At 68.8% G+C, this 56,305-nt stretch carries 52 protein-coding genes (1 of these 52 cut by a window edge); 17 read left to right on the top strand and 35 right to left on the bottom strand.

The genetic code is table 11. The annotated features are described in order from the left end of the window. The 4 genes from ROA7023_RS25635 to ROA7023_RS03880 all read right to left on the bottom strand — a co-directional run. The coding region (locus tag ROA7023_RS25635; RefSeq protein WP_370739198.1) for a calcium-binding protein at positions 1-235 on the bottom strand (235 nt) is incomplete at its 3' end. Positions 236-427: 192 nt separating this feature from the next. Next, positions 428-1,417 carry an ABC transporter permease gene (locus tag ROA7023_RS03870; protein WP_085877702.1) on the bottom strand — a complete coding sequence of 330 codons (990 nt, stop codon included), beginning with the start codon at positions 1,415-1,417 and terminating at the stop codon, positions 428-430. Continuing rightward, positions 1,414-3,057: a sugar ABC transporter ATP-binding protein gene (locus tag ROA7023_RS03875; RefSeq protein ID WP_085877703.1), complete on the bottom strand. Its 1,644-nt coding sequence runs from the start codon at positions 3,055-3,057 to the stop codon at positions 1,414-1,416. Before ROA7023_RS03875 ends, ROA7023_RS03870 begins: the two co-directional genes overlap by 4 nt. 4 nt (positions 3,058-3,061) lie before the next feature. Then, a complete protein-coding gene (locus ROA7023_RS03880) occupies positions 3,062-4,180 on the bottom strand; it encodes a sugar ABC transporter substrate-binding protein (protein ID WP_085877704.1) in 1,119 nt (372 codons plus the stop codon). A gap of 157 nt (positions 4,181-4,337) precedes the next feature. Between ROA7023_RS03880 and ROA7023_RS03885 the strand changes: the two genes are divergently transcribed. Continuing rightward, positions 4,338-5,381 (top strand): LacI family DNA-binding transcriptional regulator, encoded by a 1,044-nt coding sequence (locus ROA7023_RS03885; RefSeq protein WP_234992017.1) that lies wholly within the window; start codon positions 4,338-4,340, stop codon positions 5,379-5,381. 18 nt (positions 5,382-5,399) lie between these two features. Here ROA7023_RS03885 and ROA7023_RS03890 read toward each other — a convergent pair whose 3' ends face one another. Together ROA7023_RS03890 and ROA7023_RS03895 are read right to left on the bottom strand one after the other, a co-directional pair. Then, positions 5,400-7,175, bottom strand: a complete 1,776-nt coding sequence (locus ROA7023_RS03890; protein WP_085877706.1) for a hydantoinase B/oxoprolinase family protein — start codon at positions 7,173-7,175, stop codon at positions 5,400-5,402. A gap of 3 nt (positions 7,176-7,178) precedes the next feature. Further along, positions 7,179-9,236, bottom strand: a complete 2,058-nt coding sequence (locus ROA7023_RS03895) for a hydantoinase/oxoprolinase family protein (protein WP_085877707.1) — start codon at positions 9,234-9,236, stop codon at positions 7,179-7,181. A gap of 203 nt (positions 9,237-9,439) precedes the next feature. Between ROA7023_RS03895 and leuC the strand changes: the two genes are divergently transcribed. The 7 genes from leuC to ROA7023_RS03930 are packed head-to-tail and all read left to right on the top strand — an operon-like array spanning position 9,440 to position 15,595. Next, entirely contained in the window at positions 9,440-10,843 is a 1,404-nt protein-coding gene (gene leuC / locus ROA7023_RS03900) for a 3-isopropylmalate dehydratase large subunit (protein WP_085877708.1), read from the top strand. Next, positions 10,843-11,490: a 3-isopropylmalate dehydratase small subunit gene (gene leuD / locus ROA7023_RS03905; protein ID WP_085877709.1), complete on the top strand. Its 648-nt coding sequence runs from the start codon at positions 10,843-10,845 to the stop codon at positions 11,488-11,490. The genes leuC and leuD overlap by 1 nt, the downstream gene beginning before the upstream one ends. Further along, positions 11,480-12,121 carry an isochorismatase family protein gene (locus ROA7023_RS03910; protein WP_085877710.1) on the top strand — a complete coding sequence of 214 codons (642 nt, stop codon included), beginning with the start codon at positions 11,480-11,482 and terminating at the stop codon, positions 12,119-12,121. Before leuD ends, ROA7023_RS03910 begins: the two co-directional genes overlap by 11 nt. Then, positions 12,118-12,999 carry an isocitrate lyase/PEP mutase family protein gene (locus ROA7023_RS03915; protein WP_085877711.1) on the top strand — a complete coding sequence of 294 codons (882 nt, stop codon included), beginning with the start codon at positions 12,118-12,120 and terminating at the stop codon, positions 12,997-12,999. Before ROA7023_RS03910 ends, ROA7023_RS03915 begins: the two co-directional genes overlap by 4 nt. Beyond that, positions 12,996-13,934 carry a 3-hydroxyacyl-CoA dehydrogenase NAD-binding domain-containing protein gene (locus tag ROA7023_RS03920; protein ID WP_085877712.1) on the top strand — a complete coding sequence of 313 codons (939 nt, stop codon included), beginning with the start codon at positions 12,996-12,998 and terminating at the stop codon, positions 13,932-13,934. The genes ROA7023_RS03915 and ROA7023_RS03920 overlap by 4 nt, the downstream gene beginning before the upstream one ends. 41 nt (positions 13,935-13,975) lie before the next feature. Beyond that, positions 13,976-15,136 (top strand): iron-containing alcohol dehydrogenase, encoded by a 1,161-nt coding sequence (locus ROA7023_RS03925; protein WP_085877713.1) that lies wholly within the window; start codon positions 13,976-13,978, stop codon positions 15,134-15,136. Positions 15,137-15,148: 12 nt separating this feature from the next. Beyond that, complete coding sequence (locus ROA7023_RS03930) at positions 15,149-15,595, top strand: acyl-CoA thioesterase (RefSeq protein WP_085877714.1); 447 nt, start codon at positions 15,149-15,151, stop codon at positions 15,593-15,595. Between the two features lie 6 nt (positions 15,596-15,601). On the opposite strand, the gene ROA7023_RS03935 is transcribed toward ROA7023_RS03930, so the two are convergent. Further along, the gene (locus tag ROA7023_RS03935) at positions 15,602-16,486 is read right to left on the bottom strand and encodes a LysR family transcriptional regulator (protein WP_085877715.1); all 885 of its coding nucleotides are present in this window, start codon (positions 16,484-16,486) and stop codon (positions 15,602-15,604) included. A 102-nt stretch (positions 16,487-16,588) separates the two neighbouring features. Between ROA7023_RS03935 and ROA7023_RS03940 the strand changes: the two genes are divergently transcribed. Together ROA7023_RS03940 and ROA7023_RS03945 are read left to right on the top strand one after the other, a co-directional pair. Continuing rightward, complete coding sequence (locus ROA7023_RS03940) at positions 16,589-18,151, top strand: proton-conducting transporter transmembrane domain-containing protein (protein WP_085877716.1); 1,563 nt, start codon at positions 16,589-16,591, stop codon at positions 18,149-18,151. A 37-nt stretch (positions 18,152-18,188) separates the two neighbouring features. Further along, complete coding sequence (locus ROA7023_RS03945; protein ID WP_234992033.1) at positions 18,189-20,540, top strand: YbcC family protein; 2,352 nt, start codon at positions 18,189-18,191, stop codon at positions 20,538-20,540. A 67-nt stretch (positions 20,541-20,607) separates the two neighbouring features. Here the strand turns inward: ROA7023_RS03945 and ROA7023_RS03950 are convergent, their stop codons facing one another. From ROA7023_RS03950 to ROA7023_RS04035, 18 genes are all read right to left on the bottom strand, one after another. After that, positions 20,608-21,459, bottom strand: a complete 852-nt coding sequence (locus ROA7023_RS03950) for a F0F1 ATP synthase subunit gamma (RefSeq protein ID WP_085877718.1) — start codon at positions 21,457-21,459, stop codon at positions 20,608-20,610. Continuing rightward, a complete protein-coding gene (locus ROA7023_RS03955) occupies positions 21,456-22,976 on the bottom strand; it encodes a F0F1 ATP synthase subunit alpha (protein WP_085877719.1) in 1,521 nt (506 codons plus the stop codon). The genes ROA7023_RS03950 and ROA7023_RS03955 overlap by 4 nt, the downstream gene beginning before the upstream one ends. Continuing rightward, complete coding sequence (locus ROA7023_RS03960) at positions 22,966-23,697, bottom strand: F0F1 ATP synthase subunit B family protein (protein WP_085877720.1); 732 nt, start codon at positions 23,695-23,697, stop codon at positions 22,966-22,968. The genes ROA7023_RS03955 and ROA7023_RS03960 overlap by 11 nt, the downstream gene beginning before the upstream one ends. A gap of 4 nt (positions 23,698-23,701) precedes the next feature. Beyond that, positions 23,702-23,947 carry a F0F1 ATP synthase subunit C gene (locus tag ROA7023_RS03965; protein ID WP_085877721.1) on the bottom strand — a complete coding sequence of 82 codons (246 nt, stop codon included), beginning with the start codon at positions 23,945-23,947 and terminating at the stop codon, positions 23,702-23,704. Then, positions 23,947-24,639, bottom strand: coding sequence for a F0F1 ATP synthase subunit A (locus ROA7023_RS03970; RefSeq protein ID WP_085877722.1), 693 nt, complete (start codon positions 24,637-24,639; stop codon positions 23,947-23,949). Before ROA7023_RS03970 ends, ROA7023_RS03965 begins: the two co-directional genes overlap by 1 nt. Continuing rightward, complete coding sequence (locus ROA7023_RS03975; protein WP_085877723.1) at positions 24,636-24,926, bottom strand: N-ATPase subunit AtpR; 291 nt, start codon at positions 24,924-24,926, stop codon at positions 24,636-24,638. Before ROA7023_RS03975 ends, ROA7023_RS03970 begins: the two co-directional genes overlap by 4 nt. After that, on the bottom strand, positions 24,923-25,225 hold the full coding sequence (locus tag ROA7023_RS03980) for an AtpZ/AtpI family protein (RefSeq protein WP_085877724.1): 303 nt from the start codon (positions 25,223-25,225) through the stop codon (positions 24,923-24,925). The genes ROA7023_RS03975 and ROA7023_RS03980 overlap by 4 nt, the downstream gene beginning before the upstream one ends. Next, positions 25,222-25,629 carry a F0F1 ATP synthase subunit epsilon gene (locus tag ROA7023_RS03985; RefSeq protein ID WP_085877725.1) on the bottom strand — a complete coding sequence of 136 codons (408 nt, stop codon included), beginning with the start codon at positions 25,627-25,629 and terminating at the stop codon, positions 25,222-25,224. The genes ROA7023_RS03980 and ROA7023_RS03985 overlap by 4 nt, the downstream gene beginning before the upstream one ends. Next, positions 25,626-27,062 carry a F0F1 ATP synthase subunit beta gene (gene atpD, locus ROA7023_RS03990; RefSeq protein WP_085877726.1) on the bottom strand — a complete coding sequence of 479 codons (1,437 nt, stop codon included), beginning with the start codon at positions 27,060-27,062 and terminating at the stop codon, positions 25,626-25,628. Before atpD ends, ROA7023_RS03985 begins: the two co-directional genes overlap by 4 nt. Before the next feature lie 153 nt (positions 27,063-27,215). Beyond that, on the bottom strand, positions 27,216-27,611 hold the full coding sequence (locus ROA7023_RS03995) for a CBS domain-containing protein (RefSeq protein ID WP_085877727.1): 396 nt from the start codon (positions 27,609-27,611) through the stop codon (positions 27,216-27,218). Continuing rightward, positions 27,608-27,787: a hypothetical protein gene (locus ROA7023_RS04000; protein ID WP_085877728.1), complete on the bottom strand. Its 180-nt coding sequence runs from the start codon at positions 27,785-27,787 to the stop codon at positions 27,608-27,610. The genes ROA7023_RS03995 and ROA7023_RS04000 overlap by 4 nt, the downstream gene beginning before the upstream one ends. Before the next feature lie 54 nt (positions 27,788-27,841). Continuing rightward, positions 27,842-28,831, bottom strand: coding sequence for an FAD:protein FMN transferase (locus ROA7023_RS04005; protein ID WP_085877729.1), 990 nt, complete (start codon positions 28,829-28,831; stop codon positions 27,842-27,844). A gap of 2 nt (positions 28,832-28,833) precedes the next feature. Next, complete coding sequence (nqrF, locus tag ROA7023_RS04010) at positions 28,834-30,057, bottom strand: NADH:ubiquinone reductase (Na(+)-transporting) subunit F (protein WP_085877730.1); 1,224 nt, start codon at positions 30,055-30,057, stop codon at positions 28,834-28,836. Beyond that, positions 30,054-30,665 (bottom strand): NADH:ubiquinone reductase (Na(+)-transporting) subunit E, encoded by a 612-nt coding sequence (gene nqrE, locus ROA7023_RS04015; protein WP_085877731.1) that lies wholly within the window; start codon positions 30,663-30,665, stop codon positions 30,054-30,056. The genes nqrF and nqrE overlap by 4 nt, the downstream gene beginning before the upstream one ends. Further along, the gene (locus ROA7023_RS04020; RefSeq protein WP_085877732.1) at positions 30,662-31,327 is read right to left on the bottom strand and encodes an NADH:ubiquinone reductase (Na(+)-transporting) subunit D; all 666 of its coding nucleotides are present in this window, start codon (positions 31,325-31,327) and stop codon (positions 30,662-30,664) included. The genes nqrE and ROA7023_RS04020 overlap by 4 nt, the downstream gene beginning before the upstream one ends. A 2-nt stretch (positions 31,328-31,329) precedes the next feature. Next, a complete protein-coding gene (locus ROA7023_RS04025; protein ID WP_085877733.1) occupies positions 31,330-32,127 on the bottom strand; it encodes an FMN-binding protein in 798 nt (265 codons plus the stop codon). Beyond that, the gene (locus tag ROA7023_RS04030) at positions 32,114-32,896 is read right to left on the bottom strand and encodes an RnfABCDGE type electron transport complex subunit D (protein ID WP_085877734.1); all 783 of its coding nucleotides are present in this window, start codon (positions 32,894-32,896) and stop codon (positions 32,114-32,116) included. Before ROA7023_RS04030 ends, ROA7023_RS04025 begins: the two co-directional genes overlap by 14 nt. Further along, positions 32,893-34,167 (bottom strand): Na(+)-translocating NADH-quinone reductase subunit A, encoded by a 1,275-nt coding sequence (locus ROA7023_RS04035; protein WP_085877735.1) that lies wholly within the window; start codon positions 34,165-34,167, stop codon positions 32,893-32,895. Before ROA7023_RS04035 ends, ROA7023_RS04030 begins: the two co-directional genes overlap by 4 nt. Before the next feature lie 107 nt (positions 34,168-34,274). On the opposite strand from ROA7023_RS04035, the gene ROA7023_RS04040 reads away from it, so the two are divergent. Further along, entirely contained in the window at positions 34,275-35,474 is a 1,200-nt protein-coding gene (locus tag ROA7023_RS04040) for a cytochrome C (protein WP_200812456.1), read from the top strand. 116 nt (positions 35,475-35,590) lie between these two features. Then, positions 35,591-37,975, top strand: a complete 2,385-nt coding sequence (gene ppsA / locus ROA7023_RS04045) for a phosphoenolpyruvate synthase (RefSeq protein ID WP_085877736.1) — start codon at positions 35,591-35,593, stop codon at positions 37,973-37,975. Positions 37,976-37,993: 18 nt separating this feature from the next. Here ppsA and ROA7023_RS04050 read toward each other — a convergent pair whose 3' ends face one another. From ROA7023_RS04050 to ROA7023_RS04065, 4 genes are all read right to left on the bottom strand, one after another. After that, positions 37,994-38,965 carry an ABC transporter ATP-binding protein gene (locus ROA7023_RS04050; RefSeq protein WP_085877737.1) on the bottom strand — a complete coding sequence of 324 codons (972 nt, stop codon included), beginning with the start codon at positions 38,963-38,965 and terminating at the stop codon, positions 37,994-37,996. After that, the gene (locus ROA7023_RS04055) at positions 38,962-40,845 is read right to left on the bottom strand and encodes a dipeptide/oligopeptide/nickel ABC transporter permease/ATP-binding protein (RefSeq protein ID WP_370739192.1); all 1,884 of its coding nucleotides are present in this window, start codon (positions 40,843-40,845) and stop codon (positions 38,962-38,964) included. Before ROA7023_RS04055 ends, ROA7023_RS04050 begins: the two co-directional genes overlap by 4 nt. Further along, positions 40,842-41,789, bottom strand: coding sequence for an ABC transporter permease (locus ROA7023_RS04060; RefSeq protein WP_085877738.1), 948 nt, complete (start codon positions 41,787-41,789; stop codon positions 40,842-40,844). Before ROA7023_RS04060 ends, ROA7023_RS04055 begins: the two co-directional genes overlap by 4 nt. Before the next feature lie 66 nt (positions 41,790-41,855). Then, positions 41,856-43,430, bottom strand: a complete 1,575-nt coding sequence (locus ROA7023_RS04065; protein ID WP_085877739.1) for an ABC transporter substrate-binding protein — start codon at positions 43,428-43,430, stop codon at positions 41,856-41,858. A 95-nt stretch (positions 43,431-43,525) separates the two neighbouring features. On the opposite strand from ROA7023_RS04065, the gene ROA7023_RS04070 reads away from it, so the two are divergent. Further along, a complete protein-coding gene (locus ROA7023_RS04070) occupies positions 43,526-44,218 on the top strand; it encodes a DUF1028 domain-containing protein (RefSeq protein WP_085877740.1) in 693 nt (230 codons plus the stop codon). Positions 44,219-44,245: 27 nt separating this feature from the next. Here ROA7023_RS04070 and ROA7023_RS04075 read toward each other — a convergent pair whose 3' ends face one another. Then, the gene (locus ROA7023_RS04075; protein WP_085877741.1) at positions 44,246-45,034 is read right to left on the bottom strand and encodes a FadR/GntR family transcriptional regulator; all 789 of its coding nucleotides are present in this window, start codon (positions 45,032-45,034) and stop codon (positions 44,246-44,248) included. 69 nt (positions 45,035-45,103) lie between these two features. On the opposite strand from ROA7023_RS04075, the gene ROA7023_RS04080 reads away from it, so the two are divergent. Then, positions 45,104-46,321: a M20 family metallo-hydrolase gene (locus ROA7023_RS04080; RefSeq protein ID WP_085877742.1), complete on the top strand. Its 1,218-nt coding sequence runs from the start codon at positions 45,104-45,106 to the stop codon at positions 46,319-46,321. Here ROA7023_RS04080 and ROA7023_RS04085 read toward each other — a convergent pair. The 4 genes from ROA7023_RS04085 to ROA7023_RS04100 are packed head-to-tail and all read right to left on the bottom strand — an operon-like array spanning position 46,318 to position 53,094. Continuing rightward, positions 46,318-48,750 carry a glycoside hydrolase family 38 N-terminal domain-containing protein gene (locus tag ROA7023_RS04085; RefSeq protein WP_085877743.1) on the bottom strand — a complete coding sequence of 811 codons (2,433 nt, stop codon included), beginning with the start codon at positions 48,748-48,750 and terminating at the stop codon, positions 46,318-46,320. The two genes, ROA7023_RS04080 and ROA7023_RS04085, sit on opposite strands and share 4 nt — an antisense overlap. Continuing rightward, positions 48,747-51,446 (bottom strand): family 78 glycoside hydrolase catalytic domain, encoded by a 2,700-nt coding sequence (locus tag ROA7023_RS04090; protein ID WP_159458436.1) that lies wholly within the window; start codon positions 51,444-51,446, stop codon positions 48,747-48,749. The genes ROA7023_RS04085 and ROA7023_RS04090 overlap by 4 nt, the downstream gene beginning before the upstream one ends. A 13-nt stretch (positions 51,447-51,459) precedes the next feature. After that, on the bottom strand, positions 51,460-52,149 hold the full coding sequence (locus ROA7023_RS04095) for a GntR family transcriptional regulator (protein ID WP_085877745.1): 690 nt from the start codon (positions 52,147-52,149) through the stop codon (positions 51,460-51,462). A gap of 27 nt (positions 52,150-52,176) precedes the next feature. After that, positions 52,177-53,094: a dihydrodipicolinate synthase family protein gene (locus ROA7023_RS04100; protein ID WP_085877746.1), complete on the bottom strand. Its 918-nt coding sequence runs from the start codon at positions 53,092-53,094 to the stop codon at positions 52,177-52,179. A gap of 177 nt (positions 53,095-53,271) precedes the next feature. Between ROA7023_RS04100 and ROA7023_RS04105 the strand changes: the two genes are divergently transcribed. The 3 genes from ROA7023_RS04105 to ROA7023_RS04115 are packed head-to-tail and all read left to right on the top strand — an operon-like array spanning position 53,272 to position 56,096. After that, positions 53,272-54,273 (top strand): sialic acid TRAP transporter substrate-binding protein SiaP, encoded by a 1,002-nt coding sequence (locus ROA7023_RS04105; RefSeq protein WP_085877747.1) that lies wholly within the window; start codon positions 53,272-53,274, stop codon positions 54,271-54,273. 6 nt (positions 54,274-54,279) lie between these two features. Beyond that, the gene (locus ROA7023_RS04110; RefSeq protein ID WP_085877748.1) at positions 54,280-54,801 is read left to right on the top strand and encodes a TRAP transporter small permease; all 522 of its coding nucleotides are present in this window, start codon (positions 54,280-54,282) and stop codon (positions 54,799-54,801) included. After that, entirely contained in the window at positions 54,798-56,096 is a 1,299-nt protein-coding gene (locus tag ROA7023_RS04115; RefSeq protein WP_085877749.1) for a TRAP transporter large permease, read from the top strand. The genes ROA7023_RS04110 and ROA7023_RS04115 overlap by 4 nt, the downstream gene beginning before the upstream one ends. Before the next feature lie 28 nt (positions 56,097-56,124). Here ROA7023_RS04115 and ROA7023_RS04120 read toward each other — a convergent pair whose 3' ends face one another. Further along, positions 56,125-56,305, bottom strand: partial view of a FadR/GntR family transcriptional regulator gene (locus ROA7023_RS04120; RefSeq protein ID WP_159458437.1) — the end only. Its footprint extends 566 nt past the window's final position; the window shows 181 of its 747 coding nt (coding positions 567-747); its start codon lies beyond the right edge, outside the window; its stop codon occupies positions 56,125-56,127.

Raw genomic sequence — 56,305 nt, forward strand, 5'->3', positions numbered from 1 at the left:
TGCCATCGTCGCCGCGCAGGGTGTTGTTGCCGCTGATGGCGTAGATCTCGTCATCGCCCTTCCAGCCGCGGAAGGTGTCGTTGCCCGTGCCGGTGACGATGATGTCGTCGCCGGACCCGCCGGAGCCGCGGTCATCCCCGCTGCGCCCCTCCAGCCGGTCGTTGCTGGAGCCGCCGTAGAGCGCGTCATCGTCGGCGCCGCCGACCAGCGTATCGTTGCCGGCAAGGCCCAGTATCTCATCGTCGACAGGCGTGCCGTTGAATAGTTCGGAAAGACTGCTGCCTCAAATTACCATTTGCCCAAAGACATTTTATCGGATCGAAACTTCGGGACGTCCATATCTCTACCCAAGAAAAGGCGAACAGAGTAGACGTCAGCCCTCCTCTCTGTCCATATCCTCCTCCGCACTTCGGGGCTCGACCGTTGGCTAGCCGATATCCGGCGCCTCCCGGCCGCGCGTGAGCTGCGAGATCGTCACCGCGAGGATCAGCGCCCCGCCATTGAAGACATTCGTGACCCAGAGCGGGATGCCGAACATCGTAAGCCCGGTGATCCCCGTCCCCAGGAAGTAGACCGCCACCATGGCCCCGAGCGGATTGAACCGCCCAGGAGAGATCGTCGTGGAGCCGAGGAACGCCGCGGCGAAGGCCGGCAGAAGGTAATTCAGCCCGGAATAGGGATCGGCCGAGCCCAGCACCCCGGCATAGAGGACGCCCGCGCCGGCCGCGATCACACCCGAGGCGACGAGCGCCCCGATCCGCATACGCTCCACCGCGATGCCGTTCAGCCGGGCGACCTCCCGCCCGCGGCCCACGAACAGCATCCGGCGCCCGAGCGGAGTGAAGTCGAACACGTACCAAAGCACCAGGACCGCGACGAGCGCGTAGTAGAAGGCATAGGGAACGCCCAGAAACCGGCCGCCCACGACCGCGTTGATCAGCGCGTTGTCGATGCCGCCGATGGTGGAGGACTTGGTCATCCACTGCACGATCCCGGTGATCAGCGAGGTGCTGCCCAGAGTCACGACAAGCGACGGAATCCGGAAATAGACGATGAACAGCGCATGAAACAGGCCCACCGCCACGCCAGCGGCCAGCGCGATGCCCACGCTCATCAGGATCGGCACGTCGTACCAGACGTTCAGCACGCCGATCAGGCAGGACGACAGCGTCAGCGTCGCCCCCACGGCGAGGTCGTAGTCGCCGGTCGTCAACGGCACGATGATGGCGAGCGCGAGCAGGGCGGCCGGGGCATAACTTGCGAACAGGATCGAGAAGTTGCCCCAGCGAAAGAACGACTGGGGCATCGCCAGGCTGAACGCCGCGATCAGCAGCAGCCACACCAGTATGAGGGCATAGCGCTCGAAGATCCGCATGTGGTTGATCGCGGGCCGGCTGGGCTTGTCGGTCGTGCTCACGTTGGCACCCCTGTCCTGTTCTGGTTGTTTTGGCTGCGGGTCGACGGCACCGCCTCGAGCGAGGCGAAGCAGGCCGAGGCGATCCGGTCCTTGTTCACGTCGGCGCCGACCAGTTCCTCGACCAGCCGGCCGCGCGCGAAGACAAGCACGCGGTGACAGATCTCGGCAAGCTGTTCGGCGTCGGAGCTGGCGCAGAGGATCGACATGCCGTCGTCCGAGGCCGCCTTGAGCGCCGCGAAGATGTTCGCCCGCGTGCCGACGTCCACGCCCTGGGTCGGCTCGTCGAGCATCAGCAGCTTGGGCGCCAGGTTCATCCAGCGCGCGATCAGCACCTTCTGGGCATTGCCGCCCGACAGCGCCGCGAGGTTCTTTTGCGGGTCGTTCGGGCGGACCTCGAAATCGCGGCCCAGATCGTAGGCCTTGCGCCGCATCGCCCCGCCCCGCAGCACGAAGCCGCGAAAGAAGGCGTCTATATCGGGCAGCAGCATGTTCTCGTAGATCGGGATCGAGCCGACGCCGCTGCGCCCCATGCGGTCGCCAGGCAGCAGGGCGAACCCGCTCTCGATGGATTTGGCCGGGGTGCGGGTGGACAGGGCGACGGGGGGCGCGTCCTCTATCTGCAGGGTCCCGGTGGTGCCGTTGTCGGCCCCGAACAGCAGGTAGGGGATCTGGTCGAAGCCCGAGCCGATCAGCCCGGTCAGCCCCAGGATCTCGCCCTTGCCGATCGTCAGATCCAGCGGCGGGATCGACGGAGAGCCGAGGCCCTTGACGGCGGCAAAGGGTTTGCGCACCGCCATCCGGTCGGCGGGCACCGAGGCGCCGGACACCAGCGTGCGGCCGATGATCAGCTCGACCATGCGGTCGCGAGTGGCGTCTGCGGTGTCGATCTCGCCCGAGACCTTGCCGTCGCGCAGGACGGTGACACGGTCGGTGATCTCCATCACCTCGTCGATGTCGTGCGAGATGAAGATGACGCTGGAGCCGGTGGCCACGATCTGGCGCACCAGGTCGAAGAGCCTTGCCACCCCCTCGCCCGGCAGGAACGGCGTGGGCTCGTCCAGCAGCACGAGGCCCGGCTTGCCGGTCCGCTCGCATTCCTCGCGGATGTCCTCGAAGGCGCGGATGATGGCGACCAGCGCCCGGTTCACGGCGCTCAGCTCGTCGATCCGGCGCCAATGCGGAATGTCGAGGCCGTAGCGCTCGAGCGTGGCCGTGGCCGCCGCCTTTTCGCGCGGCCAGTTGATAAAGCCGCCGCGGGCCAGCGCGATATGCGAGAGGCGCAGGTTTTCCAGCACGGTCAGGCTGGGCACGAGGCCGAGGTTCTGGTGGACGAAGCTCATCCCCAGCCGGCGGAAATCGCTTGGCTGCAGCGGCATCCGCACATCTTCGCCGTTGAATTTCATCGAGCCGCCGGCGTCGGGGGCATGAAACCCGGCCAGCACCTTGATCAGGGTCGACTTGCCCGATCCGTTGGTGCCCAGCAGGCCGTGCACCTCGCCGGGGTGGACCTCTATAGAGACGTCGTCCAGCGCCAGAGTGGCTCCGAACGTCTTGGAAACATGGCGCAAATGAACGGTCGGCGGTGCGTTTTCACGCACCGCCGAGGATTTGGCCGACCGGTCGGTGTCGACACTGGACATGGGGTTACTCGAGACCCCAGAGGGTCCGGAAGCCGCTGATGTAGGCATCGCCGTAGCCGGTGTCGAACTGCGCGGGCACGCCCGCCGTCTCGACGTTGGAGCTGTCGAAGATGTAGAATGGCACGTTCAGCTTTTCAGGCACCTCCAGCCCGCAGATGTCGCGCATGTGGCCGTCGATCGTCGCGTAGGCGATCCAGTCGAGGCTTTCGCCGATGTCCATGCTGATCGCGCCCTGCTGGATGAAGTCGAGCACGAAGGGCGTGCCGTTGAAGGTCGCGACCTTCACGTCGCCCAGGGTTCCGGTCAGGCGCAGGGCCGGCACCACGAATTGCGACATCGAGTCGTAGATCGGGATCACCACGTCGATCTCTGGGTTGGCCTGCAGCACCGATTGCAGAGACGCCTGGATCTTGGTGCCCCACTCGGCCACGCCCACGTTGATCTCGCTGACGATCTCGCAGTTTGGGCAGTTCTCGGCCAGCTCGGTCTCGATTCCGTCAACCAGCGGAATGGTCGGCGGCACCTCGCGCGAGACGATCAGCGCGATCTTGGCGTTGCCGTCGGTGTTCACCGTGGCCCAGTTCGCCAGGATCTTGCCGATCTCGTTGAAGCCCACGGGCAGCGAGCTCGACAGCAGCGGGTGCGGCTCGAACGAGGGGTCGTAGAAATGCGAGGTCATGACCCGCACGCCGGCGTCGGTCGCGGCCTGGACCTGCGGCTCCACCGTATCGGGCGAGATGCCGGAGATCAGGTTGATGATGTCGAAACCGTCGCGGATGGCGAAGTCGAACCCCTGGACCCACTGGCTCGGCTGGCCCTGGTTTTCCCATTCGACGACCTCAAGGCCGATCTCCTCGCCCACGGCCTTCATCCGGTCGATGATACCCTTGAGGAACGGGTTGGCGCTGCTGTTGGGCATCGACAGCATCCGCACGCCCTCGGCGCACTGGCGGATGTCGAACGGGTCGCCCGGCGCGGTGAACTCGGGGACGGCGGTGTAGACGGCAAGCTGCTCGCGGGCGCGTTCCAACCCCGCTTCGGCGTCCTGCGCGCTGGCCGGGAGGGCGGAGAGGCCCAACGCCATGACAGAGGCGAGCCCGGTGAACAAAGTGGCACGTGACATTCTGATCTCCCATGTTGATCGGCGCGGTTGACCCGCAGGCCCCGTCTTGGCGCGGGCTTTGAATACGTATTCATACAATGACCCGTCTCAAGCGATCCTGTCAATTGCCCAGTTGCGGAAAACGGGGCATACGATCTGCAAACCGATCGGAGAGCCCGTGGCGAAGAAACGACCGACGAGAGCGACCTCACACGACGTGGCCCGGCTGGCCGGCGTGTCGCAAGCCGCCGTCTCACGGGCTTTTTCCGCGGGCTCCAGCATCTCGAAGGACAAGCGCGAGCGGGTGCTGAAAGCGGCGCACGAGCTGCACTACGTGCCCAACAAGCTGGCAAGCAGCCTGTCGACCGCGCGCAGCAACATGGTCGCGGTGATCGTCGGAAACCTGAACAACCCGTTCTATTCGGAATCGCTTCAGGCCTTCGTCACCGGCTTTCAGGAGAGCGGCCGCCAAGTGCTCGCCTTTTCGGTGACCGATGCCGCGGACGGTGACGAGGTGGTGCAGCAGGCCGTCTACTATCCGGTGGACGCCATCGTGGTGACGGCCGCGCCGCTGTCGTCGAAACTGCTCAAGATCAGCGCGGGGCTCGGGATTCCGATCGTCATGTTCAACAGGCATCTCGACAGCAATCGAATCGCCGGGGTGCATTGCGACAACCGCGGGGCCGGCGCCCGGATCGCCGAGGCGATGCACTCCGCCGGGGCGGAGAGGTTCCTGATCGTGCGCGGCGACCCCGAGGGCTCGACCAGCCGCGACCGGGTCGAGGGGTTCCGCACCTATCTTCTGGCGCGGGGCGTGCCCCCCACCGGGATCGAGGAGATCGACGGCGCCTCCAGCTATGGCGCGTCGCGCGACAGCCTGCGGGCCCGGTTCCGCGCCGGGGACCGTCCGCGGCCCGACGCGATCTATGCGGTCAGCGACATCATGGCGCTTGGCTGCCTCGACGCGCTGCGCACGGACCTGGGGCTGCGGGTGCCGGGGGACGTGATGCTCGCCGGGTCGGACGGCATCCGCCAGGGCCGGCTGTCCGCCTATGACCTGACGACGATCCGCCAGCCGATAGAGCAGATGGTGGCGACCACGCTGCAGATGCTGGAAAGCGCCGAGGATCTGAAGAACCCCGACATGATCCAGGTGCTGGAACTGCCCGGAGAATTCATTCCGGGCAGCACCGTGCCAAGGCCCCCGCGGGACAAGCCCTGAGCCTGCCCCGCCGCGGGCTCATTCTGCGGCGTGAACCCCGGGGATAAAGCCGAAGTCGAAGGGCGCGGGCTCCCCACGCTCTTTCTTGCGGGCCTCCCGCAGGGTCACGGAGGCCGGCTCGTCCAGGGTCTTGCCGGGGCCGAAGACGACGCCGTAATCCTGCTCCGCCCGCTCGACCGACACCAGATCGTCGGCCACGTCACGCTCGACGGCGGCGACCGGCCGGTCGAGCGGGTCACCCCAGCCGCCGGAGCCGGCGGTGATGAAGATGATCTTGTCGCCCGGCTCCACATGCAGGTTGTCGAGCTTGGAGGCGATCCGCTCGCGGGTCTCCGACCCGGCGCGTTGCAGCCACTTGCTGGAGGTGCCGCCATGCAGGCCGCCGTTGATCCCCCAGGGCGGCACGGTTTCACGGTCGTCATGGATCGAGATCGAGCCCGCCTCGAGCACCCGGTAGATCTTCTCGATCCCCGCGCCGCCCCGGTGCAGCCCCGCCCCGCCGGCATCGCGCACCGGCCGGTAGCTTTCGACCATCACCGGGTAGTAGTTCTCGATGTACTCGATCGGCGTCGCGCTGAAGAGCGGCCACCAGGCATGCCCGTCGAACCCGTCGCCCAGCGGGCGGCCGGGGACGCCGCCGAACAGAAGCTCCATCAGCTGGAAGTATTTGCCGTTGGAATCCTTGCCGGTGAAGATGAAGTGCGGGCTGGTGCCGTAGCCTGCCGCCATCGACAGGTGCGGTGCGCGCTGGCCCAGCGCCCCGGCCTGGCAATCGAAGAACCGGGTGTGCGTATTCAGCCGGTTCGACAGGGCCGCCGGAAAGCGCGGGTTCAGCAGGCTGCCTTCGGGCAGGACGATCTCGAACAGGTCGTAGAAGCCCTCGTTGAACATGATCTTGGGGTCGAACGCCATGATCATGTAGACCCCGAAGAACAGCTTGCAGAGGCCTTCGTGGATATGGAAGTTGATCGGCCCCTCGGCCTGGTCGTCGGTGCCGGTCCAGTCAAACACGGCGATATCGCCGCGCCGGTAGATCGACAGGTGCATCTTGAAGGGGCCGTTGCCCAGCCCGTCGTCATCCACGTAGTCGGTAAAGCTGACGGCCTCTTCGGGGATGTAGTTCCGGATCAGCACCCGCATCGCCTCGCGCGTGCGGTCCAGCAGCTTGTCGCAGGCGGCCAGGTAGGTGTCGCGGCCGAAGCGGTCGCAGACCTCGTTCACGCGCTTGGCGGCCGTGCGGCAGCCGGCGATCAGCGCCATCAGGTCGGCGCGGTTCATGTCGGGCGTGCGGCTGTTGTTCAGCATGATCGCGAGGACGCCCTCGTTCATCTGGCCCTTCTCGAAGATCTTCACCGGCGGGACGCGCAGCCCCTCCTCCCAGATCGTGCGGGAATCCGACGGCATCGAGCCCGGCACCTTGCCGCCCACGTCTACCATGTGACCAAACATCGAGCTGAAGCCGACGTGCACGCCCTCATGGTAGATCGGCAGCATCACGCACCAATCGTTGTTGTGCGAGATCGAGCCCTTGCAGGCGTAGGGGTCGTTCCAGACGAAGATGTCGCCCTCGTGGATGTTGTCGCCATACTGCTCGACGATGGCCGGGATGTAGGACCCGAACTGGCCGACGATCATCTGCCCAGCCGGGTTGCAGACCATCGGGAATGCGTCGTGCTGTTCGCGGATGACGGGCGACAGGGCCACGCGGACAACGACGCTGTCCATTTCGGACCGGGCGTTGACGAGCGCGTTCTCGATCAGGTCGAGCGTAATGGGATCTACGGTGGTGCTCATGGCTCAGGCTCCCTTTTTCACGGGCCAGATCATCAGGTTGCCGTGGTCGTCGACCTCGGCATAATGGTCGGGCAAGAGGACGGTTGTGGTGTCATACTGGCGGATGATCGCGGGGCCCTCGACCCGTGCGCCCACCGCCAGCCGGTCGCGGTCGTAATGCGTGGTCTCCTGCCAGGCGCCGGCGAAATAGGCGCGACTTACCTCGATCACGGCATCCTTCGGGTCGACCGAGCCCGCCGCCGGCGGCGTATCCTCGACCGCGGGCGTCGCCCCGGTCGCGATCACCCGCAGCGCCACCAGTTCGATCGGCAGATCGAAACGCACGCCGTAGAGCCGCTCGTGGGTTTCGTGGAAATTGCCAAGCACGGATGCCAGGTCGCTCGCGGTCTCGACGCTTTCGGCCGGGACCGGAATCGACACCTCGAAGCCCTGCTGCTCGTAGCGCAGGTCGAGCGTGTAGCTCAGGCCGCGATCCGCGCTCTCGATTTCCTGCTCGTCGAGCCAGGCGACCGCCTTCGCCCGCAGGGTTGCGAAATGGTCCCAAATGACCGAATCCTCGCCCTCGGAGGTGGCGCGGATCAGGGTCTGGACGAATTCGTTCTTGAACTCGGCCTCGAGGAAGCCCAGCGCCGACAGGACGCCCGGATTGGCCGGAATCACGACCGGGTAACAGCCCAGCAGCGCGGCCATGGCATTTCCGTGCAGCGGCCCCGCGCCGCCGAACGCGACGATGCCGAAGTCGCGCGGGTCAAGCCCGCGCTGCACGGTGATGACCCGCAGGGCGCCCAGCATCACCTCGTTGGCGATGTCGAGAATGCCGAGGGCCGCGTCCTCGGGCGAGAGGCCGATCTGTTCGCCGATCCCGGCGACCGCCGTGCGCGCCCCCTCGACATCAAGGTCCATGTCCCCGCCCAAAAGCTTCTGCGGCAGATAGCCCAGTACCACGTTGGCATCGCTGACGGTCGGCTCGGTGCCCCCGCGCCGATAGGCGACCGGGCCCGGCACGGCGCCGGCGCTGCGCGGACCGACGCGCAGAGACGAGGTCAGCTCCGCAACCTCGGCGATGGAGCCGCCGCCCGCGCCCACGCTGCGCACGTCGAGCGTGGGGACCTTGGCCGGGAAATAGCCCACCTCGGTCGAGCGGGTGATCATCGGCTCGCCGTCCAGGATGACGGACACGTCGGTCGAGGTGCCGCCCATGTCGAAGGCCAGCAGCTTGTTCAACCCGGTGCGGCGGGCGACCATGCCGGTCGCCGTCACGCCACCCGCGGGCCCCGACAGCACCGTATAGACCGGCCGGTCCGAGGCCGCCGCGGCGCTCATCAACCCGCCGTCAGAGCGGACGATGTGCAGCTTGCTTGCGACGCCGGCGTCGCGCAGGCGGTTCTCGATCCGCGAGAGATAGCGGGTCATGATCGGGCGGACGTAATCGTTCATCACGGTGGTGATGGCGCGGTCGTATTCGCGGAATTCCGGCAGGATCTCAGAGGACAGCGACACCTGAAGATCGGGGAACCGCTCGGCCACGATCTCGCGCAGGCGCTGCTCGTGCGCGGGGTTGGCGTAGGAATGCATCAGCGAGATCGTCAGCGCCTCGATGCCCGATCCGCAAAGGTCGTCGATCAGCGCGACCGCCCGCGCCTCGTCCAGCTCGGTCATGATCTCGCCGCGGGCGGTCATCCGCTCGGGGATGCCGCGGGTGTCGCGCAGGGCGGCCAGCGGATCGGGCTTTTCCATCACGATCCAGCCGAAGAGCGGCCCCGGCGTCCAGGATTTCGCAAGGTGCAGGGTATGTTCGAACCCCTTGGTCACCAGCAGGCCGACCCGGGCGCCCTTGCCCTCGAGCACGGCGTTCGTGGCCACGGTCGTGCCGTGCAGCACCACCGAGATATCCGACGGCGACACCCCTGCCCGCTCGCAGATCAGGCGGATGCCGGTCTCGACCCCGATCGACTGATCTTCGGGGGTCGAGGGCGTCTTGGCCCGATAGGTCCGCTTCGAGATGTCGTCCTGCAAGAGCAGATCCGTGAAGGTTCCGCCCACATCAACACCGAGTCGCATACAAGATCTCCCGCCTGTCCGTGCAAGTTTCGTGCAAGTTTCGTGCCAGTCCATGCCGCGTCGATGCCGCTGCACATTTGTATTGAATACGTATTCAATAGACAGTAAGCAAGACAGCAGATCAAGCGAAAACCGGACCGACGGGTCGGCTGTCTGCCGACGGGTCCGGGACGCCGGAGCCATTTCAGGGAGGCCGCTGCCAGATGTCAGGCAAGACGCTTTACGACCGGATCTGGGACGCGCATGTGGTCAAGTCCTACCCAGAGGGCGACGACCTGCTCTATATCGACCGGCACCTGGTGCAGGAGGTGTCGAGCCCGCAGGCCTTCGCCACGCTCGATGCGCGCGGGATCAAGGTGCGGCGGCCGCAGGCGCATCTGGCGGTGGCCGACCACGCGGTGCCCACGCGCCGCACGGGCCATCCCTTTGCCGCCGGTCTCGCCCGCGATCAGGTCGACCGGCTGCGCCGGAACGCGGCCAACCACGGCATCCGCTACATCGAGATGGAAGAGGCCTTCCACGGAATTGTCCATGTCATCGGGCCCGAGCTCGGATTCACCCTGCCCGGCACCACGCTGGTCTGCGGCGACAGCCACACCTGCACCCACGGGGCGCTCGGCTGCCTGGCCTTCGGGATCGGCGCGAGCGAATGCACCAGCGTGTTCGGCGCCCAGACCCTGCGCCAGACCCGGCAAAAGACGATGCGCGTCACGATCGACGGAACCCTGCCCCCCGGTGTCACGGTCAAGGACGTGATCCTGGGCCTGATCGCCCGGATCGGATCGGGCGGCGGCGTCGGCTACGCGCTGGAATATGCCGGGTCGGCCGTGCGGGCGATGTCGATCGAGGCGCGCATGACCCTGTGCAACATGTCCATCGAGGCCGGCAGCCGGGTCGGCATGGTCGCCCCGGACGAGACCACCTTCGCCTACCTGCGCGGCCGCACGCTCGCCCCGCAGGGGCCCGATTGGGATGCGGCCGTGGCCGCCTGGTCGGCCCTGGCCAGCGACCCCGACGCCGTTTTCGACCGCGAGGTCCGGTTCAGCGCAGCCGAGCTTGTCCCGCAGGTCTCCTGGGGCACCACGCCGGAACATACGCTGCCGGTGACCGGCATCGTGCCCGACCCCGACGACGAGGCCGACCCGACCAGGGCCGAGCGGATGCGCACCAGCCTTGCCTACATGGGCCTCTCGCCCGGCACCGCGATCACCGACATCGCCATCGACAAGGTCTTCATCGGCTCCTGCACCAACGGCCGGCTCGAGGATCTGCGGGCCGCCGCCGCCATCGTGCGGGACAGGAAGGTCGCGCCGGGCGTCTCGGCCATCGTGGTGCCGGGCTCCGCCGCCGTCCAGATCGCGGCGGAACGCGAGGGGCTGCACGAGATCTTCACCGCCGCCGGGTTCGAATGGCGCGACGCGGGATGCTCGATGTGCGTCGGCATGAACGAAGACCGGCTGGTCAGCGGAGAGCGCTGCGCCTCCACCTCCAACCGGAACTTCGAGGGCCGGCAGGGGCGCGGCGGGCGGACCCATCTCGTCAGCCCGACGATGGCCGCGGCCGCCGCGACCGCCGGACGGTTCGTCGACGCCCGGGAGCTTGCGTGATGGACCGGTTCGAGACACTCGTCAGCCGCGCCGCGCCGCTGCTGGAAGACAACATCGACACCGACGTGATCTTTCCCGCCCGGTTCCTGCTGCTGCTCGACCGCGACGGGCTGGGCCGCCACGCCTTCAGCGAGCGGCGCAAGGCCGACGGATCCTTCGTGCTCGACCGGCCCGACTACGCCGGGGCGCAGATCCTGGTCACGGGTCAGAACTTCGGCACCGGCTCCAGCCGGGAACAGGCGGTGTGGACCCTCGCCGATCTGGGCATCCGCTGCGTGATCGCGCCCAGTTTCGGCGAGATCTTCCATGCCAATTGCTTCAAGAACGGTGTCCTGCCCATCACCCTGCCCGAGCCCGACATGGTCCGCGTCCGCGCCGCCGCGGCGGCGCTGGAGACGGTCACCGTGGATCTCGACGCGCAACAGGTCGTGCTGGCCGAGGGCGCACCGATCCCGTTCGATGTATCGGCCTACCGCAAGCGGCTGCTGCTGCTGGGGCTCGACGAGGTCGGGCTGATCCTGACCGACGACCTGGCCGCCATCGAGACGTTCGAGGCCGCACGGGCGCAGACCGCGCCATGGCTGTCCATCGCGGCCGACCGCTTCGACCTATCCGACACAGCACGAGACCCGCAAGATGCCGACTGAAACCGACCTGGGCGAAAACTACCGCCGCGCCTACGGCAATCGCATCGGCTTCGGCAAGCGCCCGGCGCTGATCCTGATCGACTTCGTCGAGGCGTATTTCGACCCATCCTGCGAGCTTTACGCAGGTGTCGAGACGGCACTCGCCTCGGCCCTGCGCGTGCGCGAGGCGGCGCGGGCGAACGGCGTGCCGGTGATCTACACCAACGTGGTCTATCAGCCCGACGGGCGCGATGGCGGCCGGTTCTTCCAGAAAGCCCTGCCGCTGCGCAACTTCATCGCCGGAAGCCCGATGGGCGCCTGGCCCCAGGGGCTGACCGTGGACCCGGGCGAAACCGTGATCTCCAAGCAATATCCAAGCGCCTTCTTCGGCACTTCGCTGGCCCCGATGCTGGCCTCCGCCGGCATCGACACGCTGGTGCACACCGGGCTCAGCACCAGCGGCTGCGTCCGGGCGACCTGCGTGGACAGCTGCTCGCACGGGTTCATCCCGATCATCGTGCGCGACGCGGTGGGCGACCGCCACCCGGCCCCGCACGAGGCCAATCTCTTCGACATGGACGCCAAGTACGGCGACGTCGTCGGCGAGGCCGACATCATCGACTATTTCAATACCGTGGGAGCTGCTGAATGACCAAATCGAGCCTGCGCCAGGCCCTTAACGAGGGCCGCTTCGTGGCCGCTCCGGGGGTGCATGACATGATCGCGGCGGTGATCAGCAACAAGGTCGGCTTCGACTTCATCTATTCGTCGGGCTACTGGGGCACGGCCTCGGGGCAGGGCATTCCCGACGCCGGGATCGCGACCTACACCGACATGGTGGGCAGGCTGCAGACCCTGTGCCGGACCGCAGATGCGAGCGTGATCGCCGATGCCGACACCGGCTATGGCGGGCTTTTGAACGTCCACACCACCGTGCGCGGCTTTGAGGCGGCCGGCGCCACGGCGATCCAGATCGAGGACCAGGAGTTTCCGAAAAAGTGCGGCCACACGCCGTTCAAGCGGGTGATCCCCACCGCCGACATGGTCGACAAGATCAAGGTCGCCTGCGAGGCCCGCGAGAACAAGCAGGAGACCGTGATCATCGCCCGCACCGACGCGCTGCAATCCGAAGGATTCGAGGCCGCGGTCCAGCGTGGGCTGGCCTACCAGGATGCCGGCGCCGATGTCGTGTTCCTCGAGGCGCTGACCAGCGAGGAGGAGATGCGGATCGCCTGCGAGCGGATCTCGGCGCCGATGCTGGCCAACATGGCCGACGGCGGCAGCACGCCGATCCTGCCCGCCGAAAAGCTGGCCGAGATCGGCTACAAGATCGCGATCTACCCCGCGATCTCGGCACTGGCGGCCGCGGCGGCGATCGAGAACGCGCTGAAGGTCTTCAAGGCGACCGGCACCTCGCAATCGCCCGACGTCGACCTCTTCAGCTTTGCCGAGTTCAACCAGCTCATCGGCTTCCAGGAAATCTGGGATTTCGAGACGAGGTGGGCCAAGACCGAGAGCGCCGGGGCATGAGCCGGGTCGCCTGCATCGGCGCCGGTCTTGTCGGCTGCGGGTGGGCGGCCGTTTTTGCCCGGGCGGGCCGCGAGGTCAGGCTCTACGACATCGACCCCGACGCCATCGAGGCCCGGGCGCTGCCGATGATCCGCGCGGTGCTGGAGGACCTCGAGGCACAGGGGATGGGCGGGCCCACGGCGGACGAGGCCTTTGCCCGGATCTCGGGCTCGGACACGGTCGCCGCCGCAGTCGAGGCCGCGGACTACGTCCAGGAAAGCGCCCGCGAGGACCTGGAGGTCAAGCAGGCGCTCTTTGCCGAGATCGCGGCCCATGCCTCGGCGGGCTGCATTCTGGCGTCCTCGACCTCGGCGCTGCCGGGGTCTTCGTTCCTCACCGCGATCCCGGCGCCGGAACGGGCGCTCGTGGCGCACCCGGTCAACCCGCCCTCGCATATCCCGCTGGTCGAGCTTTGCGGCACCGGCAAGACCAGCGAGGCCACGATCGCCGCCGCGCACCGGTTCCTGTCCGACGCCGGGATGGAGCCCGTGACCCTGCACAAGGAGATCGACGGCTTTCTGCTGAACCGGCTGCAATTCACCCTTGTGGCCGAGGCCATGCATCTTGTCGCCGAGGGCTATTGCAGCGCCGAGGACATCGACAAGGTGATGACCAGCGGCCTCGCCCTGCGGTGGTCCACCCTGGGGCCCTTCATGACCGTGCACCTCAATGCCGCGGGCGGTTTCAACGGCTTCGTCGAGCAGCTTGGCCCGATGATGAAACACCTGGGCCGCTCCGCCCGCACCGATTACGACTGGACGCCGGAGCAGGCCGACCGGATCCGCCAATGGCTCGACGCGGCCTGCCCCGTGGCCGAGATTTCGCAAGCTCAGCAGACCCGCAACCGCAACATCCTCGCCACCCGCCGTCTGCAAGGCGGCGACGACAGGGACTGACCGCGAGTTGCGGGCGGCAGGAACAGGGGACAGGAGACAGGATGAGCCTTTCGTTCACCTTCAATGCGCCGAAATCCATCCTGTGCCGGCCGGGGGCTGCGGCCGATCTCGGCCCGACGGCGCTCGCGCTCGCCGGGGACAGGATCCTGGTGGTGACCGACACCGGCCTCGTGCAGGCGGGCCTGCTGGCACCGCTTCTGGCGTCGCTGACGACCGCGGGCATCTCGGCGGAGGTTTTCGATTCGGTCATAGCCGACCCGCCGACGGACATCGTCATGGCGGCCCTCGACGTGGCCACGCGCACGGGCTGCACCGGGGTTATCGGGTTCGGCGGCGGCTCGTCGCTCGATGTGGCCAAGGTCGTGGCGCTTCTGGCTCGGTCCGGCGAGACGCTCGACGAGGTCTACGGTGTCGGCATGGCCAAGGGCGCACGGCTGCCGCTGATCCTGATCCCGACGACCGCCGGCACCGGCTCAGAGGTCACGCCGATCTCTATCCTGACCGTGGACGAGACGGAAAAGCGCGGGGTCGTGGCGCCGCAGCTGCTGCCCGATCTGGCGGTGCTCGACGCCGACCTGACGCTGGGCCTGCCCGCCCATGTCACCGCCGCCACCGGGATCGACGCGATGGTCCACGCGATCGAGGCCTTCACCTCGGCCTCGGCCAACAACAACCCGGTCTCGCGCACGCTGGCCCGCGAGGCGCTGCGGCTGCTCGGGGCCAACATCACCAGGGCAGTCACGTCCGGCCAGGACCGCGCCGCCCGGTCCGACATGCTGCTGGGCGCGATGCTCGCCGGGCAGGCCTTCGCGAATTCGCCGGTGGCCGGGGTGCACGCGCTGGCCTACCCGGTGGGCGGCATGTTTCACGTCCCCCACGGGCTTTCGAACGCGCTGGTGCTGCCCCATGTGATGCGGTTCAGCGCCCCGGCCTGCGCCGAGGGATATGCCCTGCTGGCCACCGACGCCTTTCCCGATCTCGCCGGGACGCCCAGCCAGATCCGGGCGGCGGCGTTCATCGACCGGCTCGCCGCGCTCTCGGCGGAGCTGGGGCTACAGACCGGGCTGCGCGAGGTCGGCGTCGGCGAAGACGACCTGCCCCGAATGGCCGCCGAGGCGATGAAACAGACCCGCCTTCTGGTCAACAACCCGCGCGAGATCGACGAGGCCGCGGCCCTCGACATCTACCGCGCCGCCTACTGACCGGAGATCCGGATGCCCCACCCCGCCCCGTCCCGGCGCGCAGAATACGCCCAGTTCCGCGAGATCCCGACCCGCTGGAGCGACGTCGACGTCTACGGCCATGTCAACAACGTGGTCCACTACGCCATGTTCGACACGGCGGTCGGCGGCTGGCTGATCGAAAAGGGCCTGCTGGCCCCCGCAACCTCGCCGAGCTTCGGTGTCGTGGTCGAGACCGGCTGCCGCTATTTCGGCGAGATCACCTATCCGTCCGTGGTCACCGCCGGGCTGCGCCTGGGCACGCTCGGACGCTCTTCGGTGCGGTTCGAGATCGGGCTCTTTGCGGACGACGCCGAGGTTGCCGCGGCCGAGGGCTTTTTCACCCATGTCTACGTGGACCGCGCGACCCGCCGCCCCCACCCGATAGAGCCCGAGCGCCGCGCCGCGTTCGAGACCCTGCGCCTGCCGCAGGCGGGCTGACGCAGGCTATTCCGGCCTGAAGGCTGCCAGCAACTCAGCCACAAGCGGATTGGGGAAGCGCCGCTGGAAGGTGACGGCGCAGACCGCCTCGGTCACGTCGTCGAACCGGGCAAGCTCGACCAGCGTGCCGGCGTCAAGCTCGTCCTGCACGACAATGGGCGGGATCACGGCCAGTCCCGCATCCGCCCGCGCCAGAAGCCGCAGCATCGCCATGTCGTCGGCCTCGGCCGCGATCCGGGGCACGATGGATAGCCGCGCGACAAGCGCATCGAACCCCGCCCGCAGCGCGGATTCCGGCGTCGGCAGGATCAGCGGCTCCGACGCCAGCACCTCGGCCAGCGCCCGTTTGGGGGCCATCGCCCGCGACGGCGTGCCGATCAGGCTGACCGGTTGCTCCGACAGGCTGTGCACGAGGTAGGGGCTCAGCGCGTCCCGCGCCGGCACCAGGTTGGTCAGCACCACATCGAGCGACAGCGCATCCAGCGCCCGCAACAGCTCTGTCTGCGAGCCCGAGCGCAGCACCACCTCCACATCCGCCCGCCCGATCAACGGCCGCAGGAACAGGATCTGGAAGTTGCGCGACAGGGTGGCCAGCGCCCCGATCCGCAACGCCTGCCGGGCGTTGCCCGCATCGCGCAGGGTGGCGGTGAGATCTTCGGCGGTGCGGAAAATCTCTTCGGCATGGTCCAGCGCGATGCGTCCGGCCTCCGTCAGGACAAGCCCCCGCCCGCGCCGTTCAAAGAGATCGTGGCCAAGCGCCGTCTCCAGCGCCTTGATCTGCGTCGACAGGGCCGACTGGGACAGGTTCAGCCTGCGGGCCGCGCCGGTCAGCGTGCCGTCGCGGGCGACGGCGCGAAACAGGCGCAGGTGGTGCAGGTTCAGGGCGGCCATACTTCTACCATACAGAACGTTTGAGACCAGAATATGTAATTTCTTTATGCGATGCCAGCCGCTATCTCAAAGCGAAACACCCTGACCGACCGGAGCACCGCCATGACCGACGCCCTTCCGCTGACCCTCTTTGCCCCGCTCATCCTGCTGATCGCCGCCGGCTGGGCGCTGGCCCATCCCGGCCGCCGCCCCGAGGCCGTGCCGCGCCTGTCCGAGGCCGCGGCCTTCGCCTCGCTCGTTCTGGGCGTCGCGGGCGTCTTGCAGCTGATCCTCGCGCGGCCGGCGCAGCTGATGCTGGTCGACGGGGCGTCGGCCATCACCCTCCGGCTCGACGCGGTCAGCGCGACCATGGCCCTGCTGGTCGGCTTCATCGGCTGGATCGTCATGCGCTATGCTAGGACCTATCTCGACGGAGAAGCGGGCGAGGGCCGCTTTCACGGCCTGATGCTCGCCACATTGGCCGCGGTCCTGATGCTGGCGCATTCCGGCAGCTTCGCCGCGCTGATCCTCGCCTTTGTCGCCATCGGCCTGATCCTGCGGCAGCTGCTGCTGTTCTATCCCGGCCGGCCCGAGGCGCGGCGCGCGGCGGCCAAGTTCTCGCTGGTCTGGCACTTGGGCGACGCGGCCATGATCCTGGCAACGGTCCTTCTATACGCGACTTTCGGCACCACCACCTTTACCGGTATCGCGGCAGTCGCTCCGGCCGGCCTACCGGGCCTCGCGCATCTGGCGGTGGCGTTGCTGGTGCTGGCTGTCGTGCTCAAGACCGCGTCCTTCCCCGTCCACGGCTGGCTGACCGAGGTGATGGAGGCGCCGACCCCGGTCTCGGCGCTGCTGCACGCGGGCATCATCAACGCGGGAGGCTTTGTGCTGATCCGCACGGCGGACCTGGTGCAGGCGAGTCCCGGCGCCATGGCCGCCCTGGTGATGATCGGCGGGCTGACCGCGCTGTTCGGCGCCGTCGTCATGGTCACGCAAAGCGCGATCAAGACCGCGCTGGCCTGGTCGACCGTGTCGCAGATGGGCTTCATGCTGCTGCAATGCGGGCTGGGCCTGTGGCCTCTGGCGCTGCTCCATATCGTGGCCCATTCGCTCTACAAGGCGCATGCCTTTCTGTCCTCTGGCGGGGCCGTCGCGGCGGTCGCGGGCCTGCGCAGGCCCGGCCCGATCGCCGTGCCCAGCATCGGCGCGGTGATGAAGGCCTTCGCCCTGGCGCTGGCGCTCTATGCCAGCGTGGCGGTGCTCTTCACCCTCGTCGCGGGCCCGAAATCGGCCCAGGCGCTGGCCATCGGGGCGATCCTGATCTTCGGCGTGGCCTACCTGGTGGCCCAGGGCCTGGCCGACGCCGCACCGGTGGAGCTGACGCGGCGCACGGGCATCGCATCCGTGGGCGCGGCGCTGGCCTATTTCGCCTTTCAGCGGGGGGCGGACCTGCTCTGGGGGCCGTCCCTGCCCACCGCCCCCGCGGTCGGCCCGCTGGAATGGGCGCTGATCGTGCTGGCGCTGATGTCCTTCGGGATCGTGGCCGTTGCGCAGGCGCTGTTCCCGCTCTGGGCGCACCACCCGGCCACCGCCGGCCTGCGGGTGCACCTGGCGAACGGTCTGTATCTCAACGCGCTGCTCGACCGCCTGATCGGCGGGTTCCGGGCCGCGAAATCCAACTGAACCGAGGAAAAAGCGCATGTTCATGAAGCACAGCCAGATGTCTCCGGCCCGGGTCACGGGCATCCTCGACGCAGCCGAAGCGGCCATCCGCGCCATTCCGCCCGCCTTTCCGCTGGAGGCCACCGTCGCCGTGAACCCGTTCATGGGCCAGGCGTCCGAGGACCTGGCCACCGCCTCGGCACGGCTCTCGCGGGTGGCGGGCATCGCCCTGACCCGGCCGCGGGCGGAATACGCCGCCGATGTCGCGGCGGGGCGGATCACCGAGGATGACCTCGCCGCGGCGTTGATCGCCTCGACCTCGCCGTTCAAGCCCCGCGACATGGCCCTGCTGAAGGCCAAGATCGAGGGCGCCGGCCCCGCGCCCGAGGCCCTTCCCACCGTCGCTGACCTTGCGGCCGGGATCACCGGCACCGATTGGCCGTCGGTCATCACGCGCACCTTCGGTCTGTGGGCCGCGGGGCAGTTCGACCAGGGTCAGGCCCTGTGGTCGCCAGCCCCCGGCCGCGACGCCTATGTCGCCTGGCAGGCCTGGGCGAGCCGCGACCTAACCCCCGAGATCGCGGGGCTATCGGGCTTCTGCGCCCATGTGGCCGATGCGCCCGACACCTCCGAGCGGGCGATCCTGCGGGCGGTGGAGCGGCTGGGCATCGGCGAGGACGCCGCCGAGACCGCGTTTCACCGGCTGCTGATGGACCTCGGCGGCTGGGCGCAGCACGCCCGCTGGCTGCTGTGGCAGGCCGAGCTGACGGGCGGAACCGACGGCACGCTGGCCGACATGCTGGCGATCCGGCTGGTCTGGGAAGAGGCGCTGATGGCCAATGTCCCGGACGTGGCCGAGCCATGGGCCGCCACGGTGCAAAGCCACGCGCACCCGGTCGAGCCCAGCGCCGAGCAGGTGATCGACGCGATCCTGCAGGACGCCGCCGAGCGGGCGTTTCAGCGCGGCCTCGCGGAACATCTGGGGGGCGGCGCGCCGACCGCCGGACAGCGGCCGGCCCTGCAGGCGGCCTTTTGCATCGACGTCCGCTCGGAGACCTTCCGCCGCGCCCTCGAGAGCCAGGACCCGTCGATCGAGACCATCGGCTTTGCAGGTTTCTTCGGTCTGCCGCTCGCGCACAAGCCGCAGGGCTCCGACGCGGTCGACTCCCATCTTCCGGTGCTTCTGAACGCCGCCATGACCTCCACCAGCCATGGCTCGGCCGGGGCGGAGCAGGACATCCGCATCTCGGCCCGGGCGGTGCGGGCCTGGGGCCGGTTCCGGCAGGCGGCCGTGTCGTCCTTCGCCTTCGTCGAGGCGGCGGGGCCGTTCTATGGCGCCAAGCTGGTCAAGGACGCCCTCGGCCAAGGCGGCAAGCCCGCGCGGGCCACCCCCGTGCCCCGGGTCGAAGGCGGGCTGAGCGCCGCCGCGAAGGCCGAGACCGCGGCCAAGGTGCTGACCGCCATGAGCCTGACCGACGGGCACGCGCCGCTTGTGCTGCTGCTGGGCCACGGGGCGCAGATGACGAACAACCCCCATGCCAGCGCCTATCATTGCGGCGCCTGCGGCGGTCAGACCGGCGAGGTCTCGGCCCGGCTGCTCGCCGATCTGCTCAACGACCCCGAAACGCGGGCCGGCCTGCCCGATCACGGCATCCATCTGCCGCCCGAGACGGTGTTCGTTGCCGGCCTGCACGACACCACGACGGACAAGATCACGCTTTTCGACCGGGACCTGGCCACGCCGGCCTCGGCCGACCTCGCGCAGGCGCGGCGCTGGCTCGGCCAGGCCGGAAAGCAGGCCCGGGCGGAGCGAGCCCTGCGCCTGCCCGGCGCGAAACCCGACACCCTGGGGGCACGGGCGCTGAACTGGGCCGAGGTGCGGCCCGAATGGGGGCTGGCCGGCTGCGCCGCCTTCATCGCCGCGCCCCGCAGTGCCACAAGCGGGGCCGACCTGGGCGGGCGCAGTTTCCTGCACAGCTACGACTGGCAGGTGGACACGGACTTTGCCACGCTGGAGCTGATCCTGACGGCGCCGGTCGTCGTCGCAAGCTGGATCAGCCTGCAATATTACGGCTCGGCCGTGGCCCCCGAGGCCTTTGGCGGCGGCAACAAGCTGATCCACAACGTGGTCGGCGGCATCGGCGTGGTCGAGGGCAACGGCGGCCGTCTGCGCCCCGGCCTGCCCCGGCAGGCGGTCCACGACGGCGAGAAGGCCGCGCACGACCCGCTCCGGCTGTCGGTCATGATCGAGGCCCCGCAGGACGCCATCTCGGACATCCTGGCCCGGCACCCGCAGGTCCGCGCCCTGTTCGACAATGGCTGGCTGCACCTCTTCGCCCTCAAGGACGGCGCGGTCGCGGCGCGGTATCTGCCCGGCATGAGCTGGGCCGAGGATACCCGCGCCCTCTGACACACAAGCCCGGCACGGCGCGGCATCCGTGGTGCGCCCTGCCCGCCGGGGGCGGCCGGGGCGCGTGTCAGTCCGAAATGTCGCGCCCCGGCCGCCGTCGGGTCTTGCCGGAACCAAGCTCGATGATCTCCGAGGTGATCTGTTCCTGGCGGACCTGCCGCTGCGTCGCCACCAACGCATTCAACCGCCGCTCTATCTGGTTGCCCGCGGCGGCCATGGTCTGCATCCGCGCCTCGTTCTCGGCCACCAGCGCGTGGATCGCGGCGCGGCAGACCCGGGCGTGCAAGTATTCGGCGCCAAGGCTTTCTACCAGTTCTTCGGCCGGCAACTGGATCAGCGGCGGCTCTGCTTGTGCTGCGGGAAAGTCGGCCGGATCCAGCGGAAACAGCGGCTTGCGCACGACGCCCAGCTGCCCGGAATCCACGGCCGTATGGACGATGTCGAGCCGCTGCAGCCGGCCGCTGTCGAAGACCCCCAGCGCGGCCTCGACGATCCCGGCCGCCAACCGGGGGATGCCCGTGATCCCCGACGGCATCCGGCCCGACCAGATCGGCACGATCCCCCGCGCCTGTGCCACCGAGAGGCCCCGCGTGCCGACCAACAGCAAGGCATCGGCCCCGGGGCCATCCGCGATCGCGTCCAGCACGCGGGCATTGAAGACGCCGGCAAAGCCCTGTTCGGCGCAAAAGGCGAGGATCCCGGTCTTCTCCGGCACATCCGGGGCCGGGACCGTCCTGTCCGACGGCACCACGCTGGCCATCGCCGCCGCGATGGTCGCGGCATAGCTGTCGACGGCCACCAGACCGCGCCTCGCGCCACGGGCGCGGGCCGCGGCGATGCCCTTGATGGCGTTCACGACCGACCCGAGCTGTCGCACCCCGTCGATCCGGCTGCTGATGTCGGCCAGCCCCTCGGTCATTCCGCGGCCTGCGCGAGGCTGCGCGCCAGCCTCTCCATCTCGGCGATCAGCGCGGACCGGGTGGCGGTGTCAAGCGTACCGGTCTCGGCGATCATGCGCAGCGCGCCCGACGCCCCGTGATCGAGCGTGCCCGGCAAGGCCGCCCGGAACGCCGCGACCCCCTCGGGCGCCAGCCCGTCCATGAGACCGCCGCGCAGCGCGATCATCAGCGCGGCCTCGTCGGCCAGACGCAGCGGGCGATGCTGGGGTTGCCGCAACACCTCGCGGATGCGCTCTCCGCGCCGAAGCTGCGTGCGAACCCGGCCCTCGGGCATGCCGCCGAACCGGGTGAAGACCTCCAGCTCCAGGAACTGCGCATAGTCCAGCCGCAGGCTGCCCGCGGCCTCGCGCAGCAGCGGCGCCTGGGTCTTGCCGCCGACACGGCTGACGCTCAGGCCCACGTCCACGGCCGGTTTCTGCCCCTGATGAAACAGGGTGGAGTCCAGCACGATCTGGCCGTCGGTGATCGAAATCAGGTTCGTCGGGATATAGGCCGAGAGGTTGCCCGCATCGGTCTCGGCGATGGGCAGGGCGGTGAGGGAGCCGCCGCCGCGGGCCTGTGACAGCTTGGCCGCCCGTTCCAGCAGCCGGGCGTGGATGTGGAACACGTCGCCGGGATAGGCCTCGCGGCCCGGCGACTGCTCGGTCAGCAGGGCGATTTCGCGATGCGTCGCGGCATGTTTCGACAGGTCGTCGAAGACGATCAGCGCATGCTGTCCCCTGTCGCGGAAATACTCCGCCATTGTCATCCCGGCATAGGGCGCGATCCATTGCAGCCCGGGCGCGTCGGCGGGGCTCGCGACCAGGACGATGCAGCGGGCGAAATCGGCATGGGTGCGCAGGGCGGTGATGGCGCGGCGCACGCTCGAGGTCTTTTGCCCGATGGCCACGTAGATACAGATGATATCGCTGTCGCGCTGCGCGATCAGCGTGTCCACCGCCAGCGTCGTCCTGCCGGTGGCGGTGTCGCCCACGATCAGCTCGCGCTGCCCCCGGCCCAGCGCGAAGAGCGTGTCGACCACCGCGATCCCGGTCTGAACCGGCTCCGTTACCAGGTCGCGCTCGATGATGCCGGGGGCCGGGCGCTCTATCGGCAGGTGGGCGCCGGCCTCGATCGGGGCCCCGCCGTCCAGCGGCCGGCCCATCGGATCGACGATGCGCCCGAGCAGCCCTTCGCCCACCGGCACCTGCACCACCTCGCCGGAGCCGAAGACCGCGTCGCCGGCCTCTACATCCGTCGCGCCGTCGAGCATCACCGCGCCGATCAGGTCGGGGTCGAGCACCCGGGCAAAGCCGACCTGCCCGTTCTCGAACCGCAGCACCTCGTCCAGCCGCACATCGAGCAAGCCCGAGATCCGCGCGACCCCGTCGCCGATCTCCTCGACCAGGCCCCGGTGGGTCGCCCTGGGGCCGAGGGTGGCGTCGCGCACCACCTCCCGCGCCCTGGCCAGCCAATCGTCCGGCGCATCAGCGGGCATCGCGCAGGTCCTTGCCGAGGCGTTCGAGGTCGGCCTGCCAGCTGTTGCGCAGCGCGAGGTGCGGCGCCCGAAGCTCCAGCCCCGCGATCAGGGCGGGATCGGTCTCGAAGCGCAGCCGGGGCGGACCGGTCAGCACGCCGCCAAGCGCCTGCCGGACCCTCGCCTGCCCGTCGGGCGAGAGCGGGGCCGCGCCGACGACGGCGATATCGGCGCCTGCGAGCGCGGCGCGATCCTCGGGCGGCAGCGCCGTCACCGCCTGCACCAACAGGTCGAGGAAGGCCTGCTGGACAACGCCCTCCGGCAGGCGTGCAAGCAGCCGGCCCGCGATGTCGACGGCGAGCCCGGTAGCCTCGGCGGCGCTGGCCTGCCGGGCGCGCCGGGCCTCCTCTGCGAGGGTCCGCCGCGCCTCGGCCAGCATCGCCTCCACGTCCTTGCGGCCCTGCCGGCGGGCGGCGGTGCGGGTGGCCTCTGCCTCGGCCTCGGCGGCGGCCAGCCGTGCCTCGCGCTCGGCCGCGACGCCGTTGCGGGCGTCAGCTACATCGTCCATCGCCGATCGGGCCGCGTCCCGCTCCTGCCGGGCCGCGGCCCACAGGGCCTGCGTGTCGTCCTGCCGCCGCGCCACGGCCGCCGCGACCGGCTGCCAGAACAGGCGCGACAGCAGCCAGACGAGGATCAGGACATTGACCGCCTGCAGCCCCAGGGCCCACCAGTCTATCGACATGGTTTCATCCCAGAAGCGGGTTGGCAAAGAGCAGAAGCAGCGCGATCACCAGGCAATAGATCGCCGTGGTCTCGATCATCGCGAGGCCGACGAACAGCGTCCGCGAGATCGTGTTGGCCGCTTCGGGCTGGCGGGCGATCGCCTCCATCGCGGCGGCGACGGCGCGGCCCTCGGCCAGCGCGGGACCGATCGCCCCGACGGAAACGGCCAGGGCCGCGCAGAAGATGCTGACGATACCGATATAATCCATCAGGTGTCCTTTCCGAGTGATGTGGCGTCGGGCGCCTCGCCTTCGACCGCGGCGCCGATAAAGACCATCGCCAGGACCGCGAAGATATAGGCCTGCACCAGGCCGGTGAGCAGTTCGAGCGCCATCAGCGGGATCGGCACCAGCAATCCCGCAAGCGAGGCGACGATGCCGATGACGAAAACGCCGCTCATGACATTGCCGAAGAGCCGCACGAACATCGAAAACGTCCGGGTCAGGTTCGACAGCATATTGAGCGGGATCATGACCGGGTTCGGCGCGGCGAAGGACCGCAGGTAGCCGCCCACCCCGTGCCGCCGCACGCCGAACCAGATCACCGACAGGAACACCAGGACCGCCAGCGCGGCGTCAGTTTCAAGCCCCGCGGTCGGCGGCTCCACCCCCGGCAGCAGGGACGACCAGTTTGCCACCAGGATGAACAGGAACACCGTCCCGATGAAGGCGCGATAGGGCGCCGGCGCCGTGCCCGTGGTCGCCCGGATCTGGTTGTCGATCGTGACCACGATCAACTCCGCCGCCGCCTGGACCTTGCCCGGCCGCGATGACAGCCGCCGAGTCACCAGCAGCGAGGCGGCGGCGAGCACGACGATGATGACCCAGGTCACGAGGATGGCCTCCGAGATCGGAACCGGCCCGATCCGGAACAGCGCCACGGACTCCAGCGGGGAATTCACGAGGCACCCCCCCTGCCCTGCCGAAGCATGGCCATGCGACCCAGCACCACCCCCGCCGCCGTCGCCAGAAGTGCCAGCGCCCCCCATTGGACCGCCAGCAAGAGGCCCGCGCCGAGCGCCGCGAGCCGCGCCAGGGTCAGCCCCAGCGCCACCAGCGGCGCACCGCCCCCGACGATCAGCGCCGCGGTCGCCTGCAGCGCCGCGAAATAGCCCAGCCCCAGGAGGACGCCACCGACAAGAAACAGCGGCAGCCACAGCAGGTCGGCCAAGGTCACAAGCTCTGTCATCGCGTGTTCATCCATTTCCAGGCGGTCCAACCGCCGATACCGACTCCAACGACCATCAACGCCCCGCTCCAGAAAATGCCCGCGCCGAACCGCGCGTCGAGCCAGCGGCCAAGGAACAGCCCGCCCAGGATCGGCACGACGAGGATCCAGCCCAGCACGCCGATCTGCGCCAGACGCCGGCCCACCGACATCTCTCCCTCCCGCAGCCCGCGGGCGCGGCGGGCGCGGTGACGGCGGATACCGGTCACCAGCGGGTCATCCTCGCCCCGGTCGCCCGCCTCGGGCCGGCGGCCGGTCATCGGAACTCTCCGGCGTCGAAGCCGGGCCGCAGCCGGGTGATCATCCTGCGCACGGCCGTCATCTGCAGCCGCAGCGCCTCGACATTCTCCACCCGCGCCGCGTCGTCCTCAGCCTGAAACCGGGTCAGCACGTCCCGGTCGAGCAAGGCGAGGTCGTCGCCCGCGACCGCCTCTCGGCTGGCAATGGCAACGAGATCATCGGCAACCGTCATCACGCCGCCGCGCACGGCGCAGAACCGCTCGCGCGGACCCTCGCGCCAGCTGACGATCGAGACCGCCAGCGCCGTCAGGAACGGCGCATGGCCCGGCAGGACGCCGAACCCGCCGCTTGCATCTTCGGCCCGCAGGCTGTCGATGTCCTGTTCGACCACGACGGTCAGGGGTGTGACGATCCGCAGCTTCACGACGCACCCCCGGACGCGTCTTCCCGGGCGCGAGCCTCGTCGAGGGTCCCGACCATGAAGAGCGAGCTTTCCGCCCAATCGTCCGCCGCGCCCTCGAGGATGGCCCGGCAGCCGTCCAGCGTGTCCGCCAGGCTGACCCGCGCACCGGGGATGCCGGAAAAGGCCTCGGTCACCATGAACGGCTGGGTCAGGAACCGTTGCAGCCGGCGCGCCCGGCCCACCACCAGACGGTCCGCGGTGCCCAGTTCCTCGACCCCCAGCAGCGCGATGATGTCCTCCAGCTCGCGGAACCGGGCGAGGGTCTGGCGGACGTCCTCGGCGATCCGGTAATGCGCCTCGCCGACGACCAGAGGATCGAGCAGCAGCGAGGACGACGCGAGCGGGTCCACCGCCGGATAGAAGCCCTGCGCCGCGTTGGTGCGCGACAGGACGATGACGCAGTCCATATGGGCCGAAATCGTAGTCACCGCGGGATCGGTGAAATCGTCGGCGGGCACATAGACCGCCTGGATCGCGGTGATGGCCGAGCCCGCGACCGATGCGATCCGTTCCTGCAGGGCGGCGACCTCGCTGGCCAGCGTCGGCTGGTAGCCCACCCGCGAGGGCTGGCGGCCCAGCAGGCTAGAGACTTCGGCCCCCGCCTGCACGAAGCGAAAGACGTTATCCATCAAGAGCAACACGTTGCGGTGCCGCACGTCGCGAAAATATTCCGAGATCGTCAGCGCCGTCAGCCCCGCCCGCCAGCGGGCGCCGGGCGGCTCGTTCATCTGTCCGTAGACGAGGACGGTGCGTTCGATCACCCCGGAGGCCTGCATCTCGGTCAGCAGCTCATGCCCCTCGCGCGACCGCTCGCCGATCCCCGAGAAGACAGATATGCCCTCGTATTTCTCGACCATGGCGCGGATCAGCTCCATGACCAGAACGGTCTTGCCGACGCCCGCGCCGCCGAACATCGCGGCCTTTCCGCCCTGGGCCAGCGGGGTCAGTAGGTCGATCACCTTGATCCCCGTCTCGAACAGGTCCATGTCGCCCGCCTGCGCCTTCAGCAGCGGCGGGGCGGCGTGGATCGGGCGGCGCGGCGTGTCGGCGGGCAGCGCGGGGCCGTTGTCCTGCGGGGCGCCCAGCACGTCGAGCAGGCGCCCCAACACTGCGGGCCCCACCGGCACGGTCACCGGCCCCCGCGTAGCGGCGACGGATACCCCGCGCGCCAGCCCCTCGGTGGACTGGAACGCCACCGCTCGGACGGTGCGGGGGTCGAGGTGGCTTTGCACTTCCAGCGTCAGCGCCCCCGGCCGGTCCCACCGCACCAGCAGCGCCGCGTTGATCGCGGGCAACTCTCCCGCGAAGTGCACGTCGACGACCGCCCCGCGCACGGCCACGACCCGTCCATCCGAGACAGCCTCGGTCAGCGTCGGGTCGGTCGGTTCGCCCATGCGTCGGCATCCCTTTTCCGTGCCCCGGCCGGCCGCGAGGGGCTGGTCCGGTGCGACATCGTGGGGCACTTATCCGCAGAGGCGGGGCCGGCGTCCTTGATCGAGGTCAGTTTCCGGCCGGATTTCCCGGCCCGCCTCTGCGCAGGCCGGACCTCAGCCGGCCCGCGACAGGGCCGCCAGCACCGCCGCGCGCGACAGCAGCCCGACGAGCTTGCCGTTCTCGAGCACCGGGAATTCGCGGTGCGGGCTTGTCATCATCGTCTGGGCGACCCCGACCACGTCCTGCCCGGCCTCGACCCAGACAACGCCCTCGGTCATGAAATCCGCCACCACGCCGCGCCATTCCTGGTAATAGCTCGCCTCCAGCACCGGGCCGAAGCAATCCTTCTGGGTGAGGATCCCGCACAGGGTGTCGTCCGCGTCGATCACGGGGGCGGCCGATGCGGCCTGATCGACCAGCTGGGCCACCGCCCGCCGGATCGGGACATCCCGTGTCAGCCGGACAAAATCGGGTGTCATGATCTTGCGGACGCGCAGCTCGGTCGTCATTCCGAGGTCTCCTCCGCCGACCGCGCCCGTCCCCGCGCACAGCCCCCGCAGGCCGCCCCCGGCACGCAGGACAGGCCGCCGCAGGACCCCCGCACCGGCCCGCGGCCCAGCGCCAGGCCAAGGCCGATCCCGCAGGCGGCAAGCAGGAAGATCAGGATCGCAAACAGAATTTCCATCAGGCCCTCCGGTGTTGCGTGATCATGCCACGGCGCGTGAGCAAAATCACGGGGTCAGATCAGAAAGCGGTCCATCTCTCCGGTGGTGACCGCCCGCAGGCGCTGCGGCGCACCGGCGAGGAACAGCGCATTCAGACCCTGCTCTCGCGCCAGCGCCGGACCGTCCACGGCACCGGCCGCGAACAGGGCCGTCGCCCAGCCATCCGCGCCCGTGGCCTCCGGCGCCACGACGGTGACAGAGCGCAGGTCCCCCGCCACCGGCGCCCCGGTCGCGGGGTCGATGATGTGGCTGACCTCCCGGCCCTGCAGCCCGTAGGCCTGCGCCCGTGTGCCCGAGGTCGCCACGCAGGCGTCCGTCAGGCCGAGCATGGCCGCGGCCCCGGTCAGCTCTGCCAGGGGCTGCTCGACGGCGACCTGCCAGGGCCGGCCTGCGGGATGCAGGCCGACGGCGGCCAGCTCTCCGCCGAGGTCGATCAGCGCCCCGCCAAGCCCGGCGGTCCGCACCAGCCCCCCCAGCCGGTCGAGCGCCCAGCCCTTGGCGATGCCGCACAGATCCAGGGTCAGGCCGGGCCGCGCCTTGGCCAGCCGCCCTCCAGCCACCGAAATGTCGCGCCAGCCCGGCGCCGCGTCGCCCCGGATCGGCCCGAAGCCCCAGCGCGCCACCAGGGGGCCCACGGTCGGATCGAAGCGCCCGCCGCTTGCATCGGCGAGCGTCAGGGCGGCCTCGGCGACGGTGGCCGTGTCCGCCGAGACCGGCAGGGCCGCATCTGCCCGCATCCGGTTGAAACCGCCAATCTCGCTGTCCGTGCGCCAGGGCGACATCTGGCGGTCTACCTCGCCCAGGATGCGGTCGATTTCGCCGCGCAGCCCTGCAAGCCCCGCGCCTTGGGCCGAGACGATCCGCCACCGGGTGCCGAAGGCCGGCCCTTCCAGCACCTCGAGCGCGGGCAGATCCGCCCGCGCGACATGGGGCAGCGCCACCGCCGCCGAGACCAGTCCCAGAAAACGTCGCCGGCTTGGCCGCACCTTGGGGGCATCGCGCATGCTCATACTCCGAAATCGTCGTTGTAGATCGCGCCGGGCTCCACGCCCAGCCGTTCAAGGGTCGCCAGCACCGCCGAGATCATGATCGGCGGGCCGCAGAGATAGTATTCGCAATCCTCCGGCGCCGGGTGGTTCTGCATCTCGCGCCGGACGGTCTCGTGGATGAAGCCGATGGCCCCGGTCCAGCGGTCGCCGGGGGCCGGGTTCGACAGCGCCGGGGTGAAGCTGAAGTTCGGGTGCGCCGCGGCCAGCGCGTCGAAGGCCTCGGTATAGAACAGGTCGGCGGCGGATCGCGCCCCGTAGAAATACCGGATGCGCCGGGTCGTGCCGGCGCCAAGCTGTTCGTGGATCATCGCCCGCAGCGGCGCCATGCCGACCCCGCCGCCGATGAACACCATCTCGCGCCGGGTGGGCTGGACCCGGAAATCGCCGAACGGCCCCGAGGCGGCGACCGGATCGCCGGGCTGCACCGAGAACAGCCAGGACGACACGACCCCCGGCGGCACGTCCTCTTCCCGGCCCGCGGGCGGGACGGCGAGGCGGATGTTGAATACGGCCACGCGGGCATCCTCGGGCCGGTTGGCGACGGAATAGGCCCGGGTGACCGGCGCCGCCGATGCCACGCTCAGCCGATCCCAGCGGGCGTTCCGCCAGACCTCGCCAAAGCCGTCCCCCGGCGCGATCCGGCCGAGGTCGAGATCGTAGGCCGGCGCGGTCAGCTGCATGTATTGGCCGGCGTGGTAATCGAAGGGCTGGCCCTCCGGCAGTTCCAGAACCAGTTCCCGGATCAGCGGGGCCAGCATCCGGGTCGAGGCGACGTGGCAGGTAAACCCGCCGCCCGCGGCCAGAACCTCCTGCGGGACGGTGACCGCGCAATCCCCGCGCAGGCTGGTCTGGCAGGCGAGCCGCACATGCTCGCGCCGTTCATGGGCCGACAGGATGCCGCGCTCGGTCGCTTGTGGCTCTCCGGCACCGGCGCCGGTGACCGTGACCCGGCACAGCCCGCAGGTGCCCGACCCGCCACAGGCCGCCGGAATGCCGATGCCACCGCCGTGCAGCACGCCCAGCAGTCGGTCGCCCCGCGCCGCGGTCAGGTGGGTGGTCTCGTTCACCGCGACATCCACGGCGCCCTGCGGCACCAGCCGTCGCCGCGCGGCAAGCAGCCCGAGCGTCAGGCCCAGCACCAGCAGGGCGACCGCGAGGGAGGCGAGGGCGATTTCGGTCATTGCGCGGCCATCAGGGCGAACGAGGCAAAGCCCAGCGACATCAGCCCCGCCAGAATGAAGGTGATCCCCAGCCCGCGCAGCCCGTCCGGCAGGTCGGCATAGGCCAGCCGCGTCCGCACCGCCGACAGCACCACCACGGCGACGGCGAACCCCGCGCCGCTGCCCAACCCGTAGACCGCGGATTCGGCCAGGCCATAGCGCCGTTCCTGCATGAAGAGGCTGCCCGCCAGGATCGCGCATTGCACCGTCAGCAACGGCAGAAAGACCCCGAACGCCGCGTAGACCGCGGGAAAGAACCGATCGAGTACCATTTCCAGAAGCTGGACTGTCGCCGCAATCACGCCGATGAAGGCGACGAGCGAAAGATAGGACAGATCAAGCTCCGGCAGGCCGGCCCAGCCCCAGGCACCCGGCGCGAGGAACCACACGTAGAGCAGCTGGTTCAGCGGCACCGTCACGCCCATCACGGCGGTCATCGCGACCCCGAGGCCAAGTGCCGTCTCGGTCCGGCGCGACAGCGCGAGGAAGGTGCACAGGCCCAGAAACAGGCTCAGCGGCATGTTCTCGACGAAACTCGCCCGCAGGAACAGGGACCAGAGGTCGGTCATTCGGCGGCCTCCCGATGCTCTGGCGGGGCGAAATCGGGGGCCTCTGCCTGCTCCGGCATCAGCGTGCGCAGGGCCCAGACGAGGCCCCCCAGCAGGAAAAAGCCGCTGGGCGCGAGCAGCATCAGGCTGAGCGGCGTGAACCAGCCGCCCTGCTCGGCCAGCGGCAGCACCTGCCGGCCCATGAGCTCTCCCTTGCCGAAGACCTCGCGCACACAGCCGATGAAGATCAGCACCAGCGAATAGCCGAGCCCGTTGCCGAAGGCGTCGACCATGGAGGGCACCGGCGGGTTGTGGCGTGCAAAGGTCTCGGTCCGGCCCAGCACCAGGCAATTCGTGGTGATCAGGCCGACGAAGACCGACAATGCGCGGCTGATTTCGAAGAAATAGGCCTGCAGGATCTGGTCGATCACGATCACCAGCGACGCGATGATGACGATCTGCAGGATCAGTCGGATCGTGTCGGGGATGTGCCGGCGGATCAGGCTGATGAGGCCGGCGGCCAGCGTCAGGACCACGGTCAGCGAGGCCGCCATGGTCAGCGCGGTCGCCAGCGACGTGGTCACCGCCAGTGCCGAGCAGATGCCCAGGATCTGCAGGGTCACCGGGTTCTCACGGAGCAATGGCGCGGTCAGCGTTCGCCAGAAGGATCCGGGCGCGGCCATGGTCAGAAATCCCCCCGCTGGATGGCGTCGATCACCGGCCCGTAGCCCAGCGGGCCGAGCCAGAACCGCACGATCCGGGTCACCGCACTGCTGGTGCGGGTGGCGCCGGTGATGCCGTCGACTTCATAGACGCTGGACGCAGCCCCCCGGGCCACCGCAAAGCGCAGGTTGCCGTCGGCATCATGGGTGCGCGTGCCGGGGAAATCCGACAGCCAGCCTTGTTCCTCGATCCGCCCGCCAAGCCCCGGCGTCTCCGAATGCGCGGTCACCGCCAGGCCCGCGATAGTGGCCATGTCGCCGCCCAGCGCCAGGACCGCGTCGATCCGCCCGTTGTAGCCCGCCCCGCTGATCGGCAGCAGCACCAGCGAGACCTCCTCGCCGTCGCGCAGCAGGTAGATCTGCGCGTAATCCGGGCGCTGGCCCAGGCCGGCCAGGTCCTCGGCGGGGGGGATCGCGCTCCAGTTGCCGGCATCGGCCAGCGCAGTCTGGAGCGTGTCCGGCGTCACGCCCGTGGCCGCCCGGCCCGCGTCGAGGTCGACCACCACAGTGCCCAGGGTGCCGCCCGCCTCGGACAGCAGATCCTCCATGCCGGGAATGCCCAGCACCAGCGCCTCGATCCGGGCCTGTTCCTCGGCCGCGCGGTTCGCGGCCTGGATCGGGCGCAGCAGCACGGTCGCGCCACTGACCAGCACCGCGCAGCCCACCGAGACGGCCAGCGCCATGAACAGCGTCTTGAAGCGGGTGTCGTTCGGCTGCGCGAGAAAGCCGCGCCAGCCTCCGGTCCGGTCATGATCCGCCATGTCGTCTCCGTCGTTGCAAGGTCCAGAGGGCGATCGCGATGTCGTCCAGCAGCGGCGCCGCGAGCGAGGCAAGCAGCGCCGCGGCGACGCAGAGCTGTACCGGCGAGGCCCCCTCCCAGCCGGACGCGAAGAGCAGGACGAGCGCCGCGTAGAGCGCCCCGTTCAGCCAGCGCCCCAGCGCGGTCGAGGCGCTTGCGACGGGGTCCGCGACAAGCAGGACAAGCACCATGGCCGCCGCCGGCACGACCCAGTCAGGCCCCCCCGCCAACAGCGCCGTCCCGCCCCCGACCAGCGCGGCGCCGGCGAGGATGCCGAACGGCATGACACCGAACAGGACACCGAGCCCCGCCGCCGGGATCGCGGCCCAGGCCACTGGCAGCACGAAGTCGGGCCATGCAAATGTCGGAAAGCCGAAGCCCAGGAAGGCCAGCGTCACCGTCGCCGGGTTCAGCACGTTGCGGCCCCAGCCGCCGAAGACCAGCTCGCCGAAGACCGCGCCGAAGCTGATCCCGAGCACAATCCGCACCAGCCCCATATCCTCCGGTGCCAGCATCGCGACGGCCAGCGCCGTGATCGCGCCCGCGAAGGACGGCGGCTGCGCCCGGGCCAGCATGAAGATCAGGTGCCAGGCGCCCGAGACGATCAGCGCCAGCCCCAGCCGCCCGACCGCCCCCGCGCCGCCGAACCAGATCCAGACCAGCGCCATGGGCATCAACGCGGCCAGCAGCAACAGCGCCACCATCTCGCGGTCCCAGAGCCCCCGGATCATGCTGCCATCTCCGTGCGGGTGCGGTCGAGCATCGCGCGCAGCAGATCGCCCAGCCCCGCCTGCCCTCCGGTGACGTAATCGGCCAGCGCCAGGTCTTCCTCTACCAGGGACAGTGCCCCGAGGCGGGTCGCGGTCTCGTCGTCGCCGACGCTGAGGGCGCGGACCATGGCCATCGCCGGAAACGCGCCGCCGACAGCGTGCTGCAGCGCGGCCGTCGGTATGACGGGCTTGGGCACCGAGGAGGATGCCAGCGCGGCCAGGAACCAATGCGGCGGCTTGCCCTCCTGCTGTTGCGGCCAGATAGTCGCCTGACGGTCCAGCGTTCCAAGCCATTGCGCCCGGCGGCCGTCCAGCGGGGACCCGGCCATAAGCACATGCGGCCCGGGCCGGACCAGCCCGTAGCTGAGCGCCCGCAGATCGGCCCCGAGTTGACAGCGCACCAGCCGCGAGGCGGTCAGCGCCGGGCCTGCAACCGACACCAGTCGAGTGCGCGGCAGCCGCCCCGTCGCGAGCAGGACGCCAAGCTGGGCCACATCTTCGGCGTGCAGATCCCAGACCGGCCGGCCGGGCGCCGCCGGGCAAAGGTCGTGAACACGGAACCCGGCCAGCCCATGCGGGTGACGAGGCGAGACGTGCGCGATCCGCGCCCCGCCGGCCGCGTCCGGGGCAATGGGCGGAGGGCCATCGGCGGCGCACAGAAAGACCGGGCCATCGGTCAACCTCCCCAGCGCGGCCAGCCCGCGCCCGAGGGCCTCCTCCAGTCCGTCGAGCGCCAGACGGGGGTCCGGCGCCAGCGGCCGGCTGTCGGTGGCCATGACGACGATGGCGGCCGGGCGCTCTGCGCTGGCGGGCATCCGGCCGTAGGGGCGGCTTCGGATCCGGGGCCAGAAGCCGCAGCCCTGCATCAGCGCCACGAGCGCCGGCGCGTCGCCCGACGCGGCGGCGGCGACATCCCACTCGGCCACCTCCCCGCCGGGGTCCCGGAACAGGATGATCTCGTCGAGCCTGCGGCCCGGCCCGAGGCGCACGCGGGCGACACGGCCCGCGAAGGGCGCGGACAACACGATCTCGGGGTGATTTCGCAGCCTTGCCACAGGGGCGCCCTCGGCCACCGGGCTGTCCTCGGGCGCGACCAGATCGACGCGCAGGACATCGCCGGGGGGCGCCGTGATCGCGGCCTCTTCGGTGATCATCCCAGTCGGAACAGGGTTCTCGAACGGGTCAGAGCGAAAGACAGGTGAAAGGCCGAAACCTGGGATCCGCCCGAACATCGCTCCTCCAGGCCGCCGGGGCCGATTTGGATTTCGTTTTCGAAAATCAAGAACTGGTGTGTGATAGGAGACTGATCGACCTCACTCAAGTATGCGGAGCGATGCTCATGCGGTTTCCCTCGATATTAGTCACTTTTGCCCTTCCGTTCATGGTCCTGGCGGGCCTGATGGCGTTGCAGGAACAGGCCTCGGCGCAGACCGCCGGTGACGCGCAACCCCCTGCGGAGACGCCATTTACCGGCGACGACGTGATCCGCCCCTACGTCATTCCCGAATCGGGGCCCTTCAACCCCGAGGAGATCGAGATCGAGAACAATGCGGCCATCGCCGACTGGTTCCGCTCCGCCCATGCCGATACCGCGGCCGAGGCGTTCCGCCATTGGGACGCCGACGAGGAGATCAGCCCGGCCTGCGCCGTCTGCCATTCCGGCGAGGGCTTCCGCTCGTTCCACGGGCTGGACGGCAGCGACCCCGGCATCCCCGATGAGCCCGTCAACGTGGGCGGCGTCGTCGATTGCGAGACCTGTCACAACACCGGCCTGTCGCGGATCTCCGAAATCGTGATGCCAAGTGGCCTCAGCCATCCGGTCGAGGGGGTCGAGGCCGCCTGCATGACCTGCCACCAGGGCCGCACCGCCGGCACCACCGTCGAGGCCGCGATCACCAACATCCCAGTAGACCTGCCGGACCCCGAAATCAGCTTCGTGAACCCGCACTACGCCACCGCCGCCGCGACCTGGCTGGGCGGCTACGGCGGGGCCGGCTATCACTACGACGGAAAAACCTATTCCGGACGGTTCTTCCACGCCCGGCCGGTCAGCACATGCGTCTCGTGCCACCAGCCCCACACGCTGGAGATCGCGACCGACACCTGTCGCTCGTGCCACGAGAACGGCACGCCGACCGAGATCCGCATCGCCCGGCAAAGCTATGACGGCAGCGGCGACACCGCGCAGGGCATCCACGCCGACATCGCCGCGAACGCCGACACCCTGCTGGAGATGATCCAGCGCTACGCCGCCGATGTTGCGACGGTGCCGCTGATCTACGATGGCGGCAGCTATCCCTATTTCTTCGCGGACGAGAACGGCGACGGCGTGGCCGACACCGTGGACGGACGCGGCGTGGCCTACGGCAACTGGACGCCCCGGATGCTGCGCACCGCCTACAACTGGAAGCTGGTCACCTCGGACCCCGGAATCTATGCGCACAACCCGCATTACGCGCTGGAGTTGCTTTACGATTCGGTCGAGGACCTCTCGGGCCCGCTTGGCGTGGACATGGACAGCCTCGGGCTTCTGCGCTGAGGCGCCCGCGCCGGCCGCCGGGACGGAGTCCCGTGCGCAATTGACCTGTGTCAACGCCATGGGCCGACGGGCGGCGCACACTGTGCCTGCAACAGCGCCAGTGGGAAACCGAAACCATGTCTGCTCCTCTCGAAACGATCTTCTTCGACGACCTCCGCCGCGCCGATGTGGCGCTTGTCGGCGGCAAAAATTCCTCTCTGGGTGAAATGGTCCAGACGCTCGGATCGATGGGCATCCGGGTGCCGCCAGGCTTCGCCACGACCTCGGACGCCTATCGAAGGTTCATCGAGGCGAACGGGCTGAACGCCTACATCAGCGATACGATGGCCGCCCATGCCGCCGGCAAGATCATCCTGCACAAGGCGGGCGCGGACATCCGCGCGGCGATCCTGGGGGGCGACTGGCCCGCCGCCGCCGAGGCCGCGATCCGCGATGCCTACCGCAAGCTGTCGGACCGAGCGGGGCAGACGGATCTCGCCGTCGCTGCCCGCTCCAGCGCCACCGCCGAGGACTTGCCCGACGCCAGCTTCGCCGGCCAGCAGGAGACCTATCTGAACGTCGTCGGCGAGGACGCCGTGCTGGTGGCCTGCCGCAAATGCTATGCCTCGCTGTTTACCGATCGGGCAATCACCTACCGGCACCTCAAGGGGTTCGACCACACGGACGTGGCGCTGTCCGTCGGCGTCCAGCAGATGGTGCGCTCGGATATCGGCGGATCGGGGGTCATGTTCTCGATCGACACGGAATCGGGCTTCGACAAGGTGGTGCTGATCAACGCCGCCTGGGGCCTGGGCGAAACCGTGGTGCAGGGTGCCGTCACCCCCGATGAGTTCCAGGTCTACAAACCGTTTCTGGACCGCGCGGGCGTCCGGCCGATCCTGGAGCGGATGCTGGGCGCCAAGGAGATCAAGATGATCCTCGCCGGTGCCGACGACGACGATCCGGTCCGCACCGTCCCGACCTCCAGGGCAGAGCGCGGGCGCTTCGTGCTGAACGACGACGAGGTGCTCGATCTGGCCCGGCAGGCGGCCACCATCGAGGCACATTACGGCCAGCCCATGGACATGGAATGGGCCAAGGACGGCAATACCGGCGAATTGTTCATCGTGCAGGCCCGGCCGGAGACAGTGCAGTCCCGCTCCGACGCCGGTGCGCTCAAGAGCTTTTCCATCGGTGACCATGGCAAGACCCTGATCAAGGGCCTGTCGGTGGGCGAGCAGATCGCCACGGGGCGCGTCTGCCTGATCGACGACGTGGCCGACATCGACGATTTCGTCGACGGCGCGATCCTGGTGACCTCGACGACCGACCCCGACTGGGTGCCGATCATGAAACGCGCCTCGGCCATCGTCACCGACCACGGCGGGCGGACCAGTCACGCCGCCATCGTCAGCCGCGAACTGGGCGTGCCGGCGATCGTCGGCTGCGGCAACGCGACCCATGTGCTGCACGACGAGCAGGAGGTGACGATCTGCTGCGCCGAGGGCGACGAGGGCTTCGTCTACGACGGGATCGCCGACTTCGACATAAAGGAGCTCGATCTCGACCATGTGCCGCAGACCCGGACCAAGGTCATGCTCAACCTCGGCAACCCGGCGACCGCCGCGCGGTGGTGGCGCTTGCCGGCCGATGGCGTGGGGCTGGCGCGGATGGAATTCGTGATCTCCAACGCGATCCGGGTCCACCCCGAGGCGCTGATCCATTTCGACGCGCTGCGTGACCCGGACGTCCGGGAGGAGATCGAAACACTGACCCGGGGCTATGCGGACAAGACAGCGTATTTCGTCGACAAGCTCGCGACCAGCCTGTCGCGGATCGCGGCCGTGGCCTATCCCAAGCCGATGATCCTGCGGATGAGCGATTTCAAGTCGAACGAATACGCCGACCTGATCGGCGGGCGGGAGTTCGAGCCCCATGAGGCCAACCCGATGATCGGCTGGCGCGGGGCGTCGCGCTATTACGATCCCGCCTACCGGGACGGCTTCCGTCTGGAATGCCGGGCGGTGCACAAGCTGCGCGAAGAGATGGGGTTCGACAATGTGCTGGTGATGATCCCGTTCTGCCGCACGCCCGAGGAAGCCGACCGGGTGATCGAGGTCATGGCCGAAGAGGGCCTGCGCCGCGGGGAGAACGGGCTGGAGGTCTACGTCATGTGCGAGGTGCCGTCGAACGTGATCCTGGCCGAGGAATTCGCCAAGCGGTTCGACGGATTTTCCATCGGCTCCAACGACCTGACGCAGCTGACGCTGGGCATCGACCGCGACAGCGACAAGTTGGCCCCGCTGTTCGACGAGCGTCACGCCGCGGTCGAGTGGATGATCCGCACCGTGATCGACAAGGCCCATGCGGCCGGGGTCAAGGTCGGGCTCTGCGGGCAGGCGCCGTCCAACTATCCGGAGTTCGCGCAGGTGCTGGTCGACGCGGGGATCGACTCGATCTCGGTCACGCCGGACAGCTACCTGCAGGTCAAGGATCACGTGGCCAAGGCCGAGGGCGGCTGAGCCCTCGCGCCCGCGCGCCTAGCGGCTGACCGGGCCCGGCAGCGGGTTGAAGCATGCAAGGGCGCGATCTGCCCCGTCGGCGGTCAGAACAGGCTTTTCCGCCCGGCACCTGTCGGTGGCAAAGGCGCAGCGCTCGTGAAAGGCGCAGCCCACTGGTGGCGAGAGCGGGTCGGGAAGCTCCGTCTCGGCGTTTTCCGGCGCGGCGATCGGCCGCCCGACCTCCGGGGCGCTCTGGGCGAGCAGGGCGGTGTAGGGATGGCGCGGGTTGGCGAAGATCTCCCGGGCCGAACCCACCTCGACGATCGAGCCGAAATACAGCACGGCGATCCGGTCGCTGACCGCTTCGACCACCGCAAGGTCGTGGCTGATGAACAGATACGTCAGCCCGAACTCGGTCTTGAGGTCGGCGAGCAGGTTCAGCACCTGCGCCTGCACCGACACGTCGAGCGCCGAGACCGGCTCGTCCAGGATCAGGATCCGCGCCTGTGCGGCCAAGGCGCGCGCGATGCCGATCCGCTGCGCCTGCCCGCCGGAAAACTCGTGCGGGTAGCGGTCGAGGAATTCCTCGCGCAGGTTCACCGCCGCGAAGATCTCCTGGATGCGGGCCGCGCGGGCGGCCCTGTCGAGGCCATGCAGCTTGCGCAGCGGGACCTCCATGATCTGGCGGATCGTCTTGCGCGGGTTCAGGCTGCTGTTGGGGTCCTGGAAAACATACTGGATCCGCTTGCCGAAGATCGCAGGGTCGGCGTTGTCGAGGGTCTCGCCCTCGATCTCTATCTGCCCGGTGCTGGGCGGCAGAAGCCCGACCAGCATCTTGGCCAGAGTGGACTTGCCGCAGCCGGACTCGCCGACGATCCCGAGGGTCTCGCCCGTGCGGACATCCAGATCGAGCGGATGGACCGCATGGACCATCGCCCGGGGCGGGCCGAACAACCGCTTGCCGACGGGAAACGACTTCGACAGGCCGGTGAGTCTGAGGGCTTCGCTCATGCGCTCCGCTCCTTGGCGACTTCGGGGAATAGACAGCGGACCTTGCGGGCGGGCTCCGTGGGGGCGAGCGCGATGCTGCCGGCCCGGCACTCCGCCTGCGCCTTGTCGCAGCGGTCGGCGAAGGCGCAGCCGTGCGGCAGCCTGTCCACGACCGGCGGCAGGCCGGGAATGGCCGCAAGCCTGCGCTGGCCGCCGCCCAGCGTCGGGACGCAATCGATCAATCGGCTGGTATAGGGGTGCTGCGGGCTGCGCAGAACCGCCGCCGTCGGTCCCTCCTCGACGATTCGGCCCGCGTACATCACCGCGACCCGGTCGCACAACTGGCCGACCACGCCGAAATCATGGGTGATGAAGATGATCGCAAGACCCCGTTCGCGCCGAAGGTCGCTGAGCACGGACAGGATCTGCGCCTGCACGGTCACGTCGAGCGCCGTGGTGGGCTCGTCGGCGATGATGACGTCGGGGTCGTTGGCCAGCGCCATGGCGATCCCGACCCGCTGACGCATGCCGCCCGACATCTCGTAGGGATAGCTCTCCATCCGGCTTTCCGCGTTGGGGATGCGGACGGATTTCAACAGGCTGATGGCCCGCCGGTGCGCCGCCTCCCTCGACACGTCCTCGTGGGTCCGGATCGCCTCGATCAACTGGTCCCCGGCCTTGTAGAGCGGATGCAGCGTCGCCTGCGGATCCTGGAAGATATAGGCCACGCGGCGCCCGCGCAGCGAGCGCAGGACCTCGTAGCGCGCACCGACAAGATCCTGTCCGTCGAAATGCACCGCCCCGCCGGTGATGACCCCGGGCGGCGAGGCGACCAGCCCCATCACGCTCAGCGCCGTGACCGATTTGCCCGAGCCGCTCTCGCCGATGATGCCAAGGCATTCGCCCTTCTCGACATGCAGGTCTACGCCGCCGACGGCCTTGTAGACCCGATTGCGTACCCGGAACTCGGTCCGCAGGTCGGCGATGTCGAGCAGGCTGTCCGTCCGCGCCGCGGGCGCCGGCCCGTCGCGGTCGACCGTCGTCGCGGGCATCGGGCGGCTGAGGGCGCCGGATTTCAGCCGCGGATCCAGCGCATCGCGCACCCCGTCGCCCAGCAGGTTGATGCCCATGACGATCACGAGGATCATCGCGCCGGGCACGATCGAGGTGTGCGGATTGGTGATCAGCGCCGAGCGCGCCTCGCCCAGCATCGAGCCCAGGTCCGCCTGCGGCGGCTGCGAGCCGAGACCGAGGAACGACAGGCCGGCGGTCTCGAGGATCATCCAGCCGACGGTGGTGGACATCGCGATCACGATCACCGGCAGGACGTTGGGCAGGACCTCGGCCAGGATGATCTCGCGGTTGCGCATCCCGGCCAGGCGGGCCGCATCGACGAATTCCTTGTGGGCGATGCCGACGGTGATGCCGCGGATGTTGCGGGCAAAGAACGGCACGTTCACCGCGGCCACCGCGATCAGCGCGTTCATCAGCCCGGGCCCCAGCGCGGCCACGATGGCCAGCGCCAGCAGGATGTAGGGAAACGCCATCAGCATGTCGACGCCGCGCATGATCACGTTGTCCGTCCGCCCGCCGTAGAACCCCGCGATGATCCCGATGGCAGAGCCGAGCACCGCCGCGATGACAGCGGCGGCAAAGCCCATGGCCAGGCTCAGCCGGGTGCCCCACATCAGGCGGCTCAGCAGGTCGCGGCCCAGATGGTCCGTCCCCAGCAGCGCACCTGCGCTGAACATCGGCTGGAACCGGTTGGGCGTGTCGGTCACGTCCGGATCGGCCAGCGGCAGCAGCGGCGTGATCAGCGCCAGCACCACCACGATGCCGATCACCACGAGCCCGGCGAGGGCCAGCCGGTTGCGGGCCAGAAGCCTGAAGAACGCCATCATGTCTTGATCCTCGGATCCAGCAGCGCCTGGGCCACATCCACCATGATGTTGAAGATCACGTAGCAGGCCGCGATGAAGACGACCCCGCCCTGCACCAGCAGGATGTCACGCTTCAGAATCGCGTCGACAAGCATCCGGCCGACGCCGGGCCACTGGAACACCATCTCGATATAGACCGCGCCCGACAGAACGAAGCCCGCCTGGATGCCGAGGATCGGGATGATCGAGACCATGGCCGCGCGCAGGGCATGACGCCAGATGACCTGTCTTTCGCGGACCCCCTTGGCCCGCGCCGTGCGGATGAAATCCTGCCGCAGCACCTCGAGCATGGCCGACCGCGCCAGCCGCGCGATCACGCCCGTCGCGACCACCGACAGCGCGAAGGCCGGCATCGCCAGATGCTCCAGCAGGACGCCGAGGTTGCGGTCGCCGTAGATCGGCCACATGCCGGACACCGGGAACCAGCGCAGCTGCACCGCGAAGACCAGGATCATCATCATCCCCAGAAAGAACGACGGGATCGAGATCCCCAGCAGCACCACGAAGGTGATTGCCTTGTCCGCGACCCCGTATTGCCGCGCCGCCGAGATCACGCCGGCCGCGATCCCCAGCAGCGAACATAGCACGAAGGACGTGCCCGCCAGGATCAGCGTTGCGCCGAACCGGTCGAGCACTTCGTCCAGCACCGGCCGGTTCAGGGCGAAGCTGCGCCCGAAATCGCCCTGCAGCATGTTGCCGAGCCAGATGAAATACCGCGCCACCAGCCCCTGGTCGAGCCCGAGGTCGCGGTTCAGCTTCTCCACGTTCTCGGGTGTGGCGTAGGACCCGAGGATCGCCGTCGCCGGGTCCCCCGGGATCATCGCCATGATCAGGAACACGATCACGCTGATCCCGAGTAGCACCGGAATCGCCGACACGAGCCGTTTGAGGATGTATCCGGTCATGCAGTCGCCTTGCCATGCTTGCACGGCCCCGCGTTCGGGCCCGCGCAAGTCAGTTTCGGTTCAGCCTCAGTTCTTGCTGACGTCGTCGAGCAGCAGGAAGAAGGACGGCTGCAGCGAAAAGCCCTCGACCCGGTCGGAGGTCACCGCGTTCTGCTTCCAGTTCGCCACGAATACCCAGGGCGCGTCTTCCTGCACGATCACCTGCATCTCCTGATAGAGACGGGCGCGTTCGTCCTGGTCGGTCTCGACCCGGGCCGCGTCCAGCAGCGCGTCCACCTCGGGGTTGGAATAATAGCCCGAGTTGAAGCCCCCGTTGTCGGGGAAGGCCGCGGTGCGCAGGGTCAGGAACGGCAGCGTGTCGGGATCGTTGGTCATCCAGGCCATCTCGGCCATGTCGGCCTTGCCCTCGAGCCCCGGGTTCACGTTGCCCAGAAAGGTGTTCCACTCGTAGGTCTCGATGGTCACGTCGAGGCCCACCGCCTCCAGGTCCGCCTGGATCGCCGTGCCCATGGACACCGGATCCAGCATCCCCGAGCCGCCTTCGGTCACGTAGAACGTGAGCTCGGCCCCCTCGGCGCCGGCCTCGGCCAGCAGCTCGCGCGCCTTGTCCGGGTCGTAGGGATAGGGCTCGAGGTCCGGGTTGTAGGCCCAGGCGAAGGCCGGCGGGGTCGGACCCGCGGCGACCTCTGCGGTGCCTTCCAGAACGTCGTTGACGATCGCCTCCTTGTTGATCGCGTAATTGGCGGCCTGGCGCACACGGACATCGGCGAAGGGGCCTTCCTTCGCGTTGAGGATCAGGAACCAGACGTGCGGTCCGGCCTGTTCATGAACGGTATAGGCGTCGCCTTCGAACTCGCTCAGCGCCACGGGCGGCACCTCGACCATCAGGTCGATGCCCCCGGCCAGCATCTCGGCCGTGCGCGTGTTGGCGTCGGTGATCGGACGGAAGACGACGGTCTGCAACTCGGGCGCGCCGTCCCAGTAGTCAGGGTTGGCCTGGACGACGACGGCCTCGTTGCTGCGCCATTCGCCGAAGGTGAAGGCGCCGGTGCCCGAGGGGTTGCGCCCGAAATCGGCGCCGTATTCCTCGACCGCCGCGGGCGACACGATCAGGCCCGTGGGATAGGCGAGGTTAGACAGGAACGGCGCATAGGGCGCGTTCAGCGTGAACCGGACGGTCTGCGGGTCGACCGCTTCGACCGTCTCGACGGCCGAGAAGAAGAACGCCAGCGGGAACGGGCCGGTGTCGTGATAGGGGTGCTCCTCGTCCAGCATCCGGTCGAAATTGAACTTGACCGCCTCGGCGTCGAACGCGCTGCCATCGTGGAACGTCACGCCCTCGCGCAGGGTGAAGGTATAGACGGTGCCGTCCTCGGAGATGGTCCAGTCGGTGGCGAGCGCCGGCTCGACCTCCAGCGTGCCGTCCCTGTAGCGGACCAGCCCGTCATACATGTTCATCAGGATGCGGAAGTCGTTCACCGCCGTCACCGCCGCCGGGTCCAGCGCCTGCGGCTCCGCGATCTGCCCCACGATCAGCACGTCTTCCGGTGTCTGCGCCTGGGCGCTGCCAAGCGACAGGGCGAGCGCCGTAGCCGCCGTGGCCGCAAGCAGGGCCCGACGGGGAAGTGTCAGGATAGTCATGGCATGTCCTCTCTTCTGACTTCATTTATCATGATTAATTGCATTGGGACAAATTCTCATGATAAATACAAGGGCAATTTGCCAGAGGTTGCAGCATGACGTTTTCGATACTGACTTATGATAGAAAAACGGGCATTTACGCCGGGGCCGCCGCTACGGGCAGCTTCTGCGTGGGCGGCTGGGTGCTGCGTGGCGACATCGAATCGGGGTTATGCGCGTCCCAGGGCACCGCCCCAAGCACCTTCTGGCGCGACGATGCGATGCGCCTGATGCATCAGGGCGCCCCGGCCGCGAACATCGTCGAGACCCTGACCGAGGCCGACAGCGGCCGGGATTACCGGCAATTGTCTGTTCTGGACAGGTCGGGGGGCACGGCGGGCTTTACCGGCGCCGAAAGCGTCCCCTTCGCCGATGTGATCGCGGGACCGGACATGATCGTGGCTGGCAACATGATCGCCTCCCGCAGCGTGCTCGAGGCGCTGGCGCAGGCCTTTCGCGACAGCTCCGGCCCCGCCGCCAACCGGCTCTTGACCGCGCTCCGCGCCGCCGAGGCAGCCGGGTCCGACGTGCGCGGGCTGCAATCCGCCGCCTTGCTGGTGCTGGACCCCGATGCGCCGCCGCTGGACCTGCGGATCGACCACAGTGCGCGGCCGCTCGACGATCTGGCGGCCCTCGCGCAGACGGTCGCCCAGCCGCCCTATGCGACCTGGCTGTCCCAGGTGCCGGTGCAGAATGACCTGAACCGCGCCCCGTCAGAGGCGCCCGCGCCTGTGCCCCCGCGCGAGTAGCTTTCCGCGCGGGGGCACAGGCGCGGGTTATTCGACCATGAATTCGCGCGCGATGCGGATTTCCTGGGCGTTCATCATGCTTTCCGCGCCTTCCATGTGCGACAGCATGATCGCCCGGGCAAGCGGCCCGTCGCCGCGTTCCAGCGCATCGACAAGCTCGATCTGGTGGCGGCGTCCCCGCTCCCACAGCTCGCGGTTTGGCGCCTCGTAAAGACGACGATAGACCGTCAGATCCGTCAGGATCCGCGCCATGAAGGAAATGACGAAGCCCAGAAGCTCGTTCTCCGCGGCATCCGCGATCCGCGCGTGAAAGGCCAGCGACGAGATGTGCTGCTGTTTCTCCTCCTCGGGCGAGCGCGCCGGTTCCGGGTGCCGATGGGCCATCTCGCGCAATGTCACGAGAGTCTCGGCGTCCAGCTTGCCCGCAAGGTGGGCGACAAGCTCCGGCTCCAGCATCTTGCGCATCTGGTAGATGTCCGACAGCGACAGGTCCTTGAAATAGAAGTAGTTTCCCAGAAGGGACATCGCCCGGTCCTTGCTGACTTCGCCGACCGAGCTGCCTCCGCCGGGGCCGGTCTTGGTCACGATCAGCCCCTGCGCCTCGAGGATTCGCATCGCCTCGCGCACGGTGCCTTTCGACACCCCGAACTGGGTGATCATCGCCGCCTCGTTGGGCAGCTTGTCGCCCTTGCGAAGGTCCCGCTCCACCACCCAGCGCTTGATCTGGTCGGCCACCTGCACGGGCCGCGAGCGCTTCTGGGCGCGCGGCGCGTCGCTGATCTTGGGGCTGATCGGTCGGACCGTGTTCTTCGTCATCACATTTTTCTAGACGAGGCGTTGCGGCTTGTGTAGGTCATAATTTATCATAATAAATTTGGAAATCCCATGACCTACGGTGACATAGCTCAGCGCCGCCTGGCCGGGATCGCCACCTGTTCCGAGGGCGGCGCCGGCGTGACCCGTTTGCCCTTCACAGAGGAGCATCTCCGGGCCCTGACAGAGATCCGGGGCTGGATGGAGGCCGCGGGCCTGCAGGTGCGCCTCGACGCCGCCGGCACCCTGATCGGGCGCCTTGAGGGACCGCCGGGCAGCCGGACCCTGCTGATCGGCTCGCACCAGGATTCGGTCCGCAGCGGCGGCCGCTACGACGGGATCATGGGGATCGCCCTGGGCTGTCTCGCGCTGGAAAAGCTCCGCACGGAGGGCGCGGCGGCGCCCTGTTCGGTCGAGGTTCTGGCCTTCGCGGATGAAGAAGGCGTGCGGTTCCCGACCGCCCTGCTCGGCCCGCGGGCGCTGGCCGGGACAATGGACCTGTCCGTGCTCGATCTCGCCGACGGGGATGGGGTCACCCTGCGCGACGCGCTGGCCGGGTTCGGCTGCGATCCGGCGGGGCTGGTGGCATTGCGGCGAGAGCGGTCCGACCTGCTGGGCTATTTGGAGGCGCATATCGAGCAGGGCCCGGTGCTGGAGGGTGCCAATGCCGCGCTCGGCGTCGTCACCGGCATCTGCGGGATCGAGCGCAACACCCTCCGCTTCACCGGCGAGACCGGCCATGCGGGCACGGTTCCGATGGCCGCCCGGCGCGACGCGCTGGTCGCCGCCGCCCGCTTTGTCATCGCCGTTTCCGAAGAGGCCGGGTGGACGGCCAATATCCGCGCCACGGTGGGCACGCTGACCATCAGCCCCAACGCGGTCAACGCGATCCCCGATATCACCGTCCTTCCACTCGAGGTGCGCTCCGTCGACGACCGGGCCCGCGCGGACTTCGCCGCCCGGATGCGGGGGCTCGGCGAGGAGATCGCATCCGCCGCGGGCCTCTCCTTCGAGATGACGCGCACTTATGTGCAGGATGCCGTGGGATGTGACGCGGACCTGTCCGACCGCCTTGCGAAGGCGATCGCGCCGGTCGACCGGGCGCCGCTCCGGCTGCCCTCGGGGGCGACGCATGATGCCTCGGCGATGTCCGACATCTGTCCGATCGCGATGCTCTTCGTCCGGTGCCGGGCCGGGCTGAGCCACCATCCCGACGAATACGCCAGCGCGGCCGACATGGGCGCCGCCGTCGATGCCATCGCGGCGTTCCTGTCCACGCTCGACGGTTAGAGGACCCCGGGCCGCCCGGGCGCCTGGTCCGCCTGGGGCAGGGCCCGCTCCAGCCCGTCGAGATGCGTCACGCCGGCCTCGCCAAGCCCGAGGGTCGCGATCGCGTGGGGCCGGACAGTGGCCACAGCGCCGTCCACGCCGACCTCACAGCCCGTCCCGTCCAGGTCCCAGACCCGCAGCACCGCGCCGCCGCCGTCCTCGGCCATCTTGAGCGTCGAGACCTGGGCCCCCTCCGCCGCGAGTGTCAGCCAGCCGCCGGTCGGCGCCGCCGTGCCCGACCGGGACACATGCGGCGTCACGATGATGGGCTTGTTGAGCGTATCGGCCAGCGTGGCCGCGTCCTTGCGCGACACGTGCGATCCGGCCTTTAGCCACAGGGAAAAGCTCTGCTCGCCCTGGTCCATGAAGCGATAACGGGCCCCCTCGACCACCGGGATCGGGTCGTGATGGGCATAGACCGGCGCACGCACGGCGGTCAGAAACACCGTCCCGTCCCGCGCGGCAAAGCTGTACTTGGACTCGTTCACCAGCACCGCCTCGTGCCCCGCGGTCCGGACCCGGACCCAGCGCAGCGCAGGCACCTCGCTGCCGTCCATCCGCCGCGCGGCCCAGCCGCCCGGCACCTCGCACTCCATCGCCTCGGCGCCGAACGGATAGGCGAGACGCAACAGCGTGCGCCGCTCGCGCCAGTCCAGATGCACGCGAAGTTCCACGGGAAATTCTCCGTCCTCGGGCAGGACGACGCTTGTCACCATCCGCGACTCCCGCGCGGCGCAGGTGATCTCGACGACCTTCCGGACCCGCCCGTCCTCGATCAGCCGCACCTGTTCGAGGCGCATCCCCTCGCCCTCGGTGCCGAAGGACTTGCCGCCATGGCCCCAGGTGTCGGTCGGATCGTGCACCAGGATCGCGCGGTGACCGGGCGAGGCGAAGATCTCGCGCCCGTCGGCCCCGCGCAGCGACGCGATGGCGCCGTCGCGATCAATTTCCAGCCGGTAGCCCGCGGTTTCGAACACCCGCGCCTCGGTGGGAGCCCCGAATGCCACGGGCGGGGCCCGTTCGCCGCTGTCGTCCACCGCGAAGCGCAACATCCGCCAGCTGTAGGGCGGCATTTCGAGCGGGAAGACGATGCGCTGCAACCCGGTCGTCTTGCCGTGCGGATCGGCGTATTGAAACGGGACCGGGCGGCCGTCTTCATCCACCACGATCCGCTTGGAGACGATGTCCTTGTCGACCCAGGGCTCCGCCTCCATCAGGCAGGCGGCGGGCTGGCCGTTGGTGTTGACCAGCAGCATCGTCGCGTCCTCGGGATGACCGGAGGGCGCGATCGTCCGCGCGAGGTGCCGGACGGCGGCGTTCAGCGCCAGTTCGGCGCCATGGATCACCCCGCCCAACTCGCGTTCGGAATCGACACAGGCGGATTCCAGGCTGGTGCCGCCGAGCGTGTCGTGGAACTGGTTGAACAGAAGGATCCGCCAGAGCCGCTCGAACTCGGCCCGCGGATAGGCGACACCGGCATGCCTTGCGGCGAGGGTCGCGGCTGCCTCGGCCTGTTCCAGCAGGCTTTCGGCCTTCCGGTTCAGGGTCTTGAGCGATGAGGCCGCCGCATAGCAGCCGACCGCGTGAAACTGCAGCTCGTCATCGAACACCGGCCAGTCGCCGTCCTGCACCGCCTCGAAGAATGTCTGCGGGTCGGAAAAGCGCAGGGCTTCTCCGGCAGCGATCCGGCGCTCGATCTCGGCGATATTGGCCTGGGTCGGGGCGCCGCCGTGGTTGCCGACACCGTAGAAACACATGAACGGATGACCGGCCTCGGCGATCTTGCGAAAATGCAGGTCGGTCTTTTCCGGCAGGGGCATTTCGCGCTTGGAGGTGTTGTAGGCGCCCTGGATCCGGAAGGCCGTGACCTCGGATCCGTCCGGGGAACGCCAGCGGAAGATCTCGCCCGGCAGGTCGAGCTCCGAGGCGTTGGGGCGCATGAAGGTATAGCTGGTGGAGCCCGTGTGCCGCAGCAGCATCGGGAAGGTGCCCGGGTGGCCGAAGCTGTCGACGTTGTAGCCGGTGGGCACGTCGATCCCGAATTTCTCGCGGAAATACCGCTTGCCGTAGAGCGCCTGCCGGATCACGCTTTCGCCCGACGGGATGTTGCAATCCGGCTGGATCCACCAGCCGTTGACCACCACCCAGCGGCCCTGCCGGACGTAGTGGCGGATCTGTTCGAAAAGATCGGGCTCCAGCTCTTCGATCCAGGCATAGATATGCGCCTCGCCCTTGGAAAAGACGAAGCCCGCGCCCTCTTCGAGCCTGTCCATGGCGGCCCGGCAGGTGCCGATGGCCTCGGCGCAGCCCTCCTGCCAGCGCCAGAGCCAGACCGGATCGAGATGCGCGTTGCCGATCATGTGAAGCGTTCGTGCCTGGTCGTCCGTCATGTCGCCTCCGTCGCGATCTCTATGTCGATGTCGTGCCGGCCCGGGGCCAACGCCAGGCGCCGCGCTGCGCCGGGGCCGTCCGTGGCAAACCCGTCCACATGCGTGGCGCGGGCCGTGGCCGCAAGCTCCACCCGCCCGGTGACGTTGGGCGGCAGGGCGACGCGCCAGCGCACGCGCCGCCCCGACATCTGCCAGTCGCTGCGGATCCGGCCGGTCGGAGCGTCGTATTGCGCGTCCACGCGGCCGATGCGGGCATCGAACAGCGGGCGCAGCAACACCCGGCGAAAGCCCGGCGCCTCCGGATCCCAGTCGATGCCGGCCAGCCGGGCATAGAGCCATTCGCCGACGCTGCCGTAGGCATAGTGATTGAAGGAGTTCATGTTCGCGCTCTGGAACCCGCGGTCGGGCGTCCAGCCGTCCCAGCGCTCCCAGATCGTGGTGGCACCCTGGCGGATCGAGAACCCCCAGCCGGGATAGGTCTCGCGCAGCAGAAGGTCGTGGGCCCGGTCCGCGTCGCCCGTGTCGGCCAGCACGCGGCAGAGGTGCCGGACCCCGAGGAACCCGGTCTGAAGATGCCCGCCCGCCGCATCCAGCGTGCGGATCAGGTGGTCCCGCGCCCGGGGGCGATGCGCCTCGGGCAGCAGGTCGAATTCCAGCGCCAGCAGATAGGCCGTCTGGGTATCGCCCGCGATCCGGCCGTCGCCGCCGACCCAGGCCGCGTTGAAGGCCGCGCGAACACGCCCCGCCGTGTCCTCATGGGCGCGGGCGGCCTCATCGTGTCCCAGCACGCCGGCGATCCGCGCCATCAGGTCGGCGACATGGGCCCAATAGGTGGTCGCGACCTGGGTCCGGTCCGTCGGCGGGCCGACGTTCAGCCAGTCGCCGTAATTGTTGTGGACGCGATTGACCCGCAGGTGATCCTCATTGCCCACGGCGATATAGGCGGCCCAGCGTTCGAGGGCAGGCGAGGCCCGCGCCAGCAGGTCGCGGTCGCCGTAGCGCAGCCAGTGCTGCCAGCACATGATGACCGGACCGTCGCCCCATCCCGGTGCGCCCGGCTGTCCGGTCAGGCGGTAGGGGTTGAGCGGTCTTGAGGGCGCCACGTCGGTGAAGGCCCCGTCCTCGAGCTGGGCATCGAGGATATCGTCCAGCCATTTGGCATAGAAGCCGGAGGTGTCCATGAAGAAGCCCGCGGTCCGCCAGAACACCTGGGCATCGGCGCTCCAGCCATACCGCTCGTCGCGCTGCGGACAATCGGTGGGCACCGACAGGAAGTTGCCGCGCTGGCTCCATTCGATGTTCGAGGCAAGCTGATCGACAAGCGCGTTGCCGGTCTCGATACGGCCCGTGTCGGGCAGGTCCGACTGGATCGCCACGGCCACGAGCTGAAGATCGTCCGGAGTGATGCCTTCGGGCACGGTCAGGCCGGCGTAGCGGAAACCATGGAACGTGAATCGCTGTTTGAAAGTCTCGGTCGGTGCCCCGCATGCCGTGTAGTGGTCGGTCGCCACCGCGAACCGCAGGTTGTCGGTGTAGAGCGCCCCGCTGCCGTCCAGCACCTCGGCATGGCGGAGGGTGAACCGTGCACCCCGGGTGGCACCGGTGATCCGCATCTCGACGTAGCCCGCGATGTTCTGGCCGAAATCAAAGATCCACTCCGTCCCCTTCTGCCCCAGGCAGGTTGCGTCCAGCCGGTGCGCCTCTCGGGCGGGCGGGGATTGGCTGGCCGTCAGGCGGGGCGGGGCCGGGTCGGGGTCGAACACCTCCACCGGCTGCCAGCCGGTATCGTCATGGCCGGGCCGGGCCCAGCCCTCGCGCTCCAGCGTGGCGTCGTAGTGCTCGCCCATCAGGAAGTCGCTGTAGCGGATCGGGCCCTGCGCCGTGCGCCAGCGATCGTCGGTCACGATCCGGCGGGAGGTCCCGTCCGCCAGGTCGATTTGAAGCTGGCACAGGAACGCCGGCCGGCCGCCATAGTGATTGCCCGCCCGCCGCTGGTTGTGGCCCACCCGGCCCGAATACCAGCCCTCGCCAAGGATCGCGCCGGCGACGTTGGGCCCCCGCCGCAGCAGCCCGGTGACGTCGAAGCTCTGGTAGAGCACCCGCTGGTGATAATCCGTCCAGCCCGGCGCCATGACCTCGTCGCCGACGCGCACCCCGTTGAGGTAGAACTCGTAGAGCCCCAGGGCCGAGACATGGGCGCTGGCCCGCACGACGTCGGCCGGCAGCGTCCAGCCACGGCGGAGATAATCGGCGGGCCGCGCCTGCCAGGGGTTGTCATAGGTGTCGTCGGCCGGCGCCTCGCGCCCGGCGGGAAGCACGAAATACCGCGCGATCCAGCGGGCCGACCAATCCTCCGGGTGCAGCAGCCCGGTCCGGACCTCCGCAGGCTCGGCCCAGCCGGAGGCCGTCCCCGCCCCGTCGCGGACCCGCACGGACCAGAAGACCGCCATGTCCGAGCGCAGCGGCGCCCCGCCCCACCGGATCCAGAGCTGGTCGTCCGACGCGACCCAGCCGCTGTCCCAGAGATCGCCGCGCCCGGCCGCGACTTCTGACCGGACGGTGCCGGCGCAGATCCGGTAGGCGGTTTGCTCCTGGGCGGAGCCGTCTCCCTCCAGGGCCCAGGACAGGCGCGGCCGTGCGGTCGTCAGCCCCCGGGGGGCGCGCAGGTATTCGCAGCGCAGATCGACCGGCCTCATCCCCGACATCCGGTCAGAGCACGATCGCGCGGTCGCGGGCGTTGCGGATATGCGCCTCCAGCGCCCCGACGGAGGCCGCGGAATCGCGCGCCTTCAGCCCCTCGATCACCGCAAGATGGTCGCCGAAAGCCGAGGGCAACGTCAGCCGGGTCAGCTTGATGCGGTCCAGCTTTATCAGCCGGATCCGGGTGGAATTGACCTCGTAGGCGTGGATCAGCAGATCGTTCCCGGTGCACCCGACAAGCAGCTTGTGGAAGGCGCCGTCCACCGCCTGGCCCTCGTCGAAGAACTCCGGCGGCGGGTCGCGCATCGCCTCCAGCCGGGTGAGGATCGCGCGATGCTCGCTTTCCTGCTTCTCGATCACCTCGTCGGACAAGGTCTGCACGGCGGCGAGGATGGCCTCGCGCTCCAGCGCCATCCGCATCTGGAAGGCATCGCGAATCATGGGCAGGTCGATGACAGTGATCTGGATCCCGCGCTTCGGCATCACGGTCAAAAGCCCCTCGGCCTCCAGCCGCGGCAGAAGCTCGCGCAGCGCCCCGATGGACATGCCGAGCAGCGAGACAAGGTCCTTCTGCGACACCACCTCGCCCGGCCGGAGCAGGCCCTTCAGGAGCACCTGCTGAAAGCGGTCGTAGGCGGCCTTCTTCAGCGGGGCGTCGGCGGCGGGTGGGCGTGCCGGGCGCGCGGTCATGTCGGTCATCTGTGCTTCCCCCGGGACACGGCGGCGTCAGGCCTCCGGTCCGAAAGCGTGGCCGGTTTCTTCGAGCGCGGCAAGGATATCGCGGAGCGCATCGGGGGCAAGCGCGGTCAGGGGCGGCACCGCCCGCGCCCACCCGGGGGCCTGGTAGCGCCGGGCGAGAACCGCCTTGATGACGACCAGCCCGCCGTTGCCGTCCACCACCTCGATCCGCCGAGCGGCGGCGCGGCGCAACGGCTCGGTCGCGTCCGCGGCGGGCGCGTTGAAGACCCGCAGCGCATCGGCCGCGAAGAGGTTCGGCATGCCGCCGATCATCCCCGCCCCGCCGCCCAGCCGCAGCTGCGGCATGACCCGGTCGTCGCCGGTAAAGATCGAAAGACCCGGAAATTCCCGGGCCAGCGTCAGTCCGTTCTCAAGTGCGCCGGTGGAATCCTTGACGCCCACGATCCGGTTGCCGAACCGGTGCAGCAGTTTCTCGACGAGGGCGGGGGTGTAGGCGATCCGGGCAAAGCGCGGGATGTTGTAGAGCACGAGGTCGGTGCGATCGGACGCCGACCGCTCCAGCATCGCGTCGATGAAGGCGACGATCGCCTCATCGCCCGGATCGGCATAGTAGAACGGCGGCAGCACAAGGGCCGCGCGGCAATCCTGCGCCTCGATCGCGGCCAGCATCTCGGCCGCCTCGGACAGGACCGGCGTCATGATCGCGGGGATCTGCCGGGCCGCCGGGATGCCCGAGGCGATGAGCTGCGACAGCGCCTCGGCCTTCTCGGCGCTGGAAAACGAGGCCCCCTCTCCGGTGGTGCCGAACACCGACACGAAGGTGCAGCCATCCGACAGCACCCGGTCGCAATGATGCGCCAGCCGGGCCGCGTCGATGCGGAAGGCGGCATCCACCGGCGTCACCGCAGCGCAGACGACACCCTTCAGATCAGCCTTGTCAGACACGCGCCTCTCCCCTTCGGTCCATCTGATACAATCAGATACCCAATCAACCGTAGGATCAATGTTTACATCAGAGAAACGATGTTGCAAGGTCCGAGTGCCAATCAGGCTGGGAGGACCGGTCCGCACCAGGATCGGGCCGGGCCGCGCAGCCGACACAATGCAGGGAGGAGCACCACCATGACACGTCATACCGCGCGCATCGCGCTCTCGGCCGTTTCGGCCATCGCCCTTACGGCCGGCGCCGCGATGGCCCAGGATCCGATCGAGGTGAAATTCACCACGGTTTCGGTTCCCACCGACCTGCACACGCAGGCCATGGGGATCTTCAAGGACACGCTCGACGGGCTCGAGCCCGGGGCCTTCGACATCCAGCTCTACGATTCGGGGGCGCTCTTCGGGCAGAACGGCGATCTGGACGCGCTGCAGCGCGGCAATGCCGAGATGGCCTATGTCTCGTTCCAGCTGATCGCCGACGCGATCCCGGCCTTCGGCCTTCTGACCGCGGGCTACCTGTTCCAGGACGCCGACCATTACCGCGCCTTCATGGAGAGCGACATCGGCGCCGAGTTCAAGGACACCGTGCGCGACGAGATGGGGATCGAGATCCTGTCGGTCTGCTATCTCGGCACCCGGCAGCTCAACCTGCGGCGCGCCATGGACATCCAGACCCCCGAGGATCTGGCCGGGGTGAAGCTGCGGATGCCCGGCTCGGACGCCTGGCTGTTCCTGGGCGAGGCGCTCGGGGCCAACCCGACGCCCCTGCCCTTCTCCGAGGTCTACCTCGGCCTGCAGACCGGCACGGTCGATGCCCAGGACAACCCGCTGCCGACCGTCGAGGCGGCGAAGTTCTACGAGGTGACAGAGCAGATCACCCTGACCAACCACCTGGTCGACGGGCTGCCGATGGCGGTCAATTCCCAGACCTGGGAGCAGCTCGACGCCGCCCAGCAGGGCCACATGGTCGAGGCCGCGCAGGCCGCCTGCGACTGGAACAACGAACGCCGCTATTCCGAAGAGGACCGGCTGGTCGCGTTCTTCGAGGAGCAGGGGCTGACGGTCACCGAACCGGACCTCGACGCATTCCGCAGCCATGTCCAGGAGGTCTACATGACCTCCGACCGCGCCAACGACTGGCCCGAGGGCTGGGTCGAGCAGATCAACGCGCTGGCCGAAGACTGAGGCCGGATGCCCGTGCGCACCGCGACACCCCTCGTCACGGCGCTCACGTGGCTCAGGCGGGGCGCCGACATGGTCGGCGTCCTGCTGTTCCTTTCTGCATTCTGCGGTTTCATCGTCCAGGTGTTCTGGCGCTACGTGCTGAACAACCCGCTGGCGTGGACCGAGGAATTCGTGATGATCTGCTTCATCTGGACCGTGTTCTGGGCCGCGGCCTTCCTGGTCCCGGTCCGCGAGCACGTGTCCTTCGACGTGGTCTACGACATGGCCGGGCCCCGCACCCGGCGCAGGTTCGACATGATCACCCTGGCCGCGATCGTCGTCGCCTTCGTCTGGCTGGTGCCCTACACGTGGGACTACCTGCAGTTCCTGACCCGCAAGAAATCACCCGTGCTCCGGATCCAGATGCACTGGATCTACGGCTGTTACATGCTGTTCGTCTCGGCCTTCGCGCTGCAATCCGCCTGGCGGCTCTACGAGATCTTCCGGGCGGGGCCCGAGACCGAAGCTGAGGACCGTTCCACAGAATGATCGCCTCCATCGCGCTTCCGCTGATGATCGCCATCCTGATCGCCACGACGGTCATGGGCATGCCGCTGGGCATCTCGATGATCGTCTCGTCGATCTTCTACCTGATCCTCAGCGGCCGGGACGTGGGACTGGCCGCCGAGATGGTGCTGAATGGCGTGTTCGGCAATTTCGTGGCGCTCGCGGTGCCGCTTTTCATCTTCGCCGCCAACATCATGAACGCCTCGCGGATCTCGGACAGGCTGCTGTCCTTTGCCCTGGCCATGGTGGGCCGGCTGCCCGGCGGGCTGGCGCAGGTCAACATTTTCACCAGCCTGCTGTTCTCCGGGATGAGTGGCAGCGCGGTGTCGGACGTGGCCGGCGTGGGCAAGATCCTGACCAACATGATGACCGAGGGCGACCGCTATCCGCGCGGCTTCGCCGGCGCGGTGACGGCGACGTCCTCGGTGGTGGGGCCCATTTTTCCGCCGTCCATCCCAATGGTTTTCTACGCGCTCATTTCCTCGACTTCGGTGGGGGCGCTGTTCCTCGGCGGGGTGGTCCCGGCGCTGATGGTGGTGGTGACCCTCGGCGTGGTCGTGGGCATCGCCGCCAAGCTGCGCGGCTTTCCGATAGAGCCGCCGATCCCGTTGCGGGCGATCCCGCTGATCATCCTGCGGGCCCTGCCGCCGCTGATGATGCCGGTGATCCTGCTGGGCGGCATCTATACTGGCGCCTTCACCCCGACCGAGGCCGCCGCCGTCTCGGCCTTCTACGCGCTGCTGCTTGCCGTGTTCGCCTATCGCTCCATCGGGCTGAAGGACTTCCTCCAGGTCGTTCAAGCGACGGTGCGGACCACGGCCGTGGTGACGATCGTGCTCTGTGGCGCGTTCATCTTCAACTATGTGGTGACGGTCGAACGCGTCCCGCAGGCGGTGTTCCTCTATTTCGACCAGTTCGAGCTGAACGTCGTGATGTTCTTCCTGATGATCAACGTCCCCTACCTGGTGCTGGGCTGTTTCCTCGACGTCTCGACCATCATGCTGGTGATAACGCCGCTGTTCATCCCGACCGCCGCGGCGCTTGGCATCGACCTGCATCATTTCGGGATCGTCATCGTCTTCAACATGATGATCGGCCTCATAACGCCGCCCTACGGGATCCTGCTGTTCATCATCAAGGCGTTGAACGGCATCCCGCTGGGCGAGATGATCCGCGAGATCTGGCTGTTCATCGCCGTCCTGATCGCGCTGCTGATGATCATCACCTACGTCCCCGCGCTCAGCCTCTGGCTGCCGCGCTTCGCCGGGCTGCTCTGATCGCCCCTGCTTCGCCTGCGGGCGGAGATCACCCCTCGGGCGTCAGGCCGAGGTCCGTCGCGGCCAGGTCCAGCAAGGCCGACATCGCGGCCTCCGCCCGCTCCGGCTCGCGCAGGCGGATCGCGTCGAACACGTCGTGGTGGCACGAGATCGTCAGCGCGTAGGAGCGCGCGAGCGAGGCCGAGATCGTGAATGCCACGCGCATCGCG

This window comes from Roseisalinus antarcticus (assembly GCF_900172355.1).
Taxonomy (GTDB): domain Bacteria; phylum Pseudomonadota; class Alphaproteobacteria; order Rhodobacterales; family Rhodobacteraceae; genus Oceanicola; species Oceanicola antarcticus_A.

Coding starts and splice junctions, on each gene's coding strand:
- ROA7023_RS03875 (WP_085877703.1), bottom strand. CDS start 3,057: ATGTCCAGTGTCGACACCGACCGGTCGGCCAAATCCTCGGCGGTGCGT.
- ROA7023_RS03880 (WP_085877704.1), bottom strand. CDS start 4,180: ATGTCACGTGCCACTTTGTTCACCGGGCTCGCCTCTGTCATGGCGTTG.
- ROA7023_RS03890 (WP_085877706.1), bottom strand. CDS start 7,175: ATGAGCACCACCGTAGATCCCATTACGCTCGACCTGATCGAGAACGCG.
- ROA7023_RS03895 (WP_085877707.1), bottom strand. CDS start 9,236: ATGCGACTCGGTGTTGATGTGGGCGGAACCTTCACGGATCTGCTCTTG.
- leuC (WP_085877708.1), top strand. CDS start 9,440: ATGTCAGGCAAGACGCTTTACGACCGGATCTGGGACGCGCATGTGGTC.
- leuD (WP_085877709.1), top strand. CDS start 10,843: ATGGACCGGTTCGAGACACTCGTCAGCCGCGCCGCGCCGCTGCTGGAA.
- ROA7023_RS03910 (WP_085877710.1), top strand. CDS start 11,480: ATGCCGACTGAAACCGACCTGGGCGAAAACTACCGCCGCGCCTACGGC.
- ROA7023_RS03915 (WP_085877711.1), top strand. CDS start 12,118: ATGACCAAATCGAGCCTGCGCCAGGCCCTTAACGAGGGCCGCTTCGTG.
- ROA7023_RS03920 (WP_085877712.1), top strand. CDS start 12,996: ATGAGCCGGGTCGCCTGCATCGGCGCCGGTCTTGTCGGCTGCGGGTGG.
- ROA7023_RS03925 (WP_085877713.1), top strand. CDS start 13,976: ATGAGCCTTTCGTTCACCTTCAATGCGCCGAAATCCATCCTGTGCCGG.
- ROA7023_RS03930 (WP_085877714.1), top strand. CDS start 15,149: ATGCCCCACCCCGCCCCGTCCCGGCGCGCAGAATACGCCCAGTTCCGC.
- ROA7023_RS03935 (WP_085877715.1), bottom strand. CDS start 16,486: ATGGCCGCCCTGAACCTGCACCACCTGCGCCTGTTTCGCGCCGTCGCC.
- ROA7023_RS03940 (WP_085877716.1), top strand. CDS start 16,589: ATGACCGACGCCCTTCCGCTGACCCTCTTTGCCCCGCTCATCCTGCTG.
- ROA7023_RS03945 (WP_234992033.1), top strand. CDS start 18,189: ATGTCTCCGGCCCGGGTCACGGGCATCCTCGACGCAGCCGAAGCGGCC.
- ROA7023_RS03950 (WP_085877718.1), bottom strand. CDS start 21,459: ATGACCGAGGGGCTGGCCGACATCAGCAGCCGGATCGACGGGGTGCGA.
- ROA7023_RS03955 (WP_085877719.1), bottom strand. CDS start 22,976: ATGCCCGCTGATGCGCCGGACGATTGGCTGGCCAGGGCGCGGGAGGTG.
- ROA7023_RS03960 (WP_085877720.1), bottom strand. CDS start 23,697: ATGTCGATAGACTGGTGGGCCCTGGGGCTGCAGGCGGTCAATGTCCTG.
- ROA7023_RS03965 (WP_085877721.1), bottom strand. CDS start 23,947: ATGGATTATATCGGTATCGTCAGCATCTTCTGCGCGGCCCTGGCCGTT.
- ROA7023_RS03975 (WP_085877723.1), bottom strand. CDS start 24,926: ATGACAGAGCTTGTGACCTTGGCCGACCTGCTGTGGCTGCCGCTGTTT.
- ROA7023_RS03980 (WP_085877724.1), bottom strand. CDS start 25,225: ATGACCGGCCGCCGGCCCGAGGCGGGCGACCGGGGCGAGGATGACCCG.
- atpD (WP_085877726.1), bottom strand. CDS start 27,062: ATGGGCGAACCGACCGACCCGACGCTGACCGAGGCTGTCTCGGATGGA.
- ROA7023_RS03995 (WP_085877727.1), bottom strand. CDS start 27,611: ATGACGACCGAGCTGCGCGTCCGCAAGATCATGACACCCGATTTTGTC.
- ROA7023_RS04000 (WP_085877728.1), bottom strand. CDS start 27,787: ATGGAAATTCTGTTTGCGATCCTGATCTTCCTGCTTGCCGCCTGCGGG.
- ROA7023_RS04005 (WP_085877729.1), bottom strand. CDS start 28,831: ATGCGCGATGCCCCCAAGGTGCGGCCAAGCCGGCGACGTTTTCTGGGA.
- nqrF (WP_085877730.1), bottom strand. CDS start 30,057: ATGACCGAAATCGCCCTCGCCTCCCTCGCGGTCGCCCTGCTGGTGCTG.
- nqrE (WP_085877731.1), bottom strand. CDS start 30,665: ATGACCGACCTCTGGTCCCTGTTCCTGCGGGCGAGTTTCGTCGAGAAC.
- ROA7023_RS04020 (WP_085877732.1), bottom strand. CDS start 31,327: ATGGCCGCGCCCGGATCCTTCTGGCGAACGCTGACCGCGCCATTGCTC.
- ROA7023_RS04025 (WP_085877733.1), bottom strand. CDS start 32,127: ATGGCGGATCATGACCGGACCGGAGGCTGGCGCGGCTTTCTCGCGCAG.
- ROA7023_RS04030 (WP_085877734.1), bottom strand. CDS start 32,896: ATGATCCGGGGGCTCTGGGACCGCGAGATGGTGGCGCTGTTGCTGCTG.
- ROA7023_RS04035 (WP_085877735.1), bottom strand. CDS start 34,167: ATGTTCGGGCGGATCCCAGGTTTCGGCCTTTCACCTGTCTTTCGCTCT.
- ROA7023_RS04040 (WP_200812456.1), top strand. CDS start 34,275: ATGCGGTTTCCCTCGATATTAGTCACTTTTGCCCTTCCGTTCATGGTC.
- ppsA (WP_085877736.1), top strand. CDS start 35,591: ATGTCTGCTCCTCTCGAAACGATCTTCTTCGACGACCTCCGCCGCGCC.
- ROA7023_RS04050 (WP_085877737.1), bottom strand. CDS start 38,965: ATGAGCGAAGCCCTCAGACTCACCGGCCTGTCGAAGTCGTTTCCCGTC.
- ROA7023_RS04055 (WP_370739192.1), bottom strand. CDS start 40,845: ATGATGGCGTTCTTCAGGCTTCTGGCCCGCAACCGGCTGGCCCTCGCC.
- ROA7023_RS04060 (WP_085877738.1), bottom strand. CDS start 41,789: ATGACCGGATACATCCTCAAACGGCTCGTGTCGGCGATTCCGGTGCTA.
- ROA7023_RS04065 (WP_085877739.1), bottom strand. CDS start 43,430: ATGACTATCCTGACACTTCCCCGTCGGGCCCTGCTTGCGGCCACGGCG.
- ROA7023_RS04070 (WP_085877740.1), top strand. CDS start 43,526: ATGACGTTTTCGATACTGACTTATGATAGAAAAACGGGCATTTACGCC.
- ROA7023_RS04075 (WP_085877741.1), bottom strand. CDS start 45,034: ATGACGAAGAACACGGTCCGACCGATCAGCCCCAAGATCAGCGACGCG.
- ROA7023_RS04080 (WP_085877742.1), top strand. CDS start 45,104: ATGACCTACGGTGACATAGCTCAGCGCCGCCTGGCCGGGATCGCCACC.
- ROA7023_RS04085 (WP_085877743.1), bottom strand. CDS start 48,750: ATGACGGACGACCAGGCACGAACGCTTCACATGATCGGCAACGCGCAT.
- ROA7023_RS04090 (WP_159458436.1), bottom strand. CDS start 51,446: ATGAGGCCGGTCGATCTGCGCTGCGAATACCTGCGCGCCCCCCGGGGG.
- ROA7023_RS04095 (WP_085877745.1), bottom strand. CDS start 52,149: ATGACCGACATGACCGCGCGCCCGGCACGCCCACCCGCCGCCGACGCC.
- ROA7023_RS04105 (WP_085877747.1), top strand. CDS start 53,272: ATGACACGTCATACCGCGCGCATCGCGCTCTCGGCCGTTTCGGCCATC.
- ROA7023_RS04110 (WP_085877748.1), top strand. CDS start 54,280: ATGCCCGTGCGCACCGCGACACCCCTCGTCACGGCGCTCACGTGGCTC.
- ROA7023_RS04115 (WP_085877749.1), top strand. CDS start 54,798: ATGATCGCCTCCATCGCGCTTCCGCTGATGATCGCCATCCTGATCGCC.